Origin of the sequence: Sporosarcina sp. FSL K6-1540, from assembly GCF_038620285.1 — a bacterium.
In the GTDB taxonomy this organism is placed as follows: domain Bacteria; phylum Bacillota; class Bacilli; order Bacillales_A; family Planococcaceae; genus Sporosarcina; species Sporosarcina psychrophila.
In genome coordinates this window covers 2,315,172-2,372,842 of record NZ_CP152018.1, presented here as the reverse complement: position 1 = coordinate 2,372,842, position 57,671 = coordinate 2,315,172, and the positions used below count along the sequence as shown (strand labels likewise).

Here is a 57,671-nt window from a genome sequence, read left to right as displayed (position 1 = left end):
CCTGTTCCATCAAGTCAAAAACACGGTCCATAGAGGCAAATGACTGTGTGAGTGATGTCGATGCATTGACCAATCGTCGCAATGGATTATACACGCGATCGATGTATGCGATGAAGGCAACCATCGTTCCAACTGACAAATCATTATTGATAACCTGATAGCCCGCATACGCAAGAACGAGAAGCGGTGCAACATCAGTAATCGTATTGACAACTGCAAATGCTTTCGCATTCCACTTTGTATGATCAATTGCTTTATCGAGGAAGTTGCCATTTGTCTTATCGAAACGTTGTTGTTCCTCATCTTCAAGTGCAAAGCTTTTTATGACACTTACTCCAGAAACGCGTTCATGCAGGTAGCTTTGCACATCCGCAAGTGCTTGGGATCGTTTCCCAGTCAACTCCCGCAGTTTCCCGAAAAAGTGTTTGACGCTGTACGCATAAAAAGGGAATGCAAGTAGAGTCACAAGCGTCAGCGGAACATCCATTGTCAGCATAATGACAACTGCGATGATGATTGTCGCGAGGTCAAGCCAAACATTCATAAGACCAATCATTACAAAGTTTTTCGTTTGCTCCACATCATTTATAACGCGCGAAATGATTTCTCCAGCTCTTGTATTTGAATAGTAGCTAAGACTCAATTTTTGCAGATGTGAATACAATTCTTTCCGTATATCATACAAAATCTTATTGCTCACATACTGGGCATAATATTGCCGGTAATACTCAACTGGAGGGCGGATGATAAAGAACACAAGAACTGTCCCACCAAGCCAATAAAATAATTGGCGCGTCATCTCTGCTTTAGTAAGTGTATCCGATCCGATAATGTCATCAATTACAATTTTCATCAGCAATGGAATGAATAAAGGAATTGCGAATTTTACAATTCCAATAAGTATCGTCAATATTATTAACCAGTTGTATGGCTTAACAAACTTCATATAGCGTTTTATACTGTCACCCATCTTTGTACCTCCTACTAAGAAAAGCGTAAGGCGCCGTTTAGCCCCGACAAGTTGGAAGGATGCAGTTCAATCCCTCCCGAAAGACTTGATGATAAAGGCGATCTTTGCCTTTTCGGCAAGACTGAAGCGACTCGAGGGGCTGGCGCCTGGAGTCTAGCTTCCGACCCGAGTTAAAAATGCCTGTCGCAATCTTTCGCGACAGGCATAAGTGAAAAAGGAAGGCAGTCTAAGGTTGCTATATCCTGTCGCAACGACTGCATCCTTGCAATTGCAATCAGGCTTTTCACTTACTTTTCTTGACCTGTTTGTAGAATTCATATCTGGAAGTCCATACTTCAATGAAGTCGGAAGCAAATGGTCCCCTCCGCTGCTTAATCCACCCTAGCAAGGTATCCAGGTTCTTTTGTAATATCTGATCGATGACATCAGGATAGCCCATTTGTTTCCTGTGTTCAGCATATTCATCCTCGTCAAGAATCATATAACTCATATCCGGGAACACTTTTACGTCAAGGTCATAATCAATATACTTCAATGATTTGTTATCATAAACGAAAGGTGAGCTCATGTTAATGTAATAATAAACACCATCTTCTCTTAACATGCAAATGATATTGAACCAATGCTCAGCGTGAAAATAGCAAATGGAAGGCTCGCGTGTCAACCATGTGCGTCCGTCCGACTCTGTTACAAGCGTCCTTTCATTTGCACCGATGACAATATTACGCGTTCCTTTCAATACTACAGTTTCCTGCCAAACCCGATGGATTTTACCATTATGTTTATAACTATGTACTTGTATCGTTTCTCCTTCTTTAGCAATCGTCATGATTAACCCACCTTTTGGTTGCCGGAAAATTTCGAAGCCATTATTATCTCATCATTATACCAACAGAACGGTACTATTTGAAACCTTTCAACTTTTATTTCCATTCATGACGTCATTTGTATCCATAAAAAACCGGCAGAAGCGTAAAGCTCCTGCCGGCCGGCGGTATCCATTTACTTATTTCGAACCGTTCTCGAACTGATTCGAGCGCTGTCCAGAAGCATTGGTTTTGTTTGCTTCGGATTGTTGGTTTTGTTTCCTAACTTGATTTACATCAGTTTCGGAACCAAACTCCTCAGTCATCGCATTTTGATTTTGTTTTTGGTTGTGCATTTTTTGCATTGATTGTTGGTTTTGTTTCTTAACCTGATTTACATCAGTTTCAGAAGCAAACTCCTCATTCATTGCATTTCGGTTTTGTTGTTGTGATGCTTGGTTCTGTTTTCGTACTTGGTTCGCATCAGTTTGATTCGGGTTATTTTTGGTCAATGGATTTTCACCTCCGTACAACTATCATGTGCAAGGAGACATTTTTTATTCAATTGGAATTTTTTACAGTAAAATCGAACGTCCGCCGTCGACAATAATCGTCTGTCCACGAATCATATCCGAATCAGCCGAGATCAGGAACATCGCCGCTTTCACCATGTCTTCAATTTCAACCATGCGACCCGCTGGCGTATTAATACGCGCATCTTCTAGCAATTCATCACGATTAGGGAAATGTTTTAGTGCTTCGGTATCAAGCGCGCCGCCCGAAACAGTATTAACAGCAATTCCTAGTGGCGCAAGCTCGACAGCCAGGTAGCGAGTCAACGATTCAATTGCCGCTTTCGAAACGCCTACTGTCGTGTAGTTGTCAAGATATCGAATAGATCCAAGTGAGCTAACTCCAAGGATTTTTCCGCCTTTGTCCATAAGTCTTGCCGCTTCTTGTGCGCCAAATAGCATTGCTTTCGCATTGATATTCATCGTCCAATCCCAATGTGTTTCTTCGAGTTCCATAATTGGACGCAAAACACCCGATGCTGCGTTTGAAACAAATACGTCTAAACGGCCAAATTCCTCTTTTACTTGTTCAAACATCGTACGAAGTTTTTTAACATCACCGACATTTGCACGGATCATAATTGCTCTCCTGCCAAGTGCCTCGATTTCTTTCACTGTTTCTTCAGCTGCAGAACGGCTTCGTGCATAATTCACTACAATATCATAACCTTGTTTTGCGAGTTCAATCGCAAGTGCTTTTCCTAATCCTCTTGAACTTCCTGTCACCATTGCTACTTTATTTTCAGCCATCATTATATTCCTCCTCGTTTAATTTCATCCCAAATTTTTAAAACCGGCACTGGTTTCGGCAGCGCTTCCACTTCTTCCTGCGAGAAAAACTGGTAACCATCAGGGATTATATCAGTCTTTTCAATCCGTGCCCCGAAGCTTTTCATCTCCCATGTCAAATGGGAAAAGATATGTTTGAAAATTAGTATATCAACTATCCCCACTAGTTCGATACCGAAATGTTCATGAGCCATTTTTTGTGGTGTTTTATCATCCGCTGGCTCGACCATTGGAAACTCCCACAAACTTGCAAGTAGCCCTTTCGAAGGTCGTTGCCGCATTAACCACTCACCTTCACTATTTTGAATTGCAAATGATGCAACAGGTATAATTTTCATTTTCGTTTTCTTCGTTTTCACGGGTAACTCCTCTTGCCTGCCTTCTTGGAAAGCTAAACAAAAGTCTCGAACCGGACATAGAAGGCATTTCGGTTTTGGGGTACAAATTGTCGCGCCAAGCTCCATCAGTCCTTGATTAAAAGAGGAAGGATCTTCTTGGTCTATTAAATCCATGACTACCGTTTCAAAAATCTTTTTTGTACGCGGAATCGCAATATCTTCTTCTATAAGAAGCAATCTCGATATGACACGCATAACATTCCCATCTACGGCATGCTCAGGAACCCCGTAAGCGATACTGAGAACCGCTCCAGCAGTGTACGGGCCAACGCCTTTCAATGTGGAAATCTCCGTTCTATTGGAAGGAACCTCTCCGCCATAATCCGACACAACTTCCCTCACTCCTGCTTGTAAGTTCCTTGCCCGCGAATAATAACCAAGACCTTCCCAAATTTTCAATAAATCGTTTTCTTCCGCCCCCGCGAGTGCTTCCATCGTCGGAAAACTTGCGATAAACCGTTCATAATAAGGTATAACGGTATCAACCCTCGTTTGTTGCAGCATCACTTCGGAGACCCAAATGTAATATGGATTCGACGTTCTTCTCCAAGGCAGATCTCTTTTTTCACGACGATACCAGGAAAGAAGCGCTTCGCGGAATTCGTCTTTCTTCACTATTATTTGCATCATTTCCTCCTTATCGCATATGCTTATCATTGAGCACAAACGGGTATTGATATGTATATGGCTTCTAGCTTTCATTCAGCAAATCTTTTTGTACTGAAAGCGAAGCGTCAGCTAAAGAAGTCTCCCACTCTATTATGTGGCGAGATGAATACGAACGAATCTACAGGGAGGAATGAACTGCAATTCCTCCTCGTTGGCCCGGATGTCACAGATTTTGTAGGTAGTGGAACAAGCTCAATTCAAAATCTGGGCGTAATCACTCCGAGGTGTGATTAAAAAAGTCAATCCCATGCTTGGCACGACTGTTTAGGTAAAAGGAGTGATAATTTGGATACTGGAACACATATTGTTATGGGTGTCGCACTTGGCGGCCTCGCTCTGGCAGATCCTGTCGTTTTAACTGATAGTGCGACAATGGGTGCCGTCGTTGCAAGTGTTATCGTCGGCTCACTTATCCCAGATATCGATACCGTATTAAAATTGAGAAATAACGCTGTCTACATACGGCATCACAGAGGGATTACACATTCAATTCCCGCGGTATTATTATGGCCGCTACTAATTACAATACTTATGTCTCTTTTCGTCCCAGAAGCCAACTTCTTACATGTATGGGCTTGGACCTTTTTAGCCGTCTTTCTACATGTCTTTGTCGACATCTTCAATTCCTATGGAACGCAGGCATTACGGCCGTTTTCCAACAAGTGGGTCGCCATCGGAGTCATTAACACATTCGATCCAATTATTTTCATATTACACGCCATCGCGCTAATTATTTGGGCAATGGGGGTAAATCCGGTCTATACGATTTTGACGACATACGTAATAATATTCTTTTATTATTTATTGCGATTTGCGGTCAAATCGGCCGTTAAAAAAGCCGTCTTTTATACGGTCCCCGATGCGACGGAAATTATTATCGCACCGACAATGCGCTTTTTCCAATGGAGAATAGCTGCTTCATCAAAAGAGTGCCACTATGTTGGACGTGCTTACGGTAGATCTGTTAATATTTACGATCGCTTTAAACGGGAACCTATGCCAAAATCCCCTGAAATTGATGTGGCAATGTGCGATAAAAACATTAAAGCTTTCACATCATTTTCACCCATTTACAGATGGTCTATTACCTACATCGATGACATCTGTGAAGTACGCTTAATCGATCTTCGTTACCGTAGCAAAGGCTATTACCCATTTGTTGCTGTTGCACATATTGACAAGGAACTGAACGTCATCAATTCATATACAGGATGGATTTTCTCCGAGGATAAGTTACGCAAAAAACTCAACTTTGCACCTAACTCATGAGACGAAGGTAAGTAAATACAAGTTTCTCTATATGGATTGATGTCTAGACTCCAGACGCCAGCCCCTCGAGTCGCTTCAGTCACGCTGAAAAGGCAAAGTACGCCTTTATCATCAAGACTTCCAGCAGGGAGGGATTGAACTGCATCCCTCCTACTTGTCGGGGCTAAACGGCGCCTTACGCTTTTCTTATTTACCTTCTTTTACTGATTTTAGCATGGCAATCGGCAACGCCTCATCCGCACGTTCGCCACCAAGTCTGTAACCCCAGGCAAAACGTCCTTTTAAGTAGTCGACTTGAAAAAACATTCCTTCGTCCCCGTCAATTCGATACATTTCACCAGGCACAATTGTACTTGGGTCAATTAGATAAGATTGTGCCATAACCATTTTGCGTTGGTACACCGCATACTCATTAAGGATGCCCAATTGTTCGGCTTTGCGCGCTTTTTCACGCAGTCGTCCGATTTCTGTACGTAATTCATGTTCTGTCATTGCACTATATTTTTTTTCAATCTCCATCTTCTTCATTCTCCTTTTTATCAATGAAATGATCAATTAGCTCAAATGGGATACCCTTTTGATACATCGCCTGTTTTACTTTGTCATTCAAGGTCCTTCCACTAAATTTCGAGCTATAGCGACGCCATGCTTTCTCTCCTATTGAATCGGCGATGGATGTCCATTCATCTTCCTCGCGCTCGAAATTAATATTCGCAAGTGCTTGTTTAATAAGGTCGAAGGAATACCCTTTTCGAAGCAATGCATTTTGGATTTTTTGTTTTAATTGAGCTGGGGCTACAGAGCGGTTTGAATTTGCTGTCTTCTCTGCAAGTTTCGTTGCGACTTTAAGCTGTTCATCTTCCGAATAAGATTCAAGCACTTTGATCTGTAGTTCCTTCCCTATCCCTCTTTTATGCATCTCTTGCTGAATTGCTTTAGGGCCTTGACCGGATGAATTTTTCCGTGTTTGAAGAAGTGCATCTGAATAGGTTTCATCATTTAGAAATCCAAGGCTTTTCAACTTCACGAGTGCTTCTAGTACAATTGCTTCCCCATATCTTAATTCCAAAAGTTTTTTCTTCACTTCAAACTCACTGCGCATTCTGAAACCAAGATAATGGAGTGCTCGGTTAAATGCTTTCCGTATCTCGTCTTCATAGACCATCTCATCAATCGACCAGTCTTCAAGGGACATCCCTTTCGTTAGACCGAATTTGACAAGCACCGATTCGTGGACACTGTATGCATACTTTTCATCTAGGAAAATATTGTATCGTTCGAGATCTTTTTTCTGTTGTGATATTTTAGTAATAACAGGCACTTTTAACACGCCTCCCTTGCTTTCTTTTTAGTATACATGTTCCGTCCTTGTGCTTCAGCTTAATTGGTTTCAATATAGGGTATAGAATCCTAATGGGGGTGTCGGAAAATGAAAATAGTCATTGCAGGTGGATCTGGTTTTGTCGGACAGAAATTAACGGATACTTTATTGAATGAAGGCCATGAAATCATCATTTTATCCAGAAAAGATAGTAAAATTGATGGCAATATAAAATACGTTAAATGGCTTCAGGAAGATACCTATCCGGAAAATGAAATTATTTCAGCTGATGCCTTCGTCAACCTTGCCGGCGTATCCATCAACGAGGGGCGTTGGACCGCTGAACATCGTAAACAAATCTACGCAAGTCGAATGGAAGCAACCGATGAATTACTGCGAATCATCTCCGCTTTGCAAACAAAACCGGCTGTACTTGTAAACGCTAGTGCAATTGGTATTTATCCAGCATCGGAAGATAATGTTTACACAGAAGAATCACTGGATTATGCGGACGACTTTCTCGGTCAGACTGTAACAGACTGGGAAAAGAAAGCAGTATCAGTCGAATCTGAGGGTATACGCGTCGTATTTATGAGATTCGGGGTCATACTCGGAATAGACGGCGGAGCATTGCCACTTATGGTACTGCCGTACAAATTATTTGCGGGAGGACCAGTCGGCTCGGGCAATCAGTGGGTATCTTGGGTGCATATAGAAGATGTCGCACATGCAATTGCTTTTACACTCAGCAATCCACAAGTATACGGACCCGTAAACGTCACATCACCCTTTCCCAAACGAATGAAGTACTTCGGTAAAACAATCGGTTCAGTGTTACATAGACCACACTGGATACCAGTTCCTTCATTCATAATGAAAATAGTGCTTGGTAAAAAAAGCGCACTCGTTCTAGAAGGTCAGCATGTCTTACCCGAAAAACTACTGAACAACGGTTTTAAATTTCATTTTCCGACGCTAGAGTCTGCACTAAATGATTTGTACAAAAAAGACGTATAGTTCGGCTTCATCTGCGCATCCTACCCTAAAAGGAAAGGTGCGTTTTTGATGATAAAAAAACATGGACCAGGTATTTTATTAGCAACTTTCATTGTAATGGTAGGATTTGTTTTTAATCCATTTTCAGCTAAGGCAGATGAATTTCATTGGGGCTTCAAGAAAGCTACAGGGGGGATCCAGCCTAGTGCTGGCGCTGCACTTGATTCAATGCTCGATAAACATGGGGCCATTTATAAAGGAAAGCCTGACGAAAAAATTGTCTATTTGACGTTCGATAACGGCTATGAAAACGGCTATACGGAAAGTATTTTAGATACATTGAAAAAAGAGGACGCTCCGGCGACATTCTTTCTCACGGGACATTACTTAAAAAGTGCTCTCCCCCTCGTCAAACGGATGATTGCGGAAGGCCATGGAATCGGCAACCATACGTATGGACACCCGAACTTGGCCAATCTATCCGAACAGAGAATGGAAGAAGAATGGACTAAATTCGACAAGCTGTTGAATGAAGTAACCGGACTCGAACGGACATACTACACTAGGCCTCCTGAAGGCGTATTCAATGACAAAGTCCTCGCCAAAGGCAACGAACTCGGATACAGGCATATTTTCTGGTCAGTCGCATTCATTGACTGGTACGCCGATAAACCCAAAGGTCGTGACTTTGCTTATGGTGAACTAATGAAACAGCTACATCCCGGCGCCGTCATTCTAATGCACACAGTTTCGCCTGATAACGCACAAGCTTTACCTTCCTTTATCCAAGACGCCAAGAAAGCAGGTTATACTTTCCAAACGCTTGACGATCTTGTTTTGGAATACGAAAACGTCAACTCGATTTTGAGGTAATACGAAATGCGTAAGGCGCCTGCTAGACAAGAACAAAAGCGCAAGCGCCTGTTAAGGAACGCAGCTTATCCACAGTACGTGATTTTATAGTTTCCTAAGCTTAGAAAAAGCGTCCATTATTGGACGCTTTTTCTTATGCTGCAATCGGGCGTTGCTTCAGTTTCCCAATAAAAGAAACAACGAACAACACAGCCAAAAACAATGAAATCAGCAGTAGGAAACTAAACCCGGCATCAAACTCTAGGAAGAGACCACCCAGAAATGGACCTATCAAACTGCCTAAGCTAAAGAAAATTCCGCATAACAAGTTCCCCGTCGGTAACAGGTGCTTCGGTGTCAAATCGGACATGTACGAAATACCAAGGGAAAAAATAGAACCTGAAAAAAGTCCAGCAACGAAAAACATAACTATAACAGCAGTTATAGATGTTTCCATAGTACTTGCGATGAAAAACGAGATTGATCCACCTCCGAGTGCAGCAAGAAAGACAGGTCTTCTTCCTATCTTATCGGATAACATACCAAGAGGTAACTGAGAAATAATCCCTCCTACAGAAAATGTGGCTAGAATAATTGTTACAGATGTAAATTCAATGCCATTTCTGAGCGCATATACCGGATACATCGCGTTAAGTGTTGACTCAAGAAAACCGTATCCAAATGGCCCTAGAAAAGCAAGCCAAGCAACAGCCATCGTTCCTTTAAAACGTGCGGAAAGTCGTTCATTATCGGACTTTCCTTTCATAATATCCGGGAAGTCATTTTTCAGCATGAAGACTAGCGACCATGCAAGCATACACAGTAATCCCGATACAATGAACGGTAAGCCTTCAAACACATTGACAAGTGGCGCGAATAAGGGACCCGCCGCAAATCCGACGCCGAATGACAAACCATAAATCGCAATATTGCGACCCAATCTTTGTTGCGGTGAAAAACTAGTAATCCATGTTTGAGTTGAAAAATGAAGTGCATGGTCCCCGATGCCAATAAACAACCTAAGTACGTACCAAAACACGACGCTTTTCCATAATGGAAACAGCAGTAACGATATAAAAACAAGCATCCCGCCCCCAACAATAATTGGCTTATAGCCAAAACGCCGGAGCGGCGCCTCCATAAACGGTGAAACAAGTAACGTTCCTATGTATAAACCCGTAGCATTCAAACCATTCATTGAACTCGAAATGCCATCCTTTTCGAAGATGGCCGAAATAAGCGGCAACAGCATGCCTTGTGAAAATCCAGAAATCGAGACAATAATAACAAGTATCCAAAAACGGCGCTTCTCTTGTTGTGAAAAAGTATCCATGAATAACCGCTCCCTGCTTTAAAGATCATTGTATAATTTTAGCACATGAAAACGGTGATTACGCAAAAAAATATAAAGGCCCAGTCCATATCTGTTTGTCAGATTACGGCTGAGCCTTTACGTATGAATTGAACCTTCACTTTCCATCTGCATAAGTCGTATTAGTCTCCTGGCACACTGCCAGCGGACACTTACGAATCCCCTCCTTCTTAAATTCTTTCACTTCGTCTTTAACCTGTTCTCGCTACCTTTCTATAATTTTATGTTTACTTCTCACATTTACATTCAAGCAATCACTAACGCTGTCTGTATTTTTTTGAGACTCCACCTCCACAGGACTAAATTTGGGTATAACGATACCTACATTGTTGAGCTTTCTTTTTTTTAATTAAAGTTCTCAACCTCCTTGGTTTCCGTTGTGATTACCCTTACCGTCATCCTCCCTTTCGTTTGATTAAATGAATCATAGCACATAGATTATGTATTGTAAAGATTATGTTAAAAAGAATATTCAACTACCTGAAAAGGTTCTATTCCCCTTCATTGATAAATTCCGTTTTTTCGTTTACGATTATACTAATGAAAAGAGGTGTACGGATTGGACAAAGCACAAAATAACGGACATGTTGAAGGATTAAAAACTAGGCTTCATCAATTTCTTGAAACGCTGGATACAATTGAACCAGAAACAGCTGACCTTCAGGAAATCGATCAGCTAATAAGTTTGCTAGACGACCTTGAAGAACAGATGGAAAAAATCAAATTAGATAAGTAACAGGCTATAACTACAGGGGGAAATCGAGAATGTACATAGAACAACTTGAAAAGAGCATGTATGATCTCATCTGCGAAACTTCCACGAATCTTCCAAAAGATGTGCGTCGAAAAATCCTTGCAGCAAAAGAGCTAGAAGATGCCGGTACACGAGCAGCAATGAGTCTTGAGACGATTACAAAAAACATCAATATGGCTGATGAAAAAATGTCGCCAATCTGCCAGGATACCGGCATGCCAACATTTAAAATCAAAACACCAGTCGGAGTCAACCAAATTGAAATCAAGGCCGCTGTTAAGCGCGCAATTGTACAAGCCACAAAAGACACTAAACTCCGTCCAAACTCTGTCGACTCACTGACGGGTGATAATAGCGGAGATAATCTTGGTACAGGTGTCCCCGTTGTGAAATTTGAACAATGGGAACAAGATCATATCGAAGTGAAACTGATTCTAAAAGGCGGCGGCTGTGAGAATAAAAACATTCAATATAGCCTACCTGCAGAACTCGACGGACTTGGTCGTGCTGGACGCGATCTTGATGGCATCCGTAAATGTATTTTACACTCTGTTTATCAAGCCCAAGGGCAAGGGTGTTCTGCGGGTTTCATTGGCGTCGGAATCGGCGGAGACCGCGCTTCGGGCTACGAACTTGCAAAAGACCAACTTTTCCGCGAAGTAGACGACCTAAATCCGAATCCGAAACTTGCTGACCTTGAAGAATATGTCCTGGAATCAGCAAACAAACTCGGCATCGGTACAATGGGCTTCGGTGGCGAGGTTACCCTCCTCGGTTGTAAAATTGGCGTCATGCACCGGATCCCTGCAAGCTTCTATGTTTCTGTAGCATATAACTGTTGGGCATACCGCCGAATGGCTGTGGATATCGATGCTGGATCTGGTAATATTACGAACTGGCATTACAATGATGGAGAAAAAATTGCTTTCGCACAAGATGATAATAATCAAGATGAAGCGAAACAAACTGCACGTACTGTCGAGCTCATGGCCCCAATTTCAGAAGAACAGATCCGTGATTTAAATGTCGGCGATGTTGTTAAAATCAGCGGAATGATGTATACAGGTCGTGATGCGATCCATAAATACTTATCAGAAAATGACTCACCTATCGATCTTGATGGACAAATCATTTATCATTGTGGCCCGGTTGTGATGAAAAATGAAGATGGCAGTTATGAAATCAAAGCTGCGGGACCCACAACATCAGCCCGTGAAGAACCATATCAAGGCGACATCATGAAAAAATTCGGAGTGCGTGCTGTTATCGGTAAAGGCGGTATGGGTCCGAAAACGTTGGCAGCTTTAGAAGAACATGGCGGCGTCTACTTAAATGCAATTGGTGGTGCTGCGCAATATTATGCCGACTGTATTAAAGCAGTCGAGGGTGTCGACCTTCTTCAATTCGGTATTCCTGAAGCAATGTGGCATCTGCGCGTTAAAGATTTCACCGCAGTTGTGACTATGGACTCGCACGGCAACAGCTTGCATGCTGACGTCGACAAGTCTTCGCTTGAAAAACTGTCTCAGTTTAAAGAAAAAGTTTTTAGCTAATTGAGTAAGGCATCTTAATGTCGGAGTAATCCCGGCATAAGATGCCTTTTTTTAATTAGACGTTGGTTAATAGTCCGTGAAGTAGAGCGAACTTGCGGAAATCTATACGACAGTCTAAAAACTCTATGAACAATCCACTGAACTGGACGACAGAACTAGAATAATCTGCGGTAAGCCTCACTAACTACTAACTCCCTCATCCCAACCTCCAATACAAAATAGTATCTATTTCTTTTCCAGTTGGATATACTATGTTTATCAACAATAATAATTATCAACTGATATCAATTATCATCTATAAACATTAGTCGGTTCCCATCAATGGGAACCGACTTTCATACTTTAATGAGCCATTTGAAATTGACTATCATTATCAATTAGGAGGTAATAACTGTGACTACTCTCACTGAACAACAGCCAAAAGAAGCTATAACATGGCCAGCACATCTTGAATTGATTGCTGCGATTCTATCAGGTGCACTAATTCTTACAGCTTGGATAAGTGGTAAGTACGGATTGGAAACCCTTTCTGTCCCCCTCTATATCACCGCCTTTATTATAGGTGGATTCGCCAAAGCGAAGGAAGGTATTGAAGATACGATTAATGACAAGGAACTGAATGTCGAGATGCTAATGGTGTTCGCAGCAATCGGTGCTGCATTTATTGGATACTGGGCGGAGGGAGCGGTCCTTATTTTCATCTTTGCACTCAGTGGTGCGCTTGAAAGCTACACGCTAAATAAAAGCCATAAGGAAATCTCCGCACTTATGGAATTACAGCCTGAAGAGGCGTGGCTCCTTCAAGAAGATGGTACTGCTATTAAAGTGGCGACCTCTTCCCTAATGGTCGGATCCATTCTACTCGTCAAACCAGGTGAAAGGGTTCCGGTCGACGGGAATATCACTTTTGGTGTTTCTTCCATCGATATGTCTGCCGTTAATGGAGAATCCATTCCCGTCACAAAAGAAATCGGCGACGAACTATTCGCCGGTACAGTCAATTTAAGCGGTGCTATCCAAATAAAAATGACAAAGCCTAGTTCTGAAACACTTTTCCAAAAAATCATTACACTTGTTCAAAGTGCCCAAAGCGAGAAATCACCTTCACAGCAATTTATAGAACGATTTGAAGGAACGTATGTAAAAGCCGTTATCATCATGGTACTAATCATGATGGTTGTGCCTCATTATTTGTTTGGATGGGATTGGATGACTACGCTCTATCGGGCAATCGTCCTGCTCGTCGTTGCATCTCCGTGTGCGCTAGTCGCATCTATTATGCCAGCGACACTTGCCGCGGTCTCTAACGGAGCAAAGAAAGGCGTTCTATTCAAAGGTGGTGTCCATCTAGAGCATTTGGGTTCACTTAAAGCGATTGCTTTTGATAAAACCGGTACTTTAACGAACGGTAAACCAATTGTCACAGACTTCTATGTACGTGATGGCGCAGATCCAGATGCAACACTAACGATGCTTGCAAGTATTGAATCCCAATCGAATCATCCACTTGCTGTCGCGATTACAAAATATGCGGTCAATAAAGGAATAACCTTGGACCGAAATCTTCACATTAAAGATGTACCTGGCCACGGTATCCGGGCAATTATTGATACACAAGAATTTCTCGTTGGAAATCCACGTTTTGTCGGCAAAGAATTGACAGAGGAATTTCAGCAAGGCGTCGCCCTCTCTCTTGCCGATGAAGGTAAAACAATTATCTTCATGAAAGATGATAAAGGTATTATCGCTGCGGCAGCACTAAGAGATTCGTTGCGCCCTGAGGCCATCGAGGCCATCACACAATTGAAAAAATCAGGTATTTTAACAATCATGTTAACAGGTGATAATGAAAAAACTGCTGCCGCTATTGCGAAACAGGCCGGACTCGATTCATACGTTGCAGAATGTCTGCCGGAAATGAAAGTCAATCATTTGAAACGCCTCCTGATCGACTACAAAAACGTAGGTATGGTCGGTGACGGGATCAATGATGCACCTGCACTTGCTACCGCAACATCAGGTATCGCAATGGGTGAAGGTACCGATGTTGCACTTGAAACAGCCGATATTGTTCTAATGCAAAATGACTTGAGACGTATCTCTTATGCCATCAAGTTATCTCGTAAAATGCAGCGGATTGTGAAACAGAATGTCTTGTTCTCCATTTCAATCATTTTGGTGTTAATTGTTTCAAACTTCCTGCAAGTCGTTGATCTGCCGCTTGGCGTTATCGGCCACGAAGGTAGCACTATCCTTGTCATTTTAAACGGGCTTAGGATGCTGAATCACATTGAATAATTCATTTATATCTCTCTAACGATATAATTGGAATAGAGATCCCCTTGTAAGGCGCCTTCGCTCCGTTTATATAGGTATTCACTCGTTCAACATATATAGAAAAAAAGCAATGCGTCATTGTTACATGACTGCATTGCTTTTTGCTTTTGCTCTTTTCAACTGAGTCCTCTCAAATGTGACGGCATTCAGCTGTCCGCCCAGTATCAGAATTATAGCTGAGAAATATAACCACATCATTAATACAATAATTGCTCCGATACTACCATATGTACCCGAATAGCTTCCGAAGTTATTGACATAGTATGAGAATCCAAATGATGTCAGAATCCAGCCTACCGTAGCAAATAATGCTCCTGGCAGCACACTTATAAAGTGAATTTTTAAGTTAGGTACCAGCCAATAAATAAGTGAAAACACGAAGAAGATTAGTACAGGCGGCAATACCCAGCGCAAACTACCCCACAAAGTGATGAATCCATCTTCAAGTCCCATATAAGAGAATACTAGTACGCCAATCTGTTGCCCGAACACTGGTAATACAAGGGCGACTACCAACACGGCGACGAGTAAGATAGTAAAGACAACCGACATACCGCGGGCCACGATGAACGAACGTGATTCCTCCGTAAAATAAGATCGGTTCAAAGCTTTCGTCAGTGCGTTCATTCCTTTAGATGCTGACCACACCGTCGCAAGTATCCCAAATGATAGTAAACCACCATTGCGGTTTTGCAAGATTTCTTTTAATGTGTCCTCGATTAGCGTAGCAACGCTCTCTGGTGCATAGTCTCGAATCAATAAGAGAACTTCCGCTTGGTTAAAGTTTAGATAAGGTAACAATGTCATTATAAAGATTAGTAGGGGAAATAGGGACAAAAGGAAAAAGAAGGCGAGTTGCGAGCCAATGCCCGTCACGTCGACTTTTTTTATCCGGACAAGCAGTTCTTTGAAAAATCCATTTGTTGTCGTGACATCAAATTGCTCAAGTTCACCTTCTTTTACATCATCCAAAAACTTCATGGCTGCGGAGTCTGCCATAAAGCCATCCATCTTCTCCTTATACTTGCTAGTTTTCTCTTCTTGGATCGGTGTAGGTGTTGAACGTTCATCATTCTTCAAACTTTCGTCACCCCTTTCAATACAGTTTACTTTTAAAACCGACACTATATTCCTATGGTGTTTCACTAACAATTGACTTGTATTCATCTTTCGATTCAACAAATGCATCCTTTGTGTCCATGACTAAACCTTTAACTTGTGGCGTAAGTGCTTTTAACTCTTCTACTTGTGCTTTAATATATGATGCATCGTCCGATAGTTGTTCAAAGACAGACTTATACTTGTCTTTCTTCTCTTCCAATTTCCATCTTAGCACATCAGTATTTTTCGCATAATACTTCATTTCCGATATACAATTATTTGATTTCTTTACGATATGTTTCCGCGTACTCCGATCGAACATACTTACAACCGCACCCGTAAGTGCACCAACAATAATAAACGTACCAAATTTGCTATTACCCATTATAAGCCCTCCAATTCAAACTCTTTCGCATATACAATTATACCCCAGCTAAAGGAAATACAAACAAATTGTCGAATTTAAAAAATAAAGCTTGACGAATGATGATAATTTTCGGAATATTGACAATAGGGATGACGAATTAGAGAGACTGAGAGGATGTGAGCTAAAAGGGAATAGGGGTTCACGAAAAATAAATTACTTGGGGGTAATGAAATGGATGGATTAACAGCTTTTTTGGATAAGGCCAGCGGATTTATTTGGGGACCGCCTTTGCTTATCCTTCTCGTCGGAACAGGTATCTTTTTAACATTAAGACTAGGACTTATTCAAATACGTATGTTGCCTTATGCACTAAAACTCGTTTTCTCAAGAAATCAGGATAAAACATCAGAAGGTGATATTTCTCACTTCCAGGCACTGATGACAGCGATGGCCGCCACAGTCGGCGTGGGGAACATCGTCGGAGTTGCAACAGCAATTTACTTTGGTGGTCCAGGCGCTGTGTTCTGGATGTGGATGGCCGGATTCTTCGGGATGGCTACAAAATATGGAGAAGCAATTCTTGCAGTTAAATATCGGGTCAAGGATGCCAATGGACAAATGGCGGGCGGACCAATGTACTATCTTGAACACGGTCTGAAAATGAAATGGCTCGGCGTCTTATTCGCTATTTTTGGCGCGATTGCAGCATTTGGAATCGGTAACGGAACACAATCGAAAGCAGTTGCCGATGTCTTGAATTCAACTTTTAGTGTTCCCCATTGGATTACAGGACTTGTTCTTGTTGTATTAGGTGGAATGGTTATTATTGGAGGCATTAAAACGATTGGTAAGGTTACATCGTTTTTTGTCCCGGTTATGGCAGGTTTCTATTTAATAGCAGGTTTAATCGTAATGATTTTGAACTTCAACTTGATTCCAGAAGCTTTTGCAACGATATTCAAATTTGCGTTTACTGGTGAAGCAGCTGTTGGGGGCGCAATCGGTGCGGCAATCCGTTTCGGGGTAGCACGTGGTCTCTTCTCCAATGAGGCAGGTCTTGGATCTGCTCCGATTGCTGCTGCTGCAGCTAGAACAGACTTACCAGGTCGTCAAGCACTCGTTTCCATGACACAAGTATTATTCGATACCCTAATCATCTGTTCAATTACCGGGGTAACAATCGTCATGTCTGGCATGTGGAAAGACAAGAGCATTGAAGCTGGCTCTCTCACAGCTGCCGCGTTCGGCGAGTTCCTTGGAGGTGCTGGGCCGATTGTTGTTGCAATCGGATTGATATTCTTTGCAACATCAACAATTTTCGGTTGGGCTTATTACGGCGAGAAGTGTTTCCAATACCTATTCCCGAATCCTAAAGTTCTAATCTACTACCGTATTGTATTTATTGGAGTCATCTTTGTTGGTGCTACAGCAACTCTTGATGCTGTTTGGTTATTCGCTGACGTAATGAACGGACTCATGGCAATACCAAACTTAATTGGACTTCTCGGGTTATCTGGGGTCATCGTCTTTGAAACAAAACGCTTCAATGCAAAACTCAAAGAGGAAAGAGAAGCAGCAAAACGAGGTTGATTTCCAATTCTATTTGACAGTCCGGGAGAATAATGAAATGATAGGTCCAAAGCTTATCGAAAGGTGGACTATACTATGGATTTATCTAACCCAACACCAGAAAATGTTTCTTATATGATCGACAAAATTACAGAAAAACTTCGTATGGTTAATTCAGCAGCTATGAATCCGGAGAATTTCAGCACATCTAAATATGATGACTTGCACTATATGTACAAAATGGTCATGAAACGCACTAACATCACACCAAATGAAATGCAGGCAATTGCAGCTGAACTTGGTACGCTAAGAAGTTAAGCAGCCTAAAAAGATTCACCGGTATGAATTTACCGGTGAATCTTTTTTCTTTGGATAAATTTATTCAAATGCAGTTCCATCTTCTAGTACAAGTGGCTGGATCAATACTTCTACCCGACGGTTTTTACTTCTTCCATCAGCTGTTTCATTTGATTCGATTGGCTGAAACTCGCCGTATCCTTTCGCACTGAATAAAAGTGGATTGATCTCTTCATTTCTCACAATACTTTTCAAGAAATTCACCGCTCTCATTACACTAAGCTCCCAGTTCGATTGAAATTGAGCATTTCCAATCGGAACATTATCCGTGTGGCCAGTGACGACGATATGACGAGGTGGGTCAAAAACAAGAAGTTCCGCAATATCATCTGCAATCCCTATATATTCAGGATTGATATCTGCCATTCCTGGACTAAAGAGGATACTGTCTCTAATTGTCACTAATAACCCTTCATCCGTCAGTTTGGTTTCGAACTGATTCTCCAGTTCATTCACTGCAATATACTCATCTACTCTATCTTGAATTTCAGTAAGTGACTTCTGATCTTCTATATAGGATGTATTCTCATTGTTGGTACCAATTGAATCCTTCGGTATCGGCACAGGTGTAGGAGCTGCATTATCCATCACACCTTGTCCACCATCAAATATTTCACTGAACACTGCTGACATCTGTTTAAGTTTGACTTCATCTACCGAGCTTGAGGCAAATAGTACGATGAATAACGCGAGAAGAAGAGTCATAAGGTCGGAGTATGGCAACAGCCATGACTCATCTATATGGTGGTCATCCTTTTTTCTCTTACGTCTCTTCGACAAACTCCCCATCCCCCTTATCGCTATTCTTTGTAACAGCCAGCTTTCTGCGTTCTTCCGCAGACAGATATGAGGACAGCTTCTGCTCAATAACACGCGGTGCTTCCCCTTCAAGAACGGAGAGGACCCCTTCAATCATCATTTTCTTCTGTCTTACTTCTTCGTGCGATTTACGTTTTAATTTATTCGCAAATGGATGCCAAAGCACATATCCAGTAAAAATACCAAGCAACGTCGCAATAAATGCTGCGGAAATCGCATGACCAAGCGCCTCGATATCATTCAAATTCCCAAGTGCTGCAATAAGACCTACGACTGCTCCTAGAACACCCAGTGTTGGTGCGTATGTGCCCGCCTGCGAGAATATTTGTGCTCCGGCAGAATGCCGATCTTCCATAGCTTCTACTTCTTCACTTAGCACATCACGGATATAATCGGCATTTTGCCCATCAATTGCGAGGCCCAATCCATTTTTCAAAAATGGATCATTAATTTCGTCTGTTTTTGCTTCAAGCGATAATAATCCTTCACGTCGCGCAATATCTGCCCAACTTGAAAACATACGGATGATATCGGAATCGGAAGCAAGTTTCTGTTCTTTAAAAAGCACGCCAAATAATTTGGGTACACGTTTCAACTCATTCATTGGAAAGGCAATGATAACAGCCGCAAGCGTTCCTACCAGTATTATTAGTATAGCTGCCATATTAAATAAGCTATCTACCGGGACACCTTTCATCGTCATACCGACAAGAAGCGCAACAAACCCTAATACTAGACCAATTACTGTTGATAAATCCATAAGTTGACCCTCCAAGTATTCCATTCTTCTTCTTATTTCGGCATCTCCGGCCTATTCTTTAGGTGAACAGAAGTAATAAATATATGCAAGTTTTCATACTGTCACAATTTATCCTGCAAAAACCCTAATGGCTAAACTAACAATCCGTGGAGATGAAGATTAACTTTTTCAATACATTTGACGTTGCAGGCCGGGCCTATAAATTGGTACTATTATAGAAGATAGAGGAAGGAGTTTTTATTTATGTCTACTTTCGAAAAACAATTATCCCGCTATGCTGAACTTGCAGTAAAGGTTGGGGTCAATATTCAACCAAATCAATACCTTTATATCAGTGCTTCAACAGAAACAACGGAATTTGTCCGTCTTGTAACTGAAAAAGCTTATGATGCGGGTGCACGTCAAGTATTTGTTGATTGGTCCGATGACACGATTTCCCGACTGCGTTATGAAAAAGCTCCAGCTGATTCTTTTGCTGAATTCCCTGAATGGAAAGTAATGGAACGCGAAACACTTGCAGAAAAAGGTGCTGCATTCATGAGTATCGTGTCCCAAAGTCCTGACTTATTAAAAGGAATTGAGCCTTCGCGCATTGCCGACTCACAAAAAGCCACTGGACAGGCACTCGACAAATATCGGCAGTATGTACAGTCTGATAAAATCAGCTGGACAGTCATCGCCACCCCTTCAAAAGCATGGGCAGCAAAAGTGTTCCCAGAGCTCCCAGAAGAAGAACAGATTTCGGCACTTTGGACTGCAATTTTTAAAGCAGTACGTACAGACAAGCAAGACCCAGTGCAAGAGTGGATCAATCATGACAACCATCTGCATGCCAAAGTCGATTACTTAAATAACAAAAGATACCGCAAACTTCATTACAAAGCGCCAGGTACTGACCTGATTGTTGAATTGCCCGAAGGTCACTTGTGGTGTGGAGCCGGTAGCGTCAATGAGAAGGGAGATACTTTCATGGCTAATATGCCAACAGAGGAAGTATTCACTGTCCCTCTAAAAACGGGCGTCAACGGCTTTATATCAAGCACAAAACCGCTAAGCTATGGTGGAAATATCATCGATAACTTCAAATTAACATTTAAAGATGGACGAGTAACTGAGATTTCAGCCGAACAAGGTGAAGAAGTCTTGCAACGTCTAATTGATACAGATGAAGGTGCAAAACATCTTGGTGAAGTCGCACTTGTTCCACATGCTTCACCGATTTCCCAATCGGGTCTGCTTTTCTATAATACATTGTTCGATGAAAATGCATCGAATCATTTTGCGCTCGGCAGTGCCTATTCATTTTGTATTGAGGGTGGCAAAACGATGGCACGTGAAGAGCTTGTAAAGCATGGTTTAAACCAAAGTATCACACATGTCGACTTCATGGTTGGTTCTGGGGAAATGGATATTGATGGAATTAATGATGATGGCTCTTCAGAACCTGTGTTCAGCCATGGCAACTGGGCTTTCTAATAATCGTCACAATTAGGTAAAACATTTCAAGAACCCCTTAAATAATTTGGGTTTTTACTGTATACTGATGATAGTACCTAAACTAATAATTTTGAGAGGGGTCATATATATGGGCTTGATGTTCACTACAGTTATCGGCTTTATGGTTTGCCTTGGTATAACAGCTATGTTCACAATGCACTTTCTGTCTTCGGCTATGATTTCCGCCGATTCTTCAACAATTGATCCAAAACCAGACACAAACTTCTAAGAGTTGCCTTTAGGCAGCTCTTTTCTTTTTACATATTTTCAAGTATGATAAATAAAAACTTACAGAATGGGAGTATACGATGACAATTCTTTCAGAAATACTTGATTTTAATGATACATTTGTAGCTGAAAAACAATATGAACAATACGCAACAACAAAGTTTCCCGATAAGCGAATTGTAATATTAACATGTATGGATACAAGACTGACTGAGTTGTTGCCTAAGGCGATGAACTTAAAAAATGGCGATGCTAAAATTATTAAAAGCGCCGGTGCAGTCGTCACACACCCATTTGGCGGCATTATGAGAAGCTTGCTTGTAGCAGTTTATGATTTGCAAGCTGATGAAGTTTACATTGTCGGGCATCACGATTGTGGAATGAGTGCTGTCGATACAGGTCTCATTATAGAAAAAATGGTCCATCGCGGGATTGATAAAAATATCTTTAAAACTCTCAAGTACTCCGGTGTAGACATGGAAGATTGGTTACATGGGTTTGGCGATGTGACGGAAAGCGTCAAGATGAGTGTGGATGCTGTACGAAATCATCCCCTTATGGACAAAAAAGTAGCCGTTCACGGACTTGTCGTCCACCCTAATACTGGGAAGCTCGATATCATCATAGATGGCTATATGCACAATTCCAATGATTAAAATCGACGCATTTCCCGGGAAATAAACAAAAGCCGATTCCTATTTACAGGAATCGGCTTTTTATTTTAGCTATTAATTTTCGCAATGCGGTCTTACCCTTTCAAAAATCATCCTCCACAATAGCGTAGATATAATGGTCTTCCCAGACACCATTGATATAAAGGAGTTTGCGCAGCAGTCCTTCTTGGAAGTACCCAGACCTCTCCAGTACTTTTAACGAGCCGCTATTACGGGGTGAGACATATGCCTCGATCCGATGTAAAGCGACTTTATCGAATGAGAAATTAGTAACAAGACGAACCGCTTCCGTACCAATTCCCCTACCCGTTTCACGCTCATCGATTGAATAGCCGACAAATCCACTGGAAAAAGGAAGTCTTTTAATACTGTAAAGCGAGATATGGCCAATTAGCCTACTTGTTGCCTTTTCGAAGATACCGAAGTTATATTCCCTTCGGTCCCGCATTTGATAAATTGACTCCCTTATTTTCTCTCTTTGGACAGCCACGGTAAAATAACTACTTTCGTGCCGCGGTTCGAAAATAGACCAGTATTCTTTATTAGCGCTAAGTAATTCCGTGAAGCTAAATGCGTCTTCCTCTGTCAATATTCGTAAATAACAAGTTTGCCCTTCAAGCAAAATCAATTCATATTCACCCTTTTACCGAAGTAAGTTCCAAGAACTCCTCAACATCTTTTATGCATAACGCTACGCCTTTTGCCCAAAACTCTTGTTTCGTAATATCCTCACCAAGATGTTTCATCGCAAGGTCTTCAACACTCATAACCGCAGTGTCCCGTAAAAGCGCCATATATTTCTGTTCAAATCCTTCTCCATCTTCTAAAGCTTTTGCATAGATGCTAAGGGAGAACAAATAGCCGAATGTGTACGGGAAATTATAGAATTGCACGCCCGTAATGTAGAAATGGAGTTTCGACGCCCAGAAGTGTGGATGTACCGTATTAAGAGCGTCTCCGTAAGCTTCTTTCTGCGCTTCTGCCATTAACTCGTTCAATCTTTCAGCCGACACGATGCCATTTCTTCGTTCTTCATAAAATCTCGTCTCAAAAAGGAATCTCGCATGGATATTCATAAAGAATGCAACACTACGTTGAATTTTATCTTCCAGTAATGCAATCTTTTCATCCTTCGTTTCCGCGGCTTTTACAGCAGCATCTGCGACAATCATCTCTGCAAATGTCGATGCCGTTTCAGCTACGCCCATCGCATATTGGCGGTTCATCCAATGCACTGGACGCAGTGCATATGAATGGAACGCGTGACCCAATTCATGGGCAAGTGTTGCAACGTTCGACATTGTTCCGCTGTAAGTCATGAAGATACGGGATTGTTCGGATGCTGGCATACCCGTACAAAAACCACCTGGACGTTTATTCGGGCGATCTTCCGCTTCGATCCAGCTATCTTCAAACGCCTGGCGAGAAAAGGCTTCCAATTCAGGACCAAACTCTCCAAAGTGTTTTAGGATGAATTCTGCACCTTCTTGATACGACATCTTCTTTGTTGATGCTGTAACTGGCGCATCAATGTCATACCAGTTCATTTTGTCAGTACCTAGCATTCTCGCTTTGACTTGCAAGTATTCTACAAACGGGGCTTTATTTACACCAATTGCTCCCCACATTGCATCAAGTGTCTCTTCGCTCATTCTATTTCGGAGGAGTGGCTCTTTCAATACTGAATCCCAACCACGTTTTTTGTATACTTCAAGCCTAAAACCCGCAATATGATTTAATGCAGATGCGAAGAAGTCCTCTTTTCCTTCCCAAGCTTCTTCCAACGCTTCAAATGAGCGCTTTCGCACATCTGCATTCTCATGCGAACTTAGGTTATTTGCCTGCCCAACGGAAAGTTCTTTCTCTTCTCCGTCCAATTCGATTTTGATTTTAATGTCACCAACGAGCATGTCGTATAACTGTCCCCACCCATGATAGCCGTCTACGCTTAGCGACGTGATCAAACTCTCTTCTTCTTCAGACAGTTTCAGGTTGACCTCTTCACGCCATTCATTCAGTACAAATGCAAATTCCTTCAGTTCATCCGATTCCATTAATCCATTCCATGTATCCTCATCTGCTTTTGCCAGCGTTTGTCGGATTTTAAGCCCGATTGTAGAAAAACGTGCCCCAAGGGAGCCGGTTTCGCCTTGCAGTTGCAATGCTTTTTTATCTGTTGTATCCGCCGCAAGGAAACACCCAATAACGGCACCTGCCTGTGACAGGTCAAGTGCAACCTCTTTTAATGATTCAATAAGGTTTACAACTTCTTTTGACGCACCAGCTGACTGAGGAACTTCAAATGCAGAAGCCGTTTCTTCTAATGAACCTAACTTTTCTTTTACGCTATCCAAATGTGTCCGTAGTTCTGTCGATCCACTTCCACCTTTAAAGAAAACGTCAAGATCCCATACTTCAGAATACGTTTTTTGCGTCACTATTATTCCCCCTTAATTCATTCAAAATTTTCTAAAAACACAACTTGATTATAACATGAATTTTCGGTATGCGAAATAATGCAATTGTGACGGAAGGTTCATACTTTCCTTCGCAGGTTCCACCATTCCTCTGTATACTATTCAGTAGGAGGATTTAAATATGTTTAGAATTATAATTATGACCTTTTCGCTCATTGCGGTCGTTCTAGTCAATGCAGCTGCGAATATAATGCCTATCAATGGAAAAACAACCGGGCAAATCTCTAATAGTTTACCGGTACTATTTACACCTGCAGGATATACCTTTTCAATTTGGGCCGTTATTTATCTGCTTCTCGCTATCTGGTTATACGGCTTTATGCGCAACACAGTAAACATTAATCATGCATTATTCAATCGGAGGGTAGTTTTGTTTGTGCTCAGCTGCCTATTAAATATCACTTGGATTTTGCTTTGGCATTTTGGTTTCTTCGGATGGACAATTATTATCAACCTGCTTCTTCTTTTAACACTGTTAACCATTTATTTTACTTATTCTATAAAAAATAGTCATATTCATGGTAGAGTTCCGATTGCTGTCTATCTAGGATGGGTTTTTGTCGCGACCATTGCAAATATCAGTTACGTCCTTACTTTGCATGAATGGTCTGGTTGGGGACTAAGTGACCCGCTATGGACCGTCATCTACTTGACTATCGCAACCGCTATTGCACTTCATTTTTTATACCATTACGCGGATATAGCATTTAGTGCTGTCTTCATATGGGCATTTATAGGTATCACTGTAAAAAACGGTGCTGATGAACTATTCGTCTCTGCCGCAGCCCTATTTCTTGCAGCTACAATCGCAGGATTCATGTTCTTCAGACGAAAGTCATTCACACCTAAATAAAAGTGCAAGACGCTGTTTAGCCCCGACAAGCGCTGAAAGACTTGAAGACAAAGGCGGTCTTTGCCTTTTCGGCAAGACTGAAATTAAAGGAAGGCAGTCTAAAATCGCGACATCCTGTCGCAACAAGGAGGGATGTAGCTCAATCCCTCCCCACTGCATGACCCACTTCGTGTGGGCCCAGGGGCTGGCGTCTGGAGTCTAGACATCGATCCATGTAGAACAACTTATACTTTCTTACCTTTAAAAAAATCGCCGTCCTCCCACATTGGGCAGAACGGCGATTTTCTATTTTCTCTCTAAAAGACGCGGTGCTGTAGTGAATAATATTGACGCAACAATTGCTGATAATATTATTGAAGGTATCATGTAACTTGCATTGTATACGAGTGAATAGAGCCATACGGGCTGTCCCTCAGGTGCATAAGATGCAAAAAATACAATTCCACCAATGAAGTGAATCAAGTATCGAAGTAGGCCACCGATAACTGTCCCCACAACGATTGCTGTAACCATTGAGCCTTTGTTGCCTTTTACTTTACTACTTAACAGCCATGCAAGTGTAACACCTGCCACTCCAACCAACGTGTACGCCACGAAGTAATCAAGCGCAGCCTGTATTATATTAAAGACATAGCCTCCCATCATCAGTTGCAATAACCCGCTGACGAAGCCAGTCAGCATACCGCCTGCAATCCCCCATCTAAATGCCATGACAACAATCGGCAACATTGACAGCGTAACCGAGCCACCCTGTGGCATTTTAAAACCAATCTGATCAAGTACAAATGAAATTGCACCTAAAATAGCTATTTCAAGTAAAAGTTGAAGTCTTTTCCGATCCAAATTAATTCATCCCTTTCCTAGCTCAGCGAAAGATGTGGGCATAAAAAAAGACATCCCGAAATAGATGGGACATCGAATATGTCAATTTCCATCCACATTCCTACGCAAGAATAATCTTACAGGTTCTAAGGGTCAGGACGTGCTGTCCAATCTCAGCCAAATAGGCTCCCCCTGTGGTTCCAGTAATTTAGTTGTCTAGTTCATTGTATAAGATGGGGATCCTATAAGCAAGATGATTAACAGGGATGATAATTATCCTACATATGTTGAAATTAAGAATTCCATTAAATTCGCTGCGGCGCTAGGAGATGCCGCCAATCTCAGGCTCCAGTTAACCCTTGTATGGCCTCTTCGCCAAGTTTAATCTAGGGATTCATTTACTCAATATATATAGTTAAACTAAAATGGAGGGATTCGTGTGTCGAACAATAAACTGTTAGCCGCCCTATGCTACTTTAGTGTCTTCTTCACCCCTTTACTTATACCCGTCATTATTTATTTCGTTTCGGATGACCGTGAAGTAAAACACCATGCCAAGCGCTCTCTCGTTTCACATCTTGTTCCTGTCGTACTTCTTATTGCAGGATTTATCATTTTTTCTTTTTCAATGTTTTCCTTTACCTACGACCTGAATGTAATGCCTAGTGATAACTTTGGTTTTTGGCAATTAACACCTGTCTTATTCATGCTAGTTTATGGAGTTTTGCTCATAGCAATTCTAATTTGGAATGTTTTTCAAGGTGTTAAAGTATTGAAGTGAATGTTTATAAAACCACCTATTCGGGAAAAAAGTAACAAATGCTGTGTTTAGGAGTGATTCGTAATGAATATTGGAAAATTATTAAAAACCGCTATTAAATTGGCGCCTATCGTCTATCCGATTGTTCGCAAAGTAATGAAAGAAAAAAAAGTAACAAGCACGACAATCCCAAAGAAATAATTCGACAGTCTGCAAACGTTTTTTAAGTTTGTAGGCTTTTTTGTTCAGCTCCATATGATATAGTATGGTATGGAAAAGAATGAACGGAAGAAAGGATTTGAACATAATGATTGCAAAAACTGAACAGGAAATTGAAGCGTTAAAGAAAATCGGCAAAATTGTTGCTGAAATCAGGGAAGCGATGAAAGAAGCAACTGTCCCTGGTAAAACGACGAAAGAAATTGATGACATCGGCGGTCGCTTATTCGAAGAAAAAGGTGCAATTTCAGGTCCTATCGCAGAATATGATTTCCCTGGATTTACATGCATCAGCGTCAACAGTGAAGTTGCCCATGGCATGCCTGGTTCCCGCGTGATAGAAGATGGAGATCTTGTTAATATTGACGTCTCAGGTTCCTACAATGGTTATTTTGCTGACACTGGCATTTCATTTGTTGTCGGTACACCCGATAATAAGAAACAACAATTATGTGATGTGGCTAAGAGTGCATTTGAACGTGCAATGACAAAAGTTAAAGCAGGTTCAAGCTTAAACCAAATTGGTAAAGCAGTTGAACGCGAAGCAAAAGAAAATGGCTTAAAAGTCATCAAAAACTTGACTGGCCACGGCATCGGTAAAGCGTTGCACGAAGAACCTTCGCATGTACTCAATTATTATGACGCATGGGATAAGACGCTTCTAAAAGAAGGAATGGTTCTCGCAGTTGAACCGTTTATCTCTGAAAAAGCAGAGCATATTATTGAATCAGGGGATGGCTGGACGTTCATTACACCAGACAAATCTCTTGTGGCTCAAATCGAACATACAATTATCGTCACAAAAGGCGAACCAATTATTTTGACGCAACTATAATTAGTGCCTAATGTGTTCTTTCAATATATATAGAAAAGGGCTGTCCCTGGAAATCCAATGCACTTGGATTCCTGGATAGCCCTTTTTATTATTGTCTAGATATGTGGTAATAAAGTATTCCATTAAATTCACTACGGTGCTAGGGGATGCCTTCACTCGATTTATATAACTATTTTCCCACGTCTATTGATTAATCAAAAATCACCAGTGAATAACATGATCACCTACTGGGCGCTACTTGTATTCACAACAGGATTACCGAAAAAAGTGTAGCTAGAAGTGACAGAGTCACTTCTAGCTACACTTGCCTCATGGTAAATGTGTCGTGAATAGTTTGCCGAAAGCGAACCGGAAATGATTCAGTGAAAACGGATTTTTTAAGCCCTATTCACCAGTATTTTATGCAAATAAATGGTTAATCAGCACACGTGCTATTTTCCCGACATATATAGATCCCTTGCGCTTGTCTTATTTCTTTTTAGGAGCTGCAATTGTTTTTGAATTTCCTTCGGCAAGATGGCCTTTATACCATACTTTTTGAACCGTTTTAATTCCTTTAGTCAGCTTACGATAATCTCGTTCTTCTGGGTACGACAACAATGTCAATACTTCCCCATCTCCACCTGCTCGTCCAGTTCTGCCTGAACGGTGTAAATATTGCTCAACCGTATGTGGCACGTCGATGTGAATAACATGTGTTAAGCCATCAATGTCTAGCCCTCGTGCCGCAAGATCAGTTGCTATCAAAATCTTCAACTCGCCTTTACGGAAACTTTCCAATGTTTGCTGTCTCTCAAATTTCGTCATTTCTGAATGAAGAACCGCAATTGGTGCTTCGTTATACCTAAGCTTCATTTCTTTCATGCGAAGCTGATCCACATTATTAATAAATGCAAGAGCACGAATTCCATTCAAATAAGAAATCCCACGCAATACATCCGTTTTGTCCCGTGCATCCGTTTTCACAAATGAATGAACGACCTTACCCGATTTCGGCATTTCTTCCGCTCCAACTTGGATGCGGATTGGATCATTCATAAACTTGCTAGCAACAATTTCAATTTCATCTGTAATTGTCGCAGATACGGCAATAACTTGTCTTTCCGGATTTGCCGCTTCAATCATATTTTTCACAACGACACGATGATCACGCGCTAAAAGCTGATCGCCTTCATCAAGAACAATGTGACGAATATCATGCATTTTCAACTTTCTGACCTTGATAAGTTCAGCCAATCGACCAGGTGTTCCAACAACAATTGTTGGTTTTTTCTTCAATTGTTCAATCTGACGCTGCATATTGGCCCCGCCAATTAGTTGTGTAACCGTGATACCAGTTCCTGTTACCCATTCTCTGATAACATTAACGATTTGCATCGACAGTTCCTGTGATGGTGTTATAATCAGCGCCTGCGTTTGTTTTTTATCGCCATCAACCAATTGCAAAAGTGGCAATACAAATGCAAGTGTCTTGCCCGAACCCGTCGGTGACTCTGCAACGATATCTTTACCTGCCAGCATTTCAGGAATCATTTTCTCCTGGATTGGCATTTCGTACTCAAACTTCCATTTTTCTTTAAACATTTCGTCCATATTTTCTAAGAAGGACATCATTATCCCCACTTTCACTCTATTCCTTTCAGTTTATCATAATAGGCTCTGCTACACTCTATTTCTGACAAAACTGATTAAGGTTTTTTCCGTGCGTTGACACGCTGTTCGAACGCGTATGCATAGCCTATTAATTCAGGTTCAGTAAATGCTTTCCCTGAAAATGTAATGCCAAACGGTTCACCTGCCTCGGAATAGGCTGCTGGAACAGTAACAGATGGGAAACCCGCTGCCGCTCCGAAACTGCATCCATGATCTTGTGGAAATACTAGCGCTTGAATAGCATGCTCATCAAGTGCTTTGCCAAGTGCGATGTCCCCTGCCAAATGACGATTGCGGAGAAGTGCCTCTATATAAGCCCTTTCCGTCAGCGTTCCACTTGTTCGCTCCACTTTTTCCAGCATCACTTGACCGAATTTCAATGTTTCTTCTGCATGCTCATTGTTGAAGTTGATAATATCGGACAATGTACGAATCGCATTTGTTGCAGGTGTCTTCCCTAGATATGCATTCAAGGTCGCTTTAAATTCATAGAGAAGCACATTATAACCGAGGTCATTTTCCATTGTCCCTAATTCTACATCATCTATTATTACAGCACCTGCTGCCTCAAGTTCTTTGAGCGCGGCATCGAAAAGGTCCAAACGTTCCGTAGATGCTTCTCGTTCGAAAATCGTTCGTGCAACGCCAAGACGAACACCTTCAAGTGCTCTACTATCAAGCACAGACGTCCAGTCAATTCCTACTAGACGGGATGCCTCCGCTGTTACAGGGTCTTCTGGGTCCGTGCCAATCAGCAGGCTAAATGTAATTGCTGCGTCGTGTACGGTCCTTGCCATAGGCCCCGGAGTATCCTGTGTGTACGAAAGAGGCATCACCCCTGTACGGCTGATCGTTCCTACAGTCGGCTTAATGCCAACGAGCGAGTTCTGCGCTGACGGGTTAAGGATTGATCCGGTCGTCTCCGTACCAATTGCCACAGCTGCCATATTTGCTGCAATGCCTGCAGCGGCCCCCGAACTCGATCCACCGACATCAAATAAACCATATGGATTATTCACTTGACCACCTCGTGAACTCCAGCCGTTCGTCATCCGATCGGACATAAAATTCGCCCACTCTGTCATATTCGTCTTTCCGAGAATAATAGCTCCCGCATCACGTAATTTCTTAACGAGAAAAGAATCCTCTGCCGCATAGAAATCCTTAAGCGCAAGTGACCCGCAACTCGTATGCATCATGTCGCGGGTCCCCATATTATCTTTCAATAAAATCGGAATACCATGAAGAAGTGAACGGATCCCTTTTTCCCGTCTTTCTACGTCAAGAGCCCTAGCAATCTGTACAGCTTGTGGGTTCAACTCAAGCACTGCTTTTATATTTTTGTTCCTATATGAGATCGTGTCAATATACATAAACGTAAGCTCTTCAGCCGATAGCTCTCCGCTACTCATCTTTACCTGCATAGCAGAAATTGTTGCTTCATCTAGCCAATCGCTTTGAAGTTTTTTTAACTTGTCATCTAACATCGGATTTCCCCACCATTCTGAACCTTATCGCACTAGTTTACCTCAATTGGTTAAACATAAGACAATACACGCTAAAAATACCGGCTGATGCGATGGTTCCAGCCGGTACGATATTATTCGGTACGTATTATATAGGCTTTCATAAGTGCGTAAAGCGGGAGTTCGTAAAGATGTTTCCCATGTAGTTTGAAAACCCCATCTTTCACAAGGCTTTGGATGATTTTCTCTCTCTTCAAATCCATCTGTGTTTCTTCCATCTTTCTCATGCTGTAAGTTCCTCCTTGATGTCGAATCCACAACATGTATTCCTCTAATGACCTTATTTCAAACATGAAACCGCTAATTTTTCACTTAAGCAACCATATATGCGATAATTAGAATAGCAATTGGACGGAGATAATTTCTGTCCTATTCATGGAGGGATTTAGGTTGACGATTTTCTTAACGGGTTCTACTGGCTTTCTTGGTGGTAAATTACTAAATAACTTACTAGAAACGACTGATCATACATTATTTGTACTCGTTCGGGATATGGACAAAGCTCAACGACTTGTCGCGAGTCTCTCAGGGGATGCCGCGAACAGAATCCAACTTTTAAACGGCGATATTACACAACCGCTTTTCGGACTTTCTGACGATGTCATTCATGAATTACAAGGCAAAGTCGACCTGTTTTATCACATCGCAGCTCTTGTGAAATTCGATGAAGAATTACGTGAAGAGCTCTTTTCAGTCAATTACGAAGGTACAAAAAACGCGTTGGAATTGGCCAAACTATTCAATGTAAATCAATTCATTTATATCAGCACTGCTTACACGGTTGGGAAACGTGCGCATGGTGTAGAATCACTCTATCCTATCGATGCAAACGTTCATAATCCTTATGAGGAGAGCAAAGTAAAATCCGAACACCTTGCCCTGTCCTATTCCGATTGTATGGATGTATCAATATTCCGTCCTTCAATTATTGTTGGTGATTCAGAAACAGGCGAAGCTGATTCTGAGTTCACGCTTTACGGTTTTATGAGGGCACTTGATGTGTTCAAGCGTCGTATCGCTAGATCTTCTGACAAGGCTGATGTTATTTACCGTGTGGTCGGAAGTAAAAACGCAACATCGAACTTTGTTCCAGTCAATTACGTTGCTGATATTTTAGCATTGGCTGCAAGTAAAGCGGAGGCTGGCAAGATTTACAACATTACAAACCCCTCGCCTGCGACGAATTACGATCTTCTATCTCTCATCAAAAACGCACTTGATTTTCAACAGTTGGAAATCATCGAGAACGCAGAACCTGGAATGCTGACAGCTGAGGAAGAGAGGCTGAACGGCATGATTAGCGTATTCAATGCCTACTTATCCCGCTCATTCAATTTCGATGACAATAACACGCAGCAACTTATTGAAGGAACTGATGTTAAGCATTTGGAGATGGACGAACAAACGACAAAGTTAATCATCGAAGCTTACTTCGCTGTTTAGAAATATATTTCAACACGTCTGGTGAGTAGGGCTTGATGACCTTGATTTTCACTGGACTATTTTCGGCCCGCTTTCGGCTAACTATTCATGACAGATTTACTGAGGGATCCTAGTGTGGCTAGAAGTGACTCTGTCACTTCTAGCCACACTTTTTTCGGTAATCCTGTTGCGAATAGTAGCCTGTCGCGTACCTATACTATTCAAGTGAAAAATGCAGTAGTTTTGGAAGAAAAGAATAGATGACATTCTATGTAGAGTGTAAGTGCCCGAAGGTGCAATTTCGGGCACTCTTGCACGTCGTACAATGCGTTCCTTGCTTACTTTTAGTAAAGAGTATGTATCTAATTCATGTAATATCTTATAGAAAGCGACAGTTCTTTACCAAAAAAAGTAAAAACAATATTGGAAGAATCAGCAGCCAAAATTACATCTTTGGCGGCTTTTATCCGGATAAGAAGCCCCGCTATTCTTTCGTCCAAAAAAGATTCAGCGCTACGAGTACTTATGGATTTGGAGCACGACAGATAAAGTTAATCTTCAATCAGAGGGGGGTTCTTCATCCCCCACTGATTGTTAGTTTAACCATTCGGGCTTTTACGGGCAGTTGATCCCCCACTTATTTTTCTTTTGTCCTTGAAGACTTGAAGTGGGGGTCTTACTGCCCGTTAATGCGGGATAAAGGACCACCATACGATTACCGAAAAAAATGTGTAGGGATGCGACAAATTCGCATCCCTACACATCCAGACATCTCGGTAATCGTATAGAAGTCATTCAATCCAAAGTCAACTATACACGTAGCGCTCAGTAGCTGATCATGTTATTCACTGGTTACTTTTGGTTAATCAACAGACGTGATATTTCAAAAAAATATCAAAAGGACGAATACCAATATGGTTTCGTCCTTTTTTATACGCAAAGAATCTTCAATTAAGAGTATCGCTTTTCGAATCGAACTACTCAATTAAATACTTTATCAATCTTTTCCCTATCATAATCCAATATCCAATCGTTATATTTCGCATAGATACTCCGAATTGCTTCCGGGGACTTAGCCACCAAATCACAGCCTCTGTCATCATACACATGGAAGATGGTTTCATTTTTCACATTGATAAAAAAGACTCGATTATTAATACTCGGTTTTACTCCCATATCAGTATTGCATATGGCTTTTAAGAGGGAGACGTATCTAATGTCAGAGGTTTTACATTTAAGAATAAAGAGATGTGTTTTGTATTTACCGTCTTCATCGTCTTCGGGAATTATGTAAGGAATCATCTTATGCTGTAATTTGTACAGAACAGACTTATCCCGTACATACCGTGAGAACAAATTCAATTTCCCACGGAACGCCCATTTACCTCCGTAATCATGTGCATTTACCACAACTAAAATCTCTTCATCCTCTTGGTGTAAAGACTCAAACAAAGTGATAGCCCTGTCGTAAACTCCTCTAAGATAGACACTACCTTCTTTATTCTCTTCCCTTTTCCAGTCCACTCCTAATTCAAATCGAATACCAATGTCCCAGTTATAAAACAATGGTGGCGTAAGAACTAAGTTTGGGAAATTTGTTGCCATAAATTTTTCTAACTCCATATTTATTGCTCCAATCTTCGTAGAAAAATTTGCGTTTCATTTTCTGCTCTCTAAGTCCTCTCTCACTAAGCAAGACATGTTCTTGAAATGTTTCTTACTATTAATACGTTGCGAGAACATGTTAAGTTTCCCTAGTTGCAATAAGCAGGGAAACGAGTATTGTACTTACACCCTGTTTTCCAAATTACGTGCGGTCGGACTTTTTTCAACTTCCTTGTTTTCTTTAAAGGTTCCAAGCGTTTTATCGAATGAAGTATGGGTAACACCAAACCAATAATTCTCATTTTTAAAGTGATGCAAAAGATGATGCTTCTTAATATTTTTCCCCATTTTCGTACGGGGCTGTATTGGCTTATGCGCAATATAATGTTTCCATTCATAATAGAGGAAATAAGCCACTAAGCCTGTCGCGAATGACGCCGTCAGGTTCGTGCTCCCCGTTATTAGGAATACAATAAGTCCATAAATGATAAATCCCGGAATACTGAACCATAACGGCAGAAACAATAATTTCAAATCATCCGGATCGACATGATGATCATAGTGTAACCGTTTGATCATCTTCAGCATAAACGGGTTTTCTGGAGTCTTAATGTGAAATAAAAAACGGTGAACCATGTATTCACTTGTTGCATATGTCAGCATTCCCAAGACTAAAGCAACCCACGTCCAAAGATGGAGTACATGTGGAACGGTTAATGAAGCACAAACTATCAAAATAAGCAGCATAACAGCAATGTCAGGAAAAGCGCCGAACTCCCTCAAGTATTTCCTCATTTACAAGCATCCCCCTTTCCTTATAATTATATAGCAATAATTCAGACAACTCAACCATCTACTAATCATCCAATTGTAAAGATCATTTATTTTAGCAACTATAAGGTCAAAAGTATCCTTTATCATTTCAATCCATTACTACCGCTATTAGTTATAAGTACCTATCTCCTGTTTCACCTTCGTTAGAAAGCCAGACGCGAGAAGTCTTTTTGTTTCGGTATAAGGCTACTAGACCTTTTGAAATCCCAGTCTTCGCTTGAAACTCCAATTGTAGGTGGAATGAAACTTGGTTCAAGTCTTCTATCTGATTGAACTTGTTTGTGATACCATGGTAGAAATAAAGATAATACCGAACTATTCATATTAGTTGAAACAATGTAGCCGCTTGAGGAGGAATACATATGGGCCGTAAAGACGATATTTTTTATTATATTAAAAAAGTAAAAAGTAGTGTCTCCGCCATCGAGGTAGCCGAACACCTTCAACTTGATCGGTCAAATGTCAGTAGATATTTAAATGAACTTTACAAAGATGGTTTAATTGAAAAAACTAGCGGGAAACCAATCCTCTATTTTTATAAGGAGTTATTGCCTAAACCAAAATATGCAGAACCCAATCACGATGCGTTTTCTCACTTAATCGGTACGGAAGGAAGTTTGAGAATTTCCGTCCAACAAGCGAAAGCCGCAATCCACTATCCACCAAGGGGTTTGCACACTTTAATTCTAGGTAAAACAGGCACTGGAAAATCCTTTTTCGCTAAAATTATGTACAACTATTCTCTTGAGTCAAAATGTATCGAAGAGAATGCCCCTTTCATTCAATTCAATTGTGCGGATTATGCTCAAAATCCCCAGCTGTTGTTCGGACATATTTTCGGAGTGAAAAAAGGGGCTTTTACAGGGGCCACTGAGAATCGGATAGGGCTAATCGAAAAAGCCGATAAAGGGGTCTTGTTTTTAGATGAAATTCATCGGTTACCTCCCGAAGGCCAAGAAATGCTATTTACTTTCATCGATAAAGGGGAATTTCGAAGCTTAGGGGATAGTGAGGAAACGAAAACCGCTTCTGTCCAAATCATCGGGGCCACTACGGAATCTACGGAATCTTATTTACTTGAAACTTTCACAAGAAGGATTCCGATGACGATAACATTGCCCTCATTAGAGGAGCGCCAATTTGAAGAACGTTATCAGCTAATCGAGCACTTTCTTATCCAGGAGTCAGGATCTTTGAATGAGACCATCTATGTTGAAAGGCATGCACTAACCGCATTTTTACTTTATCGTACGACTGCTAACATTGGTCAATTACAGCGTGATTTAAAACTCGCTTGCGCAAAATCTTTTTTGCATTATATATCAAATCAAACATCGAGCATCCTAATTCGGCAGAATGACCTATCAATCCATGTCCAAAAAGGATTACTGGACGTTAAACAATATCGAGAAAAAATGGATGGACTCATTGATACGGAAAAGAAAGTTTTCACGTTTTCCCATAAAGATGAAAGTACTGAGTATATTGACCAAGAACACGAGGAAAATCTTTATCAAAATATGGAGAACAAGTTAAAACAACTCCACCAAGAGGGTAAGAACGATAAAGAGATTCAAACAGAATTGCTTGTTGATTTCAATCAATATTTTGATGAATACATTGACCATTTACCACAAGTTGGTTTAAAAGAAATGGTTAATAATCAAATTTTGGAGATCACTGATAAGATTTTCCACTTTGCAGAACTAGAATTAAATCGTTCCTTTAAGAAGAAAATGAAATTTGCCTTTGCACTTCATTTACAAAGAACAATTGAGCGAATCGAACAGAACAACTTGATCTCACATCCCAATTTAAATAAAATTCATAAAAAATATCCAAAAGAATTTAAAGTCGCCATTGAAGCTGCACAAATGATAGGAAATGAAGTCGGTGTAGAAATTCCACTTGACGAAATCGGTTTTATCACCATGTTTTTAGTACCCGAAATAGAAGAAAACATGTATACCCAAGAACACAAGGTCATCATTATCGTCGTTATGCATGGAAACTCGACTGCAACTAGTATGTTAATGACTGTTCAGGATCTATTAGGCGTACGACTCGGGAAGGCTTTTGATATGCCACTTTCAATGGATGCACGGGATATGTATGACCTTATCAAAGGTGCAATACATGATCTACAACCGACAAAAGGAGTCTTATTCCTTGTAGATATGGGCTCACTTTCTTCCTTTGGCCATATGATTTTTGAAGAGATGGGCATAAAAACAAAAACAGTATCAATGGCAAGTACACCTGTAGTAATGGAAGCGGTTCGAAAAGCTTCATTAGGAAGAAGCTTGGAAGATATATATCATAGCAGTAAGCAATTACTTGAAAATCAGTTCAGTTCGTCGGCATCCCTTCCGAAACCATCCAAAAAAGCCATCATTACAGCTTGCTTCACAGGCGATGGTGTCGCTAAAATGATTAAAGAACAGTTAGAAAAAGTTGTAAAAGGAAAAAATATCGAACTTATTACTTTACAATTTCTTCATCGGCAATCTTTCACAGAAAAAATCGATCAATTACTAGAGGACTATAATATATTAGCGATTGCAGGGACTGTCCAATTCGAATACTTCAATATCCCTTACTTTTCACCGATTGAAATCTTCCAGGACCATCATTTAAAAAGATTAGAAAATTTAATTGGTAATCATGAACCCTATAGCGAGATGGTAGAAGCACTTGAAAATCACTTTAAAATGATTCCCTCTGTCTCTCGTTTAATACAACTGTTGCAAAAAACCGTGATTAAACTTGAATTGCAATTGAGCATCACACTGGATACTGGGGTCGATACGGGCATTATCCTCCATTTAGCCTTTCTCATTGAAAATATGAGATTAAATCAACCAGCACGTCCATTCCCTAGTCCAAAAAAGTTTCATCAAGAGCATGCAGACAAGCTCGCGATTGTGAAAACTATCTTATATAGCTTAGAAGTCGAATATGATATTACCTTTGCAGAAAGTGAACAGATGCATATTTATAAAATGTTTGTAGAAAACAATCGTATCTCAACATAGGTACCCTAAAAAAGTGAGGTGTGTGAACGTTTACACACCTCACTTTTATGTGTGTAACGTAAAAAGCGCAAAAAGACAGCGTTTACACCAAAAAAAGTCGGCACGCTTCTTGCATATTAAATAGACGTACAAGTAAATATACGGCTATCACTATTTACTTGAATTATAAAAAGAGGAAATGGGGAGGAATAGACTATGAAAACCATCATGCTCGTTTGTTCTGCAGGAATGTCAACTAGCTTACTAGTGACAAAAATGGAATCGGCAGCAAAGGCTCAAGCTATGGATGTTAAAATTTTTGCTGTATCGGAAGCGGAGTCTAGTAGACACTTCGATTCAATTGACGTTCTACTATTAGGACCGCAAGTGCGTTATCTAAAAAAGAAAATTGAAAAAGCAGTTGAAGGAAAGAACATCCCAGTTCAAGTTATCGAAAGTATCGATTACGGCACAATGAATGGCGAATCCGTTCTTGCAAAGGCGCTTGCATTGCTATAATCATAGGCTAAAAGCTTTTCCAGTGATACGAAGATCATATGGGGAGAGATTCGGAGGTTTGTCGAATTTCTGATCTTTAATTTAAATTAACGGAATAATCAACTAAAAATACATTCTTTCTTATTCCAAGGAAGAATAAAGGGGAGAATAAAATGAACGGAAAAATGGATAAGTTTATGGAAATTGGTGGTCGTATTGGGGCTCAACGTCACCTAGCTGCCATTCGTGATGGCTTTGTTATTATCATGCCATTAATGATTCTTGGTTCAATGGTTACGCTTATCAATAATTTGCCGATTGAAGCATACCAGAATTTTATGGAGATGATTTTTGGCGGTGATGCTTGGAAGCAATTTGGTGGGGCCGTTTGGACGGGGACATTCGCAATTGTTTCGTTACTTATCGCCTTCACAATTTCCTATCAACTTGCCCGTTCATACGATAAGGACGGTCTGTCAGCCGGGGTTGTCTCTTTTGCTTCTTTACTAGCGATTACAACGCCCATTGCGGAGGGCTCAGGATTACCATTAGTTTGGGCCGGTTCACAAGGATTATTTATCGCTATTATTGTAGCACTCGTTTCAACTGAGATTTTCACGAGATTACTTGGCAATAAGAGGCTCGTAATGAAGATGCCTCCTAGCGTTCCGACAGCGGTAGCAAAATCATTTGCAGCTCTATTCCCAGCTATGATTGCAATAAGTATATTTGGTCTAATTAAGGTATTTACTTTAGTAGCAGGCATGCCTGATATCCATCAAGCATTCTTCGATGCATTACAGGAGCCAGTCTCCAAATTGGCTAACACACCTGGGTCGGCCATTGTTCTTGCATTGATTATCCATGTTCTTTGGTTTTTTGGACTTCATGGAGGAAATGTTATGGAGCCAGTTATGCAAGCGGTTTATTTACCAGCAATTGAAGCAAATATAAAAGCATTTGAAGCTGGATTAGAAATTCCTTATATCGTAACAAAACCATTTTTTGATGCCTTTATGTATTTAGGGGGTACAGGTGCAACGCTTGGTTTGATCATTGCGGTGTTTATTGCAGGCCGTCGTCATAAACATTATCGAAACATATCGGGCTTGAGTGCGGGACCAAGTCTATTTAATATTAATGAGCCAATTCTATTTGGTTTCCCGATTGTGTTAAATCCATTGTTAATCATTCCATTCATCTTGACGCCAGTAGTTCTGGTAATCTTTAGTTACGTTATGATTGCAACTGGAATTGTTCCAAAAACGGTTAACCTCATCCCATGGACAACACCACCTGTTATTGGTGGGTTTTTGGCCACAGGTTCTTGGAAAGGGGCTGTATTAGCCGCTGTTAACTTAATCATTTCAGTAGTAATTTATCTGCCATTTGTTAAAATTGCGGAAAGAATTGAAGTGAAAAAACTTCAAGAAGAACTGGCATTACAAGATGAAGCTGATTCTCGTCAACAACAAAATGAATTATCAGTCCAAGATGGGCCTATATTACAACCAGAAGAAAAAACATTAATCTCAAGTAGGAAGTAGTGAGCAGTTATGAACTTAGAAGAACAAATCATGCAGATCATTCTTTATAGCGGGAATGCAAAAAGCACTGCCTTCGAGGCGATTCAAGCTGCAAAAGAAAATAATTTCGATCAGGCTAACGAATTGATTGAAAAAGCAAATGTGGAAATGAGCAATGCACATCGTGTTCAAACATTTTTAATACAGTCAGAAATTCGTGGTGAGAAAGTTGAATCCTCTCTCCTGCTCATTCATGCACAAGATCATCTTATGAACGCAATCACATTTAAAGATCTTGCAGGTGAATTTATCGCCTTATATGAAGCGATGAATAGCTGCCGGAAAAGTTGAATTGTAAATAATATCATTCGGGAGAAATCGAGTTAATGCAGTGATTGCTCCCCCCTTTTAGTTTTGACTATAAAATTCATACAAATATTATAGATATTGGAGGAACCAACTATGAAAATTGCGGTAATCGGTGGTGGCAGTAGCTATACACCTGAACTAATCGAAGGTATTATTCTTCGGGCGACTCAAATAAAAGCAGATGAAATCGTATTGGTTGATATTGAAGCAGGAAAAGAAAAACTTGAAATTGTCGGTTCTCTTGCAAAGAGAATGATTAAAAAAAGCGGCCTTCCCATCACGATTGAACTTACCTTTGACCGCGTTAAAGCAATTACAAATGCAGATTTTGTATTAACACAATTTCGGGTTGGTGGTCTTGATGCAAGGGCAAGTGATGAACGTATCCCACTAAAATACGATGTAATAGGTCAAGAAACTGTTGGACCAGGGGGATTTGCAAAAGCCCTTCGGACGATTCCCGTCATCCTCGATATTTGTAAAGAGATTGAGCAATATTCGAATGATGCCTGGTTGATTAACTTTACAAACCCAGCAGGAATAGTAACAGAAGCAATTCATAAGTACACGTCTGTCAAAGCTATCGGTCTCTGTAATGTGCCTATTAATATGAAACAAATGACTGCAACTATTTTAGAAGTTGATCGAGATAATCTAAACATGTCTTTCGCCGGATTAAATCACCTTGTCTATGCAACAAAGGTATTCGTCAACGGTGAGGATAAAATGAGTACACTTATCGAGCGCATCGCTGAGGGACGCAATATGAATATGCGCAACATTCATGATGCGCCATGGGATAAAGAGTTTTTACAAGCGTTAAATGCTTTGCCATGCCCCTATCATCGTTATTACTACATGATGGATGAAATGCTGATTGAAGAAAAAGAAGCAGCCGAACTCAGAGGGACACGTGCTGAACAGGTTAAAGTCATTGAAAAAGGATTATTTGAAACCTATAAGAATCCTAATTTAGACGTCAAACCAAAAGAATTAGAAGAACGAGGCGGTTCACTTTATTCAGAAGCAGCCATCTCACTTATTTCATCAATTGTTACCAATGACCATGCCATTCATACAGTGAATGTCCCCAATAATGGAACCATTACAGATCTCCCGGATAATGTGGTTATTGAAGTGTCTTGTACTGTCAATAGTGAAGGACCGCAGCCCATTCAAGTTGGTAAACTCCCTCCTGAATTGAACGGCTTAATCCAACAGATAAAAGCATTTGAACAATTAACAATAGAAGCTGCCGTGACCGGAAATAAACAAAAAGCGTTGCTTGCCTTAACAACTAATCCGTTTGTCCCTTCCAGTAAGGTCGCTAAGTTATTGTTAGATGAGATACTAGAAGTCAATCAAGCCTATTTACCACAGTTTTCAATGAAGGCACTAGTGTAAATGAGAAAGCTCGGAATTTCAATTTATCCACAGTATGGGACAGAAATAGAACTCGTCAACTATATGGAAAAAGCTAGTTTCTATGGTTTCACACGTATGTTCACCTGTCTAATGTCCGCAACGGATGAACAAGATACCCAACAACTACAAACTCTTTTAAAAAAGGCAAACGAACTCGAGTTTGAAGTTATTGCCGATGTCAGTCCATCGGTTTTCGAAGAAAAAAATCTTTCCTATAAAGATTTATCGTATTTTAAGGAACTTGGTCTGTCTGGGCTTAGGCTTGACCTCGGTTTTTCAGGATTAGAAGAAAGCGTTATGTCTTTCAATGACTATGGACTTTCCATTGAATTGAATATGAGTCAAGGAACGAAATACCTTGAAAATATTCTTTCCTATCAACCGAACAAGCAAAAAATAATTGGTTGCCATAACTTTTATCCTCGACGTTACACGGGCCTATCAAGAGAACAGTTCCTCAAATGCTCTGCCCAATATAAAGAAAATGGCATCCGTACAGCAGCTATGATTTCTTCAAAAGATGCAGCGTTTGGACCGTGGCCAGTCCAAGAAGGCCTTCCAACTCTTGAGGAGCATCGCTTTTTACCCATTGATGTACAAGCAAAGGATTTCTTCCAAACAAATCTCATTGATGATTTGATTATCGGTAATGCTTTTGCGTCAGAGGAGGAGTTAAAAAGTTTATCCTTGCTCAACCGCTATTTATTAGAATTAAAGGTGGACTTTAAAGAACAAACTTCACAGATGGAGAAAGAAATTGCGTTAGAAAATCCACACTTCAACCGTGGAGATGTTTCCGCCTATGTTATCCGTTCTACGCAAAGTCGTGTTCTCTATCAACAACATGACTTCCCAGCTCATGATACAGATACAATTGCTCGTGGAAGTGTCACAATCGATAATTCCGGCTATGAGCGTTACAAAGGTGAACTCCATATTGCCCTCTCTCCTATGGAGAACAGTGGAAACACAAATATTGTTGCAACAGTTGACAAAGAGGAACAGTTTTTACTAGATCAGATTCATCCTTGGCAAAAATTTAAGCTAATCGAAAAGTAATCATTAGCGGTGTCAGGCACCGATTTCTCCACGTCTGACACCGTTTTTTCACAAACTCTGCCTGATAGTATATAACTACTTTGCCTTACGGGAAAAAAGTCTGGAGTGAGAGAAATGCTTACAAAGAGTTACTTATTCATGAAATTAGTAGTCGTCCATGGTGTCCTTGTTTTATCCGTCGGAGGAGCTGCCTCTCTTTTTGCACAATGGGAAATCTTGCTTCTTGCCTATTTAGCCATTGGCGTACTTACAATTATGAGCATACTGGCATTCTATTTAACTTTTGGAAAAACATTTACGTTATTGGCACAAACCGCGTTGGAGGCTTCATCACTAACGAAAATAGATTGTTCGAATACACCGGATGACATTAAAAAGCTGCATTTGGTCATTCACAGCCTTTCGAATGACAATGAGGTGCTTTTCCAACAAGTTAGTGATGCAAGTATGCACGTCATAATGTCTGCCGGAGAACTTACAGCCATTTCCGAAGCAACCTCAGCCACCAGTGCTGATATCAACAGCGCCATTCTTGGCATTTCACACGAAGTATTACATCAGGTCGCAGATATGGAAATCGTCAGCAACCGAGTGAAAATGATGAACGATTCAATTGATATGATGAATCAACAAAATCAGATCATTAGTCAAGTGACAACAAATTCAGAAATGGCCACACAACAAGGTGCAGAGATGGTTGCACAGCTTAAACAATCCAATGAAAAATCCTTACACGCCTCAGACCAAATTAGTGTAAGCATTTCAGCACTATATAATAAAACATTGGATATTTCCCGGATAACCGAAACGATTAAAGGTATTTCTTCAGAAACAAATTTATTGGCATTAAACGCTAGTATAGAAGCAGCAAGGGCGGGAGTGCATGGGAAAGGGTTTGCTATCGTTGCTAGTGAAGTACGTAAATTAGCGGAGCAGTCAAATACTTCAACACAACAAATTCAAAAAATGATCGCAAGCATTGAACAGGAAACAGAAAAGACCATCCAGACAATGACGGAAACCATCTCCCATTCCAGGCAGCTTGATGAATCCGTTAAAGCAACGGAAAAAGAATTCATCGCCATTCGGCAAGCCGTTACACAAACCATTGAAGCAATCGATACTTTAAATGATGAATTAAAAAAAGTGACCGAACAAAACCATACGATATCGATTGCTGTCCAAAACTCATCCGATGTTTCTCAGCAAACTGCAACATCCGTAGAAAATATTACTTCATCAATAAAAAAACAAAGCAAAATGATCGCCATGATTGCAGAGTCCGCCGGAAGTCTAAGCGTGATCAGCATGCAGCTAGATTCGATAGTGGAATCTTAATAACACACAGCACTTATAAGTCGAAATAAACAATCCCCTATGCATATCGCATAGGGGATTGTTTTACCATGTACTATTTTTATATTTACGATAGTAATTAACTTGTCTGGCGAATAAATACAGCTTACGCTTGAAATGACGGTCTTTTTTATAAAACAATGGATTGCCGTATTTCCCAGCTCTAAGCAATGCTTTCACATCTTTGAGTACTTCTTGGTTCGACACAAATTTCTTCAGTACGATTTTAGGTACGACAGTGAATAGGAATTTTTCATTCAGTAGCGTCAGCTCTTTCTGTTGACCGTGAATGACGTCATCGACTAGATACTTCGCCATATTATGTCCACAAGCCGTAATATAGTAGCTTGATCGTCCTTGTCGTATATTCACCTCAAACACTTTGAACTTACCGTCCCGTTCGTCATACTTCAAATCAAAGTTCGCGTAACCGACGTAGTTCAATGCTTCAAGGAAGCCTTTTAGTTTCAACATCATCTCTTCATTATACCGAGTAATAAGCGCTGTATAATTCCCTATCGCAGTGACGGTATGCTCTTGTAGCACGACTTGTGCGAAAGTGATCAGCTCAGCTTTTCCATGACTGTTCATGTAGAATACGGAATCCCACATGTATGTATCGTCCCCTGGAATATAGTCCTGGATAATGAGATCCTCTCTATAGCCGCCCGCTTTAATCGTTGTAATAACGTTATGGACTTCATCGTAGGAATCGACCTTATACACTTTTTCCATGCCTGCAAACGGATTCTTATAGTACTCGACACCGTTGCTTGGTTTGATAATGATTGGGAACATGACCTTTTCTGAGAATGGCTTTTCATCCCGACAAGAATAGTAATATGTAGCCGGTGCTTCAATACCATGTTCTGCGCATAACTTATAAAAATTCGATTTAACGAGCACATCGTTCATAAGTGGTTCCGAAATATAATTAAACACGAAATGACTTTTCAGCTCGTCCGCATTTTCAATAATCATCCGGACGTAAAGATCATTTGTTCCGATAAGCAGCATTTTTTTCCCTGGCTCCGCATACTTCTCTGCAATCTCTTTCAAGAAGCTCACGAATACTTGTTGTTCAGGCAGTTTTGGATTGAGTTCTATCGTCTTTATAATTGAGCTTAAACTGGTGAATGATAAAGATTCTTTTCCTACTAGAATTGGGTTGATCCCATACTCTTCATGGAATGAGATCGCCATGTTGTAAGCATTCATGTCTGTTCCGATAATGATTGGTATGAAATTATTATTTGTCATTTTATCCTCCAACTATCTTTTCTACTCATAAGTGTATGGCTCCTGTTTTTCATTGTCAAGGAAGCGCATTATGAGCTGGACCATAATAAAATCCAGTACTGCCCCAATAGGCTAGTACTAGATTCCTTTTCATACTATGGATTACTCTCATGTCTATTGATTAACCATTTTCTTACACAACATACAGGTAAGCTAGGCGCAAAAGTCTTTATGTCGACTAGTACGTTCCTGGATCGCTTTCGGCTACAATAATCACGGCAGCTTTCCCAAGGAACAGATGTGGATTACTCTTGCACCAGCTGGATGGGGCCCTCGACTGGCCAAATTGAAAAATCTGTAATGATGCCGTCAACGTTGTATTGATAAGCTTTGTCCACCCATCCTCGATTTTTCGTAGACCAAACTAATACTTTTCCACCTTGATTATGTATTTGATTGATCTCACGTTTATTGACATATGAGACATTAAAGTTAATATATGTCGCAAAGGATGTCAGGTCAATTATTTTTTGAGAGGACAGAGATTGAATAGATGGTTTTATGAGTAGGGCCACCTCTAATTCTGGAAGCAACGTGTTCATTTTCCTCATCGATTCGATATCGAAAGATTGAACAATAATGCTGTTCAAATCATTATATTCACCCAACAAAGCCACTACTCGCTCTTCGATACCCGGGTACATCGATGGCTTCTTAATCTCTATTAATAAACCAGTTTCCCCGTAAAATTCTTCGAGCAATTCATTTAAAGTAATGATTTTTTCTCCGGCAAATGAAGAATGGAATTTCCCTCCTGCATCTAGCTCTTTCAATTCGGCAAGCGTGAAGTTTTTCACATAGCCAGAACCATTTGTTGTCCTGTCCACTTTGTCATCATGCATAATGATTAACTCTCCATCTTTCGACAGGTGCACATCACATTCTAAAAAGTCTGCCCCAAGCTCTAACGCTTTTCGAAAAGCGGACTGCGTATTTTCTGGAGCGAAATTAGAAGCGCCACGGTGCGCAACACTAATCATTCCATTCATTTCTACATGATGAAAAGGTCGTGCCTCGTAACCAACTAGAAGTAGCATACATATACTTACAAAGACGAATAATAGCTTCTTTTTCTGTAACTCCCCCATAATTATAACCTCAGACCAAATGATGAATACTAACTATTCTAATCATTCTTTTTATTTATTATAGCATATGCGGAAGGTCCTGCAACTGTTAATTCTTACTAGGCTTAAAGATACAAATAGTTCCAATAATAATCTATATAGATAGTCGGCACTTAACAAATAGATTGTTCTTCCAACATCGCTTTTTCGTTAGATTTGTTCGTTATACTGGCGAGGTATACCACCTAGTTAATTCTAAATAAGCAGTGCCGAATATATAGATTGAAATAAAGAACCCCAATGAATTCGCTTCGGCTGCCCCTTGGAAGGCGCCTTCACTCAGTTTATAAAGGTATTCATTTGTTAACATAAATTATTTCTTTTTTTAATAAATGCAATGATTTGTATGATTCTATTTCATTAAAAGGGAGCTGTAAAATATGGCTATAAAACCACCTCACTTGCAGCCAGGAGATACTGTTGGGATTGTTACGTTGGGGAGTCCATTGGCAGCAAGTAGAATAGATGCAGGAATAACAACTTTACGGAATATGGGGTTTAAAGTACTTGTAGGCGAGCATGTCTATTCATCGAATGGATTCCTCGCAGCGACGCCCCAACAAATGGCGTCGGATTTGATGAACATGTTTCAGAATAAAGAAGTGAAATGGATATTGCCCTCAAGGGGCGGCGTTGGTGTAGCAAGTATTCTCCCCTTCCTCGACTTTTCTATCATTTCTCAAAATCCGAAAATCGTCTCAGGCTACAGTGACATTACAGTACTACTAAATGTACTGTACGAATATGCGGACTTAATTTCATTTCACAGCCTTCTCCTGCTAGACTTCAATCCAAATACTCCGGCATATAATTTCAATCAATTCTTCTCAGCAACCACAACATTAACCGCGCCTTGGCTAATAAATAATCCACCTGGTATGCTTCTCGAAAGCTTAGTTCCCGGAAACGTAACCGGTCCCGTTGTCGGAGGCAATCTCACATCTTTCATCGGTACGTTAGGAACTTCTTTTGAAATCAATACGGAAGGAAAAATTATCGTACTTGAAGAAACGCATGAACCGATTAACACAGTTTACAGGTATTTGAATCATCTTTTATTAGCCAAGAAGTTCGATGATTGTGTAGGGATAATAATGGGGGAATGTACAAATTGTGTAGATGCATATGGAAAGTCCTATAACGATCTTATAAACGATTTTCTAGTACCTTTAGGTAAACCACTCATGTCCAATCTAGCAACTGGACATGGCATTTATAAAGCTACAATACCTATTGGAGCAACCTTGAATATGAATACAGTTAACCGGACAATAACTGTGATTGAACCTGCTGTTAGCTAGCAATAACACATTGCTTAATCCCTGAGTATTAATTATTAAATATGAAAGCAGTATGGATTCATCCTACTCCGAATACAGTAGATAGCATCGACACTATAAGAGGAGTGAATATCCGATTCCGACATTTGTAACACAATCATTGGATGAGATCCGATTTTGGTCACGGATTATGAAGGAACACGCTTTCTTTTTAAGTCTCGGGTTTACTGCAGATGATACAGAACTTATTCGAGAAGCACAGCAATTTATTGCAGTATTTGAACGAATTGAAGAACAAATTAGCAATTACAACGAAACAACAGATCCGAATGTAATTAGACAACTAAACATTCAAGTGTATCAGGCGGCAGCTTCTATTTGGGCTTATAAACGAAAAGTACTGGGATTGATATTACGGTGCCAAATTGTGTCCAATAATATTCCTTTATTAGTTGATCATACAAGCCGAGAGGCGGCTTATTTTGCTAAGCGATTGAAAGAATTAAATGAAGGTAAGCTGATACCTTTACCTGAGGCAATTATTAAAGAGAATGTGTTTTTCTTAAAAATAATGGCGGATCACTCAAAATTCATCAGCCATCTATTAGACCCATCCGAAAGAAAACTTGTCGATCAAGCTCGAGAATTCAGCCATGATTTCGACCAACTTCTTTTCCAAGCACAAGATTTGGATCACATGCGTCCTCAGTCAGAAACTCAACCGCTTTTAGAACACTTTCTTGACCAAAATCGCGTTTCTGTCGTATCGTTACGCGATTTCAAAAAGACGGCAAGAGATTTAATTGAAGCATGTAAAATAAAGAGCAACATTCCCGCTTTGCTTGCTGACCACGTTTACCGTGAAGCGGATCACTTCCTTCAAATTATTGATGCATTCGATGAGCATCTTACAACACAAAGTACTTAACACCTTATTATGAAAAAATCGCTGGGATTCATTTCGAGACACTTATTCCCCATCCGGCGTATTTCATCATATACACCTCCACTATCATAAAAAAGTTATTACCTGACGTGGTATATCCAAAGAAAAAGAACCAACATATAAAATGCTGATTCTCTCCTACTGAGGAATTATCTAAAAAATTCTCCAATAATATAATTCTTCCGTTTCTTTATACATTTCTGCACCCGTCTTTTCTAATACTCTATGAGAAGCATTATTGTCTTTTTCGGTATCTGCAATTATATACCGAACATTAGGCTGACTTAACAGCCAACTTTTCGTTCTAATAATCGTTTCCGTCATATAGCCATTACCTTGATAGTTAGGCAATGTGTAATAGCCGATTATTACTTCACCATTTGCATTTGGTAAGCCCTTTAGCATCATGCCGCCAATTACACAATTATTATCATCAGAAACAATTAACCAATTTGTATTCCACAAATAATTTTGCTTATCATTTACTACCTTTGTAAGTCTATATTCCATGGCTTGCCTAAGTTCCTCACTAAGAATTTCATCTGAATGACTTAGTGATAACTTTAATTCCATTGCCTTCTGATTATCAATTAGTAGTTTTAAGTTTACTGCATTTAAGGGTATTAATCTTAACCGTTCTGTCTTTAATTCCATCATTTATACACTCCTATCATAATTTGCGTCTATTAAATAGACAAATAACAAATTTAGAAATAAGTATATGTTATTGGCAGCGGCTCCCATAATATTAATTCCATATAAAAGAGGAAGCAATAAATTCATTTCCAATAAAAGTATGGATAATTAATTCTAACAATTAGATAACTTCCGTGCAAGTTCACTGGTACTTTTCGCTATCTAACGGGATTCTTATAAATAATTCCGTATACAACCAGAAGATACCAATCATCAAAATAATTCCAATATAAACGGACATTATTGCAGCAATTAAATCAGCTCCGCTAAATGGAATCTTTGAAAAGACCGAATAAGACTCCCGTTAATCTACCAGAATCAAATCAAACAGCATCATTATATACCAAGCATTCGCCGACATGACCGATACTCTAAACTATAAGGCTAATCAACAGCCTGTTTTCGATATTAAGAACGCTCAACAAACGTACAACCGCAACTTCAACTCCATCAACATGTATGAATTCAAACATGTCCGCTAGACGAACACCAATATAACTATTTAAAGAAAGTTCCGCTGCAAGGACTAGGCTCTTGTTCTTGCAGCGGAACTGAAAACGCCTGTCTCAAGTTTTTTAATTAAGCGATAGTCTGATAGGATAACCATATGTTTTTTGGGAACGTCTTCCGTGTAACCACTTCGAATGGTTATACATAAATGGAAGGCGTTTTTCCTTACTATAGACTCTAATTTACAGTACAGGTATCAAACCTTGGACAGTTAACCATATAAGTAGTGCAAAATTAGCGCCACACAACAGAGAATGAAAATATGTGCAGAACGGGTATTGGATACTACGCCTGGGAGAGGAAGGTCGATCAACTATTAATCATTGAGCATGCATGCAGTATGGACATTCATAAATATTCAATTACTCGGTATATAATGATTTCAAAAGGAAAGGGAATTCGAACATTTTCTACTAAGACAGTATTTCTATTACAGTTAATCGACTGGGTTAAGAAGCATAAGTGTACGCCCAAGTTTAAACGTTTGAGAACAGCACTGTTGAGTAAATCACCTGATAGCTACTCTAATTCCACAATAATCGGTTCGAAATCAATACGTTTATTATCGCTTTGACTATTGCTTACATGTGCGAATGGATAAAATGTAATGGATGTTGCTTCTTGGGCAAGACCATGAATCGTTGCATTCCATGTGATATCTTCACTGGAATCTCCACCTTTTGTTCCTGTTCCGCCAGTATAAGGCACTTTATATTCGTTACCTAAATTATCAATTGCATATAACTCTGCTTCAACATACATCCAGTTGTTATGAACGGATGGTTTGACATTTTGTAAATAGTTTACTGTTAAATTGACATCTGTTTTGATTGCGTCAATTAATTCGACTGTAATACCTTCTTTACTTACTTGTTCATTAATCGAAATATGTGATCCCTTTAGCGCATTTAAAGAAAATGCAAACTGCCAATCCCCTTTTATTGTCTTTTGATCTGAAGAAATCGAATTTGGTTTCCAAATAACATTTACCGTCTCCTTAGCGTCCTCCAGCATTGATAAGGTCATCATGCCAACATAGCCGACTCCATCGACATACTCTCCTTCATAGCCAGCATTACTTATATTAGTGGGCAGATTTTCGAAAGTTGGAAATGAACCTAAATCCTCTTCTGTTCGCAGTACATACGAAAGCGTCACCGTATTCCCATCATAAAATGCTTTCTCAATAATTAGTTCGACGCCATTACTTTTTTCAACTAAACCAATATCTGTACTGATTTCCTCATACGCTTGATAATAGTCTTCTTGTAAGATGAAATAGTCGAATGCATGACCAATGACTGGAATTTGCGTGACAAAGTTAGCAAATGCAGGTGACACATAAGCAGAGGAAATCGTACAAATAGACAGAATCCCTACAACTGCAGTATATTTAACCATTCGTTTGAAGGGGAATTTTATTATCTTTTTCTCCTGTTTAAAAGCATCTATCAAAATAGCATCTAACTCTTCAGAAGGAACAGGAATTTCATTTATCACTTCTTTAAAGCGGTTTTGCTCGGTCATCTATATACACTCCTTTTAATATCGGTTTGAGTTTCGCTAACGCTCTCTTGCCATTCGATTTGACTGTACCGATTGGTTCGCCAAGTATCTCTGCTATTTGCTCAAAAGTTAAATCTTCATAATATCTCAAAATAAGGACTGTTTTATATTTGTCATTTAATCTATAAATGGCATCAAGTAAGTCCATTTTTTCATCAGATGTTGCCATTTCGGCGGAAAGGGATTGAAATTTTAGATCGTCCATCAAAACCACTTTCTTTTGTTTTTTAAGTACACCAAGTGATACATTGATACAAATTTTCATCAGCCATGTCGAAAAATACTTTGGCTCCCTTAACTGATGAATAGACTCAATTGCCGATAGCACAGTTTGCTGGAAAACGTCTAATGCATCCGCCTTATTTCGAACATAACTAAATGCAGTTCGATAAATTTTCTCTTTTTCCTGTTGAAGCAAAAACAACAACGCTTGTTGATCTCCTCCAATCGCTTTTATTACTTTCTTGTCATTAACCGTCATTTTTTTCACCGTCCTGACTATTAGAGAGTTTTCAATCAAAAAAAGATGCACTTTTTGGAAATAAAGAACTACTCAACCGATAATGGCTTCTCTTTTGGGGGGACATTAGAGGAAAAACATTAATAAAAACGCTTATTGAAACGACTAAAAAAGCATCGGTGCAATAACCGATACTTTCACTTTTCTGAAAAAATTATAATTAAACTAAAAGGAGCGTTCGACATACATGTAGCGCAAAATCAGCGTTACAGCGCAGAGGATAAAAATGTATGCAGAACGGATATTGGATACTACGACTGATGAAGAAGGACAATCAACTATGTTGCCATAGAGCCCCCATCCGTTAGTCTAACACCAACGATTATGGTGCATCACAGACTATTGCACCCAATATGGGTAGCCACTTATGGAATATTAATCCTACTTTAGTTACTGGAACAGACTTACCTATATTATATGAAGGATGAAGCTGTTGCTTAATTTACCTATACATTCAATATTATCGTTCTCAAGGCTTAGCTTTATTGTTATACATTATTATCAATAATAAGAGTTTTTTATTTCATGGAAGTTCAATAAGACTTAACTTTAATAGTCAAAATGTAATAAACAAAGTTTAACCTCTGGCCATTCATTTCGAATTCTCCGCTATCAGTAGCTGTTCTCTCAAATCCATTTTTCTCTAAAACTTTTTGAGAAGCTATATTGTTAGTTGTTGTTTTCGCTTTAATTTGTTTTATGTCTATGTCAGTTACTGTTTCTACTAATAACTTCAATGCTTTAGTGGCAATACTTTTTCCAGTATGTGCTTGCCCCACCCTATAACCGAGATGACCCGTTTTTTGAGATTTATCAATATCCACGACATTTATTCTTCCTAGAATTGAACTATCTTTATCTTTAATTAAATAAAAATATGAACCTCCTTGAACTTGTTCTTCAAGTAAATCTTCGTGTCTTTTTTTAAAAACCTCAAGGTTATAATAGTCATTTCCACGAGTAGGTACCATTTCTTCGAAAAATGCTCTGTTATCAAGTTCAAACTTATACAAACCTTCAGCATCTGTATCCTGTAATTTTTCAATATATATGTCCATGTATAATAACCTCTATTCTTATATTGTTGTCTATTAGAAGTCTCTCCATGAGATTCTACCTGTTAACAGCCATTCGATTGCTGAACGATCTCCCTTATCCCATGTGCTTAAGGTAAACATAACCCACTTCACGGAAGTAGTTCAATTCATTACTCAATAAGAAAAAGCTGCTTTTACTAGGCATCTTTTTCTTCATCTTCATAAGCTTTAGACCAATGAAAAGGTTGTACTTCTTCCAATGATTTAAAAAGCAATTGTTTATTGTTTTTTGAAGCAGACACAGCTACCTTTACATCTCTACCCCAATAGAACAATCTCTCTTGACAGACGCCACAAGGAGTTAAGACTTTAAATTCTTTATGCTCATCATCCCTAACAACACATATGGAGTGAGTTACTTTAGTATTAAACTTATGCGCTTCCAAAATAGCACCTGTTTCTATACATAACTCTGTTGAAGCGTTGATAACCTCTGGTGCAACACTTGTCAATATATCTCCATCATTCGTATACATTGCTGCTGCACCTCCCCAGCCCATAGGATACCTTTTTTTATTAGATCAACAGCAGCTACATATAGCCTTTTCTCAACTTCCATTCTTAATTTCACCTCGTATATTCACTTCTATAAAATTACTCTATCACATAATATTGGAATCCCTCTAGTGTCCTGCCCAGTTTGTATAGATTATACATAACTCCATTTCATGGAAGTATTTAACTTCATTACTCAATAAGAAAAAGCTACCGTGTAAAGGCAGCCGATTCTTGAACTAAAGCATCCGTTATTTTTACCACTGATTTATTTTACATCGAGGTTAAATTCATCCTCTGGCAAATCTCCCTCTTTAATTTCTTTATGTTGAAAATTAAGCACTTTATATCCTGGAATTCTAAAAGTGATGGTTTCAAGACCATAAGGAGGCATGATGGCTCTTTGATAGGTTACTACTTGTACCGTTACATCGAAATTATCTTCTGCTTCATTTTTCGTAACCTTTGTTATCCTTGGCAAAAAGTATAACCATATTTCACCATAATAATCTTTTATTGAGTTAGATATTTCTCCTGACATGGATCTTAGAAAGGCTTCCTCAATTAGCAACTCCCTGGTTATCCTCTCGGTTGCATTTGTTTTTGTTGCATCTTCTAATAAATTCTCCTTTGTTCCCTTCGGTAAAATTCCATGGGCATCTGTTGGCAATAACAACATACAAAAGATAAAAATTATTTTCCGCATCTATTCACCTACCCTGTTTAAAGGGTATTTTCCCCGGATGTTAAAATAAAATTCATGTGTACAAAACTGCTCCGCTAGATGAACAAAAAATGAATATATTACAATTTGAACATTGATATATCGACAATGCACGTCGTTTTGACATAACACTTGTTCACGGAAGTAGTTAAATCCATTACTCAATAAGAAAAAGTTGCACGGTTACTAAAACTATTCGAGACATTTCCGATTAGGCTTACTTTCAATAACTTCCCTTGTTATTCATTTTTTCTTGGTCCAAAAAGATATAAACCCTATAAAAGATAACAATGCTACAAATGTCCATATATTAAAGAAAATATTGTTCGAAAATTGACTAAGCAATCCTACCTCCATATATGGGTGATTTGTATTAATATAATTCCGGTATATTGTTGCTCTATAAAAAGTAATCACCCCAATAATAATGAAAACAATTAAGTAACTATACTTGAACCATTTCTGCTTTGTTAACGAAAGGATTTTATGAAGTTTCTCGAATACAAAAATCAATGAAAAATAGAAATAGAAAATAACTGGACCTGGAGCCATAACAAAAAACAGAGCTGCATTACCATTACCACCACCTAATAAATCATTTGTGGGGTCAAATGGAACAGTTAATCTATGTGCAAAGAAAAACGCAAAAGCAGTAATTAATCCAGAAATAAAAATGCTAATAGTAAATAGTATCCTCATACCCCTATCTCCCTCCAAAATATAGCGTTCTGTTTCATTTATGAATTGGACGTATTCGTTACAATCATTGAACGGGCTTGCATAGTCCACACGCATCAGGTTAACATAACGCCATTTCTCGGAAGTATTTAACTCCATTACTCAAAAATATAAAGCTACTATGAAAGGCAGCTATATCTTCACCAAAGCCCACCGTTATTGCAGCATATTAAATACTAAAGCAATTAGATAAAGTGGGACTCCGACAATTAACATTCCAGCAATTAGATAACAAATACTCGTAAAAATAAACTTAAAGAAATCATAGATAGCTCCAGCTAAATCGTCAATAAACCTTGTCATTTCTACCCCTCCATAATCTGTCCTGTTATTTGAACATTTTCCCACATGAAATAATTATGATCCCACAAAAGACAACAAAGCAAAATCAGATGAAATAATCTTACAAAACACAACTTCATTTTGAAGTATTTCTACTTTGTCCCACGCAACAATAATATCTGGTTTATAAGCGTTCGTTTTAAAATAACCAACTAACTTCATACAAGCTATATAAGATACACGAATTAATATTGAACCAATAATAGCCTGAAGAACCACCTTCACATTGACAGCTGCTTCTCAACTCACACCACCATAATAATCCATATTCTTCATTTCACTAACTTGTCCCTTAGTTACATAAGAAACTGGAATAGCTCCATAAGATCTAACTGAAAAACATCCATTCAATCGCTGAACGACTTTGTATACACCATTCACAATAGGTTGACATCCCCCTAATTGATACTCCATTACTCAATTAGAAAGAGCTGTAATTAAAGGCAGCCTAATCTTCACTAAAGCAACCCGTTAGCCTGACTCCAACGACCACGATACGTAAAGCGCTTTCGGGAGATTAATCCCACACTAGTTTTTGCACCGGCATTGCCTATATTTTCTGAAGGATGGATTTGATTATATTTCCATTATACCATTCTCAACAAATAGACTTTCTCGAATTATCTGTTTCCTTAAGCGTTGTTGCTTTAGGGATGATTTTTATTATGTTTATATTTTCTGATATAATAGTAATGTAAACAATCCAAATGATTAATTCGCTATATCTCATATTATGTATTAGGTGGTGATTAGATTTTGAAAAACATTTCTTCGTTAAAAGGTCTTATTTTCGGTGTTCTATTTTCATTCGTTACTGCATTGTTATTTATGCTAATAGGACAAACGTTGGCTGGTGGCATAACTTTATTCAGGGGTGAAAGTTGGTTATATTTCTCAGTGATAATTCCTTTCGCAATTACCTTTTCAGTGTTAGGAGGATATTTTCACAATAAAAACGAAATCTCCAACAAAAAACTTTGGCTCTTAAGCCTTCTAAGTGCATTTCTTGTAGCTTTATATAGCGGAACGATAGGCGCAATTTTTGGCGAAACTATCGTTAGAGGTGGCATGAAAACGATAAACGTTGAAGGTACATTGATTTGGGGTACAATATATGCTTTCATTTTACTTCCAATTACCACACCATTCGCAAGATTACTGATAGGCATTTTGCATAAAATTATCAGAAGATAGATAAATTAAACATATTTCTCAAATGAACTAAAACATTATAATGCTACTATGCAGTTGAGCGATTGGATTGCTGTTTTATAGTTTGATCCATTTTTTTGCTGTATTAAAAAGTCCAATTCCGATTCCTTCTAAAATACTCTTTGCCTTGTCATCTAGTATTCCTCATCTCTTGAATAGTCCACATATAATACCTACATCGACAGTCTTCCATTTATACCTGCTTATCCAACGGACACAATGTTTGAACTCTACGAGAGTGGGTGGGTATGATAGGTTCATTTGCCTGATGCAATAACCGCTTCAGCCTTTCAATGTAAATCGTACCCACAGAGGCTCCATTTCTAAATACCTCACCTTATTTAGCTGAAGACAACCGACTTTTCTTACAGGTTAATATCGAGCTATAATTACCTTCATCTGCTACTATATATATACGTCTAAACTTAGTGAGTGATAACTGTGCCCCAACTTGGATTTAACTCAAAATTATATTTCAAAACCCAAAACCCTCGACTGGAATCAGTCGAGGGTTTTTGTTGCGTAAGGGAAAGAATTCTCCTAGTTATGCTCAATTTATGAATCATGTTTTGAATTCGATAGGGGGGCAAAAAAATGGAGAATCAAAAGTATAATAACCTTAAGTTAGGAGAACGTGGAGCAATCATTAGCATTATTGCTTATGTTTTTCTTTCTATCATAAAGTTGGTTGTTGGATATATGAGTGACTCTGCCGCATTGAGGGCAGACGGACTAAACAATACAACTGATATTGTCGCATCAATTGCTGTCCTTATCGGACTAAGACTTTCACAAAAACCACCTGACAAGGATCATGGTTACGGTCATTGGAAAAG

55 protein-coding genes, 2 pseudogenes and 1 riboswitch (2 of these 58 cut by a window edge) are annotated in these 57,671 nt (G+C 39.7%); of the genes and pseudogenes, 26 read left to right on the top strand and 31 right to left on the bottom strand.

Annotated elements, in window-relative coordinates; genetic code table 11:
* The 5 genes from MKY15_RS11025 to mutY form a co-directional block, all read right to left on the bottom strand.
* On the bottom strand, positions 1–970 hold the 5' portion of the coding sequence (locus MKY15_RS11025) for an ABC transporter ATP-binding protein (protein ID WP_067205817.1). Its footprint begins 788 nt before the window's first position; only the first 970 of its 1,758 coding nucleotides appear in the window; its start codon is at positions 968–970; the stop codon falls past the left edge of the window.
* A gap of 283 nt (positions 971–1,253) precedes the next feature.
* Entirely contained in the window at positions 1,254–1,799 is a 546-nt protein-coding gene (locus MKY15_RS11020) for a DUF402 domain-containing protein (protein WP_067205814.1), read from the bottom strand.
* 177 nt (positions 1,800–1,976) lie between these two features.
* Positions 1,977–2,288 carry a gamma-type small acid-soluble spore protein gene (locus MKY15_RS11015; protein ID WP_067205811.1) on the bottom strand — a complete coding sequence of 104 codons (312 nt, stop codon included), beginning with the start codon at positions 2,286–2,288 and terminating at the stop codon, positions 1,977–1,979.
* Positions 2,289–2,351: 63 nt separating this feature from the next.
* Positions 2,352–3,098, bottom strand: a complete 747-nt coding sequence (gene fabL, locus MKY15_RS11010; protein ID WP_067205809.1) for an enoyl-[acyl-carrier-protein] reductase FabL — start codon at positions 3,096–3,098, stop codon at positions 2,352–2,354.
* A gap of 2 nt (positions 3,099–3,100) precedes the next feature.
* Positions 3,101–4,162, bottom strand: coding sequence for an A/G-specific adenine glycosylase (gene mutY / locus MKY15_RS11005; protein WP_342539739.1), 1,062 nt, complete (start codon positions 4,160–4,162; stop codon positions 3,101–3,103).
* Between the two features lie 327 nt (positions 4,163–4,489).
* On the opposite strand from mutY, the gene MKY15_RS11000 reads away from it, so the two are divergent.
* The gene (locus MKY15_RS11000; protein WP_342537567.1) at positions 4,490–5,473 is read left to right on the top strand and encodes a metal-dependent hydrolase; all 984 of its coding nucleotides are present in this window, start codon (positions 4,490–4,492) and stop codon (positions 5,471–5,473) included.
* Positions 5,474–5,659: 186 nt separating this feature from the next.
* On the opposite strand, the gene MKY15_RS10995 is transcribed toward MKY15_RS11000, so the two are convergent.
* Together MKY15_RS10995 and recX are read right to left on the bottom strand one after the other, a co-directional pair.
* Entirely contained in the window at positions 5,660–5,992 is a 333-nt protein-coding gene (locus tag MKY15_RS10995) for a YfhH family protein (protein WP_149582467.1), read from the bottom strand.
* Positions 5,982–6,794, bottom strand: coding sequence for a recombination regulator RecX (gene recX / locus MKY15_RS10990; protein ID WP_342537566.1), 813 nt, complete (start codon positions 6,792–6,794; stop codon positions 5,982–5,984). The genes MKY15_RS10995 and recX overlap by 11 nt, the downstream gene beginning before the upstream one ends.
* A 108-nt stretch (positions 6,795–6,902) precedes the next feature.
* On the opposite strand from recX, the gene MKY15_RS10985 reads away from it, so the two are divergent.
* Both MKY15_RS10985 and MKY15_RS10980 read left to right on the top strand, forming a co-directional pair.
* Positions 6,903–7,811, top strand: a complete 909-nt coding sequence (locus MKY15_RS10985; protein ID WP_342537565.1) for a TIGR01777 family oxidoreductase — start codon at positions 6,903–6,905, stop codon at positions 7,809–7,811.
* 48 nt (positions 7,812–7,859) lie between these two features.
* Complete coding sequence (locus MKY15_RS10980) at positions 7,860–8,663, top strand: polysaccharide deacetylase family protein (RefSeq protein ID WP_067205789.1); 804 nt, start codon at positions 7,860–7,862, stop codon at positions 8,661–8,663.
* Between the two features lie 133 nt (positions 8,664–8,796).
* Here the strand turns inward: MKY15_RS10980 and MKY15_RS10975 are convergent, their stop codons facing one another.
* Complete coding sequence (locus MKY15_RS10975; RefSeq protein ID WP_342537564.1) at positions 8,797–9,975, bottom strand: MFS transporter; 1,179 nt, start codon at positions 9,973–9,975, stop codon at positions 8,797–8,799.
* A 598-nt stretch (positions 9,976–10,573) separates the two neighbouring features.
* Here MKY15_RS10975 and MKY15_RS10970 point away from each other — a divergent pair.
* The 3 genes from MKY15_RS10970 to MKY15_RS10960 all read left to right on the top strand — a co-directional run bounded on the left by MKY15_RS10970 (position 10,574) and on the right by MKY15_RS10960 (position 14,619).
* Positions 10,574–10,750, top strand: a complete 177-nt coding sequence (locus MKY15_RS10970; RefSeq protein ID WP_187046647.1) for an SE1561 family protein — start codon at positions 10,574–10,576, stop codon at positions 10,748–10,750.
* A gap of 29 nt (positions 10,751–10,779) precedes the next feature.
* On the top strand, positions 10,780–12,321 hold the full coding sequence (locus tag MKY15_RS10965) for a fumarate hydratase (RefSeq protein WP_067205783.1): 1,542 nt from the start codon (positions 10,780–10,782) through the stop codon (positions 12,319–12,321).
* A gap of 393 nt (positions 12,322–12,714) precedes the next feature.
* Complete coding sequence (locus MKY15_RS10960; RefSeq protein ID WP_342539686.1) at positions 12,715–14,619, top strand: heavy metal translocating P-type ATPase; 1,905 nt, start codon at positions 12,715–12,717, stop codon at positions 14,617–14,619.
* Positions 14,620–14,739: 120 nt separating this feature from the next.
* Here MKY15_RS10960 and MKY15_RS10955 read toward each other — a convergent pair whose 3' ends face one another.
* Together MKY15_RS10955 and MKY15_RS10950 are read right to left on the bottom strand one after the other, a co-directional pair.
* Positions 14,740–15,738 (bottom strand): YihY/virulence factor BrkB family protein, encoded by a 999-nt coding sequence (locus tag MKY15_RS10955; RefSeq protein WP_335339514.1) that lies wholly within the window; start codon positions 15,736–15,738, stop codon positions 14,740–14,742.
* A 52-nt stretch (positions 15,739–15,790) separates the two neighbouring features.
* Positions 15,791–16,144 (bottom strand): hypothetical protein, encoded by a 354-nt coding sequence (locus MKY15_RS10950; protein ID WP_067205777.1) that lies wholly within the window; start codon positions 16,142–16,144, stop codon positions 15,791–15,793.
* Between the two features lie 213 nt (positions 16,145–16,357).
* Between MKY15_RS10950 and MKY15_RS10945 the strand changes: the two genes are divergently transcribed.
* Both MKY15_RS10945 and MKY15_RS10940 read left to right on the top strand, forming a co-directional pair.
* Positions 16,358–17,716: a sodium:alanine symporter family protein gene (locus tag MKY15_RS10945; protein ID WP_067205774.1), complete on the top strand. Its 1,359-nt coding sequence runs from the start codon at positions 16,358–16,360 to the stop codon at positions 17,714–17,716.
* Positions 17,717–17,791: 75 nt separating this feature from the next.
* The gene (locus MKY15_RS10940; RefSeq protein ID WP_338653591.1) at positions 17,792–18,013 is read left to right on the top strand and encodes a DUF1128 domain-containing protein; all 222 of its coding nucleotides are present in this window, start codon (positions 17,792–17,794) and stop codon (positions 18,011–18,013) included.
* A 60-nt stretch (positions 18,014–18,073) separates the two neighbouring features.
* Here MKY15_RS10940 and motB read toward each other — a convergent pair whose 3' ends face one another.
* Positions 18,074–18,832 (bottom strand): flagellar motor protein MotB, encoded by a 759-nt coding sequence (gene motB / locus MKY15_RS10935; RefSeq protein ID WP_067205768.1) that lies wholly within the window; start codon positions 18,830–18,832, stop codon positions 18,074–18,076.
* Positions 18,816–19,631: a flagellar motor stator protein MotA gene (motA, locus tag MKY15_RS10930; RefSeq protein ID WP_067205766.1), complete on the bottom strand. Its 816-nt coding sequence runs from the start codon at positions 19,629–19,631 to the stop codon at positions 18,816–18,818. Before motA ends, motB begins: the two co-directional genes overlap by 17 nt.
* A gap of 243 nt (positions 19,632–19,874) precedes the next feature.
* On the opposite strand from motA, the gene MKY15_RS10925 reads away from it, so the two are divergent.
* Together MKY15_RS10925 and MKY15_RS10920 are read left to right on the top strand one after the other, a co-directional pair.
* Complete coding sequence (locus MKY15_RS10925) at positions 19,875–21,107, top strand: aminopeptidase (RefSeq protein ID WP_067205763.1); 1,233 nt, start codon at positions 19,875–19,877, stop codon at positions 21,105–21,107.
* A 329-nt stretch (positions 21,108–21,436) separates the two neighbouring features.
* Positions 21,437–22,012, top strand: a complete 576-nt coding sequence (locus MKY15_RS10920) for a carbonic anhydrase (RefSeq protein WP_067205761.1) — start codon at positions 21,437–21,439, stop codon at positions 22,010–22,012.
* 100 nt (positions 22,013–22,112) lie between these two features.
* Here the strand turns inward: MKY15_RS10920 and MKY15_RS10915 are convergent, their stop codons facing one another.
* Positions 22,113–22,658 (bottom strand): GNAT family protein, encoded by a 546-nt coding sequence (locus MKY15_RS10915; RefSeq protein WP_067205759.1) that lies wholly within the window; start codon positions 22,656–22,658, stop codon positions 22,113–22,115.
* 7 nt (positions 22,659–22,665) lie between these two features.
* The gene (locus tag MKY15_RS10910) at positions 22,666–24,468 is read right to left on the bottom strand and encodes a M3 family oligoendopeptidase (RefSeq protein WP_342539684.1); all 1,803 of its coding nucleotides are present in this window, start codon (positions 24,466–24,468) and stop codon (positions 22,666–22,668) included.
* Between the two features lie 160 nt (positions 24,469–24,628).
* On the opposite strand from MKY15_RS10910, the gene MKY15_RS10905 reads away from it, so the two are divergent.
* Complete coding sequence (locus MKY15_RS10905; protein ID WP_067205754.1) at positions 24,629–25,360, top strand: tryptophan-rich sensory protein; 732 nt, start codon at positions 24,629–24,631, stop codon at positions 25,358–25,360.
* Positions 25,361–25,645: 285 nt separating this feature from the next.
* Here MKY15_RS10905 and thiT read toward each other — a convergent pair whose 3' ends face one another.
* The gene (gene thiT / locus MKY15_RS10900) at positions 25,646–26,203 is read right to left on the bottom strand and encodes an energy-coupled thiamine transporter ThiT (protein ID WP_187046640.1); all 558 of its coding nucleotides are present in this window, start codon (positions 26,201–26,203) and stop codon (positions 25,646–25,648) included.
* Positions 26,204–26,283: 80 nt separating this feature from the next.
* A riboswitch (TPP riboswitch) is annotated at positions 26,284–26,385 on the bottom strand.
* A gap of 236 nt (positions 26,386–26,621) precedes the next feature.
* Here thiT and MKY15_RS10895 point away from each other — a divergent pair.
* The 3 genes from MKY15_RS10895 to map all read left to right on the top strand — a co-directional run bounded on the left by MKY15_RS10895 (position 26,622) and on the right by map (position 27,996).
* Complete coding sequence (locus MKY15_RS10895) at positions 26,622–26,963, top strand: DUF4870 domain-containing protein (protein ID WP_067205748.1); 342 nt, start codon at positions 26,622–26,624, stop codon at positions 26,961–26,963.
* A gap of 63 nt (positions 26,964–27,026) precedes the next feature.
* Positions 27,027–27,143 (top strand): hypothetical protein, encoded by a 117-nt coding sequence (locus MKY15_RS10890; RefSeq protein WP_231885760.1) that lies wholly within the window; start codon positions 27,027–27,029, stop codon positions 27,141–27,143.
* Positions 27,144–27,249: 106 nt separating this feature from the next.
* Positions 27,250–27,996 carry a type I methionyl aminopeptidase gene (gene map / locus MKY15_RS10885; protein WP_067205745.1) on the top strand — a complete coding sequence of 249 codons (747 nt, stop codon included), beginning with the start codon at positions 27,250–27,252 and terminating at the stop codon, positions 27,994–27,996.
* A 468-nt stretch (positions 27,997–28,464) separates the two neighbouring features.
* On the opposite strand, the gene MKY15_RS10880 is transcribed toward map, so the two are convergent.
* The 3 genes from MKY15_RS10880 to fbpA form a co-directional block, all read right to left on the bottom strand.
* Positions 28,465–29,607, bottom strand: a complete 1,143-nt coding sequence (locus MKY15_RS10880; RefSeq protein WP_067205742.1) for a DEAD/DEAH box helicase — start codon at positions 29,605–29,607, stop codon at positions 28,465–28,467.
* Positions 29,608–29,684: 77 nt separating this feature from the next.
* Positions 29,685–31,136, bottom strand: coding sequence for an amidase family protein (locus MKY15_RS10875; RefSeq protein WP_342539682.1), 1,452 nt, complete (start codon positions 31,134–31,136; stop codon positions 29,685–29,687).
* 113 nt (positions 31,137–31,249) lie between these two features.
* Positions 31,250–31,402, bottom strand: a complete 153-nt coding sequence (gene fbpA, locus MKY15_RS10870; RefSeq protein ID WP_342539681.1) for a Fur-regulated basic protein FbpA — start codon at positions 31,400–31,402, stop codon at positions 31,250–31,252.
* Between the two features lie 163 nt (positions 31,403–31,565).
* Between fbpA and MKY15_RS10865 the strand changes: the two genes are divergently transcribed.
* The gene (locus MKY15_RS10865; RefSeq protein ID WP_342539680.1) at positions 31,566–32,618 is read left to right on the top strand and encodes an SDR family oxidoreductase; all 1,053 of its coding nucleotides are present in this window, start codon (positions 31,566–31,568) and stop codon (positions 32,616–32,618) included.
* A gap of 960 nt (positions 32,619–33,578) precedes the next feature.
* Here the strand turns inward: MKY15_RS10865 and MKY15_RS10860 are convergent.
* Both MKY15_RS10860 and MKY15_RS10855 read right to left on the bottom strand, forming a co-directional pair.
* On the bottom strand, positions 33,579–34,220 hold the full coding sequence (locus MKY15_RS10860) for a DUF3885 domain-containing protein (RefSeq protein ID WP_187046636.1): 642 nt from the start codon (positions 34,218–34,220) through the stop codon (positions 33,579–33,581).
* A gap of 165 nt (positions 34,221–34,385) precedes the next feature.
* Positions 34,386–34,997 (bottom strand): sterol desaturase family protein, encoded by a 612-nt coding sequence (locus tag MKY15_RS10855; RefSeq protein ID WP_338653601.1) that lies wholly within the window; start codon positions 34,995–34,997, stop codon positions 34,386–34,388.
* Between the two features lie 401 nt (positions 34,998–35,398).
* Between MKY15_RS10855 and MKY15_RS10850 the strand changes: the two genes are divergently transcribed.
* The 7 genes and pseudogenes from MKY15_RS10850 (at position 35,399) to MKY15_RS10820 (ending at position 44,265) form a co-directional block, all read left to right on the top strand.
* Entirely contained in the window at positions 35,399–38,071 is a 2,673-nt protein-coding gene (locus MKY15_RS10850) for a sigma-54-dependent transcriptional regulator (RefSeq protein WP_187046634.1), read from the top strand.
* 195 nt (positions 38,072–38,266) lie between these two features.
* Positions 38,267–38,569, top strand: coding sequence for a PTS sugar transporter subunit IIB (locus MKY15_RS10845; protein ID WP_067205726.1), 303 nt, complete (start codon positions 38,267–38,269; stop codon positions 38,567–38,569).
* A 152-nt stretch (positions 38,570–38,721) separates the two neighbouring features.
* Positions 38,722–39,996: pseudogene (locus MKY15_RS10840) on the top strand (PTS sugar transporter subunit IIC); the annotation flags it as partial.
* Between the two features lie 108 nt (positions 39,997–40,104).
* Positions 40,105–40,425 carry a PTS lactose/cellobiose transporter subunit IIA gene (locus MKY15_RS10835; protein WP_067205725.1) on the top strand — a complete coding sequence of 107 codons (321 nt, stop codon included), beginning with the start codon at positions 40,105–40,107 and terminating at the stop codon, positions 40,423–40,425.
* A 111-nt stretch (positions 40,426–40,536) separates the two neighbouring features.
* A complete protein-coding gene (locus MKY15_RS10830; protein WP_338653604.1) occupies positions 40,537–41,847 on the top strand; it encodes a 6-phospho-beta-glucosidase in 1,311 nt (436 codons plus the stop codon).
* A complete protein-coding gene (locus MKY15_RS10825) occupies positions 41,848–42,927 on the top strand; it encodes a MupG family TIM beta-alpha barrel fold protein (RefSeq protein WP_340741408.1) in 1,080 nt (359 codons plus the stop codon).
* A 114-nt stretch (positions 42,928–43,041) separates the two neighbouring features.
* Positions 43,042–44,265, top strand: a complete 1,224-nt coding sequence (locus MKY15_RS10820; protein ID WP_342539678.1) for a methyl-accepting chemotaxis protein — start codon at positions 43,042–43,044, stop codon at positions 44,263–44,265.
* Between the two features lie 63 nt (positions 44,266–44,328).
* Here MKY15_RS10820 and MKY15_RS10815 read toward each other — a convergent pair whose 3' ends face one another.
* Complete coding sequence (locus MKY15_RS10815) at positions 44,329–45,543, bottom strand: carboxylate--amine ligase (RefSeq protein ID WP_067205715.1); 1,215 nt, start codon at positions 45,541–45,543, stop codon at positions 44,329–44,331.
* Between the two features lie 284 nt (positions 45,544–45,827).
* A complete protein-coding gene (locus MKY15_RS10810) occupies positions 45,828–46,670 on the bottom strand; it encodes a glycerophosphodiester phosphodiesterase family protein (protein ID WP_067205712.1) in 843 nt (280 codons plus the stop codon).
* Between the two features lie 419 nt (positions 46,671–47,089).
* Here MKY15_RS10810 and MKY15_RS10805 point away from each other — a divergent pair, with 419 nt between their 5' ends.
* Both MKY15_RS10805 and MKY15_RS10800 read left to right on the top strand, forming a co-directional pair.
* A complete protein-coding gene (locus MKY15_RS10805; RefSeq protein ID WP_342539677.1) occupies positions 47,090–48,010 on the top strand; it encodes an LD-carboxypeptidase in 921 nt (306 codons plus the stop codon).
* 169 nt (positions 48,011–48,179) lie between these two features.
* Positions 48,180–48,917, top strand: coding sequence for a DUF2935 domain-containing protein (locus MKY15_RS10800; protein WP_082786792.1), 738 nt, complete (start codon positions 48,180–48,182; stop codon positions 48,915–48,917).
* A 171-nt stretch (positions 48,918–49,088) separates the two neighbouring features.
* Here MKY15_RS10800 and MKY15_RS10795 read toward each other — a convergent pair whose 3' ends face one another.
* From MKY15_RS10795 to MKY15_RS10755, 9 genes and pseudogenes are all read right to left on the bottom strand, one after another.
* Positions 49,089–49,592, bottom strand: a complete 504-nt coding sequence (locus tag MKY15_RS10795) for a GNAT family protein (RefSeq protein WP_067205703.1) — start codon at positions 49,590–49,592, stop codon at positions 49,089–49,091.
* 1,068 nt (positions 49,593–50,660) lie between these two features.
* Positions 50,661–51,668, bottom strand: coding sequence for a DUF4179 domain-containing protein (locus MKY15_RS10790; RefSeq protein ID WP_342539676.1), 1,008 nt, complete (start codon positions 51,666–51,668; stop codon positions 50,661–50,663).
* Positions 51,646–52,188 (bottom strand): sigma-70 family RNA polymerase sigma factor, encoded by a 543-nt coding sequence (locus tag MKY15_RS10785; protein WP_342539675.1) that lies wholly within the window; start codon positions 52,186–52,188, stop codon positions 51,646–51,648. The genes MKY15_RS10790 and MKY15_RS10785 overlap by 23 nt, the downstream gene beginning before the upstream one ends.
* A gap of 572 nt (positions 52,189–52,760) precedes the next feature.
* Positions 52,761–53,285, bottom strand: coding sequence for a GNAT family N-acetyltransferase (locus tag MKY15_RS10780; protein WP_067205691.1), 525 nt, complete (start codon positions 53,283–53,285; stop codon positions 52,761–52,763).
* A gap of 176 nt (positions 53,286–53,461) precedes the next feature.
* A pseudogene (locus tag MKY15_RS10775) lies at positions 53,462–53,883 on the bottom strand (cytidine deaminase).
* A 204-nt stretch (positions 53,884–54,087) separates the two neighbouring features.
* Positions 54,088–54,525: a DUF3888 domain-containing protein gene (locus tag MKY15_RS10770; protein WP_342539674.1), complete on the bottom strand. Its 438-nt coding sequence runs from the start codon at positions 54,523–54,525 to the stop codon at positions 54,088–54,090.
* Between the two features lie 261 nt (positions 54,526–54,786).
* Positions 54,787–55,242, bottom strand: a complete 456-nt coding sequence (locus tag MKY15_RS10765) for a hypothetical protein (protein ID WP_187046625.1) — start codon at positions 55,240–55,242, stop codon at positions 54,787–54,789.
* Between the two features lie 195 nt (positions 55,243–55,437).
* On the bottom strand, positions 55,438–55,584 hold the full coding sequence (locus MKY15_RS10760; RefSeq protein ID WP_340766270.1) for a hypothetical protein: 147 nt from the start codon (positions 55,582–55,584) through the stop codon (positions 55,438–55,440).
* Positions 55,585–55,863: 279 nt separating this feature from the next.
* The gene (locus MKY15_RS10755; protein ID WP_187046623.1) at positions 55,864–56,004 is read right to left on the bottom strand and encodes a hypothetical protein; all 141 of its coding nucleotides are present in this window, start codon (positions 56,002–56,004) and stop codon (positions 55,864–55,866) included.
* A gap of 375 nt (positions 56,005–56,379) precedes the next feature.
* Here MKY15_RS10755 and MKY15_RS10750 point away from each other — a divergent pair, with 375 nt between their 5' ends.
* Both MKY15_RS10750 and MKY15_RS10745 read left to right on the top strand, forming a co-directional pair.
* Entirely contained in the window at positions 56,380–56,817 is a 438-nt protein-coding gene (locus MKY15_RS10750; RefSeq protein ID WP_342539673.1) for a hypothetical protein, read from the top strand.
* A gap of 612 nt (positions 56,818–57,429) precedes the next feature.
* Positions 57,430–57,671: the start of a cation diffusion facilitator family transporter gene (locus MKY15_RS10745; RefSeq protein WP_187046621.1), read on the top strand. Its footprint extends 628 nt past the window's final position; the window shows 242 of its 870 coding nt (coding positions 1–242); the start codon lies at positions 57,430–57,432; its stop codon lies beyond the right edge, outside the window.

What these genes read in the sequence shown, in the direction of transcription:
- MKY15_RS10765 (WP_187046625.1), bottom strand. Translation starts at nt 55,242, where the DNA reads ATGAGGATACTATTTACTATTAGCATTTTTATTTCTGGATTAATTACT.
- MKY15_RS10980 (WP_067205789.1), top strand. Translation starts at nt 7,860, where the DNA reads ATGATAAAAAAACATGGACCAGGTATTTTATTAGCAACTTTCATTGTA.
- motA (WP_067205766.1), bottom strand. Translation starts at nt 19,631, where the DNA reads ATGGATTTATCAACAGTAATTGGTCTAGTATTAGGGTTTGTTGCGCTT.
- MKY15_RS10975 (WP_342537564.1), bottom strand. Translation starts at nt 9,975, where the DNA reads ATGGATACTTTTTCACAACAAGAGAAGCGCCGTTTTTGGATACTTGTT.
- MKY15_RS10880 (WP_067205742.1), bottom strand. Translation starts at nt 29,607, where the DNA reads ATGTCCTTCTTAGAAAATATGGACGAAATGTTTAAAGAAAAATGGAAG.
- MKY15_RS10810 (WP_067205712.1), bottom strand. Translation starts at nt 46,670, where the DNA reads ATGGGGGAGTTACAGAAAAAGAAGCTATTATTCGTCTTTGTAAGTATA.
- MKY15_RS10905 (WP_067205754.1), top strand. Translation starts at nt 24,629, where the DNA reads ATGTTTAGAATTATAATTATGACCTTTTCGCTCATTGCGGTCGTTCTA.
- MKY15_RS10845 (WP_067205726.1), top strand. Translation starts at nt 38,267, where the DNA reads ATGAAAACCATCATGCTCGTTTGTTCTGCAGGAATGTCAACTAGCTTA.
- MKY15_RS10760 (WP_340766270.1), bottom strand. Translation starts at nt 55,584, where the DNA reads ATGACAAGGTTTATTGACGATTTAGCTGGAGCTATCTATGATTTCTTT.
- MKY15_RS10790 (WP_342539676.1), bottom strand. Translation starts at nt 51,668, where the DNA reads ATGACCGAGCAAAACCGCTTTAAAGAAGTGATAAATGAAATTCCTGTT.
- MKY15_RS10890 (WP_231885760.1), top strand. Translation starts at nt 27,027, where the DNA reads ATGAATATTGGAAAATTATTAAAAACCGCTATTAAATTGGCGCCTATC.
- MKY15_RS10835 (WP_067205725.1), top strand. Translation starts at nt 40,105, where the DNA reads ATGAACTTAGAAGAACAAATCATGCAGATCATTCTTTATAGCGGGAAT.
- mutY (WP_342539739.1), bottom strand. Translation starts at nt 4,162, where the DNA reads ATGCAAATAATAGTGAAGAAAGACGAATTCCGCGAAGCGCTTCTTTCC.
- MKY15_RS10855 (WP_338653601.1), bottom strand. Translation starts at nt 34,997, where the DNA reads ATGAGGAAATACTTGAGGGAGTTCGGCGCTTTTCCTGACATTGCTGTT.
- MKY15_RS10805 (WP_342539677.1), top strand. Translation starts at nt 47,090, where the DNA reads ATGGCTATAAAACCACCTCACTTGCAGCCAGGAGATACTGTTGGGATT.
- map (WP_067205745.1), top strand. Translation starts at nt 27,250, where the DNA reads ATGATTGCAAAAACTGAACAGGAAATTGAAGCGTTAAAGAAAATCGGC.
- MKY15_RS10950 (WP_067205777.1), bottom strand. Translation starts at nt 16,144, where the DNA reads ATGGGTAATAGCAAATTTGGTACGTTTATTATTGTTGGTGCACTTACG.
- MKY15_RS10795 (WP_067205703.1), bottom strand. Translation starts at nt 49,592, where the DNA reads ATGATGGAATTAAAGACAGAACGGTTAAGATTAATACCCTTAAATGCA.
- MKY15_RS10850 (WP_187046634.1), top strand. Translation starts at nt 35,399, where the DNA reads ATGGGCCGTAAAGACGATATTTTTTATTATATTAAAAAAGTAAAAAGT.
- MKY15_RS10815 (WP_067205715.1), bottom strand. Translation starts at nt 45,543, where the DNA reads ATGACAAATAATAATTTCATACCAATCATTATCGGAACAGACATGAAT.
- MKY15_RS10785 (WP_342539675.1), bottom strand. Translation starts at nt 52,188, where the DNA reads ATGACGGTTAATGACAAGAAAGTAATAAAAGCGATTGGAGGAGATCAA.
- MKY15_RS10945 (WP_067205774.1), top strand. Translation starts at nt 16,358, where the DNA reads ATGGATGGATTAACAGCTTTTTTGGATAAGGCCAGCGGATTTATTTGG.
- MKY15_RS10800 (WP_082786792.1), top strand. Translation starts at nt 48,180, where the DNA reads ATGAAGGAACACGCTTTCTTTTTAAGTCTCGGGTTTACTGCAGATGAT.
- MKY15_RS10830 (WP_338653604.1), top strand. Translation starts at nt 40,537, where the DNA reads ATGAAAATTGCGGTAATCGGTGGTGGCAGTAGCTATACACCTGAACTA.
- MKY15_RS10780 (WP_067205691.1), bottom strand. Translation starts at nt 53,285, where the DNA reads ATGGACATATATATTGAAAAATTACAGGATACAGATGCTGAAGGTTTG.
- fabL (WP_067205809.1), bottom strand. Translation starts at nt 3,098, where the DNA reads ATGGCTGAAAATAAAGTAGCAATGGTGACAGGAAGTTCAAGAGGATTA.
- MKY15_RS10825 (WP_340741408.1), top strand. Translation starts at nt 41,848, where the DNA reads ATGAGAAAGCTCGGAATTTCAATTTATCCACAGTATGGGACAGAAATA.
- fbpA (WP_342539681.1), bottom strand. Translation starts at nt 31,402, where the DNA reads ATGAGAAAGATGGAAGAAACACAGATGGATTTGAAGAGAGAGAAAATC.
- MKY15_RS10925 (WP_067205763.1), top strand. Translation starts at nt 19,875, where the DNA reads ATGTCTACTTTCGAAAAACAATTATCCCGCTATGCTGAACTTGCAGTA.
- MKY15_RS10860 (WP_187046636.1), bottom strand. Translation starts at nt 34,220, where the DNA reads ATGGAGTTAGAAAAATTTATGGCAACAAATTTCCCAAACTTAGTTCTT.
- MKY15_RS10965 (WP_067205783.1), top strand. Translation starts at nt 10,780, where the DNA reads ATGTACATAGAACAACTTGAAAAGAGCATGTATGATCTCATCTGCGAA.
- MKY15_RS11020 (WP_067205814.1), bottom strand. Translation starts at nt 1,799, where the DNA reads ATGACGATTGCTAAAGAAGGAGAAACGATACAAGTACATAGTTATAAA.
- MKY15_RS10940 (WP_338653591.1), top strand. Translation starts at nt 17,792, where the DNA reads ATGGATTTATCTAACCCAACACCAGAAAATGTTTCTTATATGATCGAC.
- MKY15_RS10770 (WP_342539674.1), bottom strand. Translation starts at nt 54,525, where the DNA reads ATGCGGAAAATAATTTTTATCTTTTGTATGTTGTTATTGCCAACAGAT.
- MKY15_RS10920 (WP_067205761.1), top strand. Translation starts at nt 21,437, where the DNA reads ATGACAATTCTTTCAGAAATACTTGATTTTAATGATACATTTGTAGCT.
- MKY15_RS10820 (WP_342539678.1), top strand. Translation starts at nt 43,042, where the DNA reads ATGCTTACAAAGAGTTACTTATTCATGAAATTAGTAGTCGTCCATGGT.
- MKY15_RS10985 (WP_342537565.1), top strand. Translation starts at nt 6,903, where the DNA reads ATGAAAATAGTCATTGCAGGTGGATCTGGTTTTGTCGGACAGAAATTA.
- MKY15_RS10875 (WP_342539682.1), bottom strand. Translation starts at nt 31,136, where the DNA reads ATGTTAGATGACAAGTTAAAAAAACTTCAAAGCGATTGGCTAGATGAA.
- MKY15_RS10995 (WP_149582467.1), bottom strand. Translation starts at nt 5,992, where the DNA reads ATGGAGATTGAAAAAAAATATAGTGCAATGACAGAACATGAATTACGT.